Raw genomic sequence first — 57,543 nt, 5'->3', positions numbered from 1 at the left:
CGCCGCGGCGCGGAGGCGCCCGCCTCGGTGGCCGCCCGGGCCCCGGAGCCCGTGGCCGCGGAGGCGCCCGAGCCGGTCGCCGAGCCGGCACCCGCCCAGGCGCCCGAGCCCGTCGTGCCCGAGCCCGCTGTGCCCGCTGCGCCCGCCGCCGAGCGTCCGGCCCGCCGTCGTTCGCGGCGTGCCGTCTCCTCGGACGGCGTCCAGGTGGAGGTGCAGGACGCCTCGGCCGCCGCCACCGGGAGCCGCTTCACCGCCTCGGCCGCCGCTGCGCCGACCGAGCGCACCGCCGCGGAGGCCCCGGCCCCGGTCATGCTGGGCGTGGGCGTGAAGGCCGCGGACCTGGCCCGACGCTGACGGGCCGCTGCTCGGCGCGTCGCCCCTCTCGGGGGCGCGACGCGCCGAGCGTGTCGCGATTGGTGCGGGTGCGGGGGACGCAGTATGATGAACAATCGGTGTTCACCGCCCGCACGCTCCTGCATGTCCCGGTGAGGGACCGTCGTACCCGGGCGCACGCTGCGGTCGAGGTACGGGTGTGAGAACACAGCCGAATCCATTGAAACGTCGAGAGAAGTGAGTCCCAAGTGGTGTACGCGATTGTCCGCGCTGGCGGCCGCCAGGAGAAGGTTTCCGTCGGAGACCTCGTTACCCTTGACCGCGTCCCCGCTGAGACCGGTGGCTCCGTCGAGCTGCCCGCTCTGATGCTGGTGGACGGGGAGAAGGTCACGGCAGGCGCCGACGCCGCCGGTGTGAAGGTGACCGCCGAGGTGGTCTCCCACTCCCGCGGCAAGAAGATCGTCATCCAGAAGTACAAGAACAAGACCGGCTACAAGAAGCGCCAGGGCCACCGCTCTGAGCTGTCCACGGTCAAGATCACCGGGATCGCCTGAGCCGTCACCGGCTTCGCGCACCCCGAGCATCCGAGAGGTTAGGCAACAGCAATGGCACATAAGAAGGCCGGCAGTTCCTCCAAGAACGGCCGCGACTCGAATCCCCAGTACCTCGGCGTCAAGCGCTACGGCGGCGAGGACGTCAACGCCGGCGAGATCATCGTCCGCCAGCGCGGCACCAAGTTCCACCCGGGCCAGAACGTGGGCCGCGGCAAGGACGACACGCTCTTCGCGCTGTCGGCCGGCTCCGTGTCCTTCGGTCAGCGCCGCGGCCGCAAGGTCGTGGACGTGGTCGCCGCCGCCGAGTGATCCCACTCGCGGCCTGAGCGCGGGCCACGCCTCCCACCCGGAGGCGGTCCGCGCGGCTTGACGCCCCGGCGGGGGCGGGTCACTGTTCTCAGGACCCGCTCCCGCCGTCGTCGTCTCACCCCTTCTCTCCCACCGTCAGGATCCTCCCCATGGCAGCCTTCGTGGACCGCGTCGTCCTCCACCTCACCGCCGGCAACGGCGGGCACGGGTGCGTGTCCGTGCACCGTGAGAAGTTCAAGCCCCTCGGCGGTCCCGACGGCGGCAAGGGCGGCGACGGCGGCGACATCACCCTCGTGGTGGACTCGCAGACCACCACCCTGCTCAACTACCACCACGCCCCGCACCGCTCCGCGGAGAACGGCCAGCCCGGCATGGGCGACCACCGGGCGGGCAAGGACGGCACGTCCCTCGTGCTGCCCGTGCCGGACGGCACCGTGGTGAAGGACGAGAACGGGAACATCGTGGCGGACCTCGTGGGGGAGGGTGCCACCTACGTGGCCGCGGCGGGCGGTCAGGGCGGGCTCGGCAATGCGGCGCTGGCCTCCGTCAAGCGCAAGGCCCCGGGCTTCGCGCTCCTCGGCCTGCCGGGGGAGAGCCGCGAGCTCTCGCTCGAGATCAAGACGGTCGCGGACATCGCCCTGGTCGGGTTCCCCTCCGCGGGCAAGTCCTCGCTCATCGCGGCGATCTCGGCGGCGCGCCCCAAGATCGCGGACTACCCCTTCACCACGCTCGTGCCGAACCTCGGCGTCGTGCAGGCCGGGGAGGTCCGCTACACCGTGGCGGACGTGCCGGGCCTCATCCCCGGAGCCTCCGAGGGCCGCGGCCTCGGCCTCGAGTTCCTGCGCCACGTGGAGCGCTGCGCCGCGCTCGTGCACGTGCTGGACTGCGGCACGATCGAGCCGGACCGCGACCCGATCGCCGACTTCGAGGCCATCGAGGCCGAGCTCGAGGCGTACGCCGTGGAGCCCGTCTTCTCCCAGGGCGGCGACGGCGTGGTGCCGCTCAACGAGCGCCCCCGCCTCGTGGCGCTGAACAAGACCGACCTGCCGGACGGCGCCGAGATGGCGGACATGGTCCGCGCCGAGCTCGAGGGCCGCGGCCTGCGGGTCTTCGACATCTCCGCGCTGGCCCGCGAGGGCCTGGAGGCCCTCAAGTACGCCATGGCCGACCTGGTCACGCAGGCCCGCGAGCGGGTCCCCGAGCCGGAGGCGCCCGCGCCCGTCGAGGTGCCCCGCCGCTTCCACCGCAAGGGCGAGCGCGGGGAGTTCACCGTGGTCCGCGAGGAGCGCAACCTCAAGCCCCTGTTCCGCGTGCGCGGCGAGAAGCCCGAGAAGTGGGTCGCCCAGACCGACTTCGTCAACGACGAGGCCGTGGGCTACCTCGCGGACCGGCTGCAGCGCCTCGGCGTCGAGGACGGCCTGTTCAAGGCCGGCGCGACGCCGGGCGACGCCGTGGTGATCGGCGACGACGAGTCCGGTGTGCTCTTCGACTGGGAGCCCACCCTGTCCGCCGGCGCCGAGCTCCTCGCCGGCCCGCGCGGCACCGACCTCCGCCTCGACGAGCGCAGCCGCGCCACCCGCGCGGAGAAGCGTGCCGAGCAGGACCAGCGCCGGGCCGCCCGTGCCGCCACGCGGGCTGAGATGGAGGCGGAGCGGCGCACCGGCCTCTGGACCGTGGACGAGACCGAGGACCCCGACCGAGAGGACTGACCCATGTCTGCACGCCGCACCGTCGTCACCCGCTACGCCACGCCCGCCACGGGCGGGCCGGAGGACCCCAAGGCCAACCCCGTGACCACGCGGGAGACCCTGCCGGCCGCGCGGCGCGTGGTCATCAAGATCGGCTCGTCCTCCCTCACCACGCCGACCGGCCTGAACACCGAGGCGATCGATGCGCTCGTGGACGTGATCGCGGACCTGCGCTCCCGCGGCACGCAGGTGGTGCTGGTCTCCTCGGGCGCGATCGCGGCGGGCTTCCCGCAGCTGGGCCTCACCCGCCGCCCCAAGGACACGGCCACGCAGCAGGCGGCCGCCTCGGTGGGCCAGGGGAGCCTCATGGCCCACTACTCCCAGAGCTTCGCCCGGCACGCCACCACCGTGGGCCAGGTGCTGCTCACGGCGGAGGAGCTCATGCGCCGCGGCCAGTACATCAACGCGCACCGCTCGCTGGCCCGCCTGCTCACGATGGACGTCATGCCGATCGTCAACGAGAACGACGCGGTGGCCACCCGCGAGATCCGCTTCGGCGACAACGACCGCCTCGCCGCCCTCACCGCCAACCTCGTGAAGGCGGACCTGCTCGTCCTCCTCTCGGACGTGGACGCGCTGTACACGGGGCACCCGTCGCTGCCGGACTCGCGGCGGATCGCCACCGTCTCCTCGGACGAGGACCTCGCGGGCGTGGACGTGCGCACCCCGGGCTCCGCCGGCGTCGGCACGGGCGGCATGGTCACCAAGGTGGACGCCGCCGGTATCGCGGCCACCACGGGCATCCCCACGCTGCTGACCTCGGCGCCCAACGCCGCCGCCGCCTTCGCGGGGGAGGACGTGGGCACGTGGTTCGAGGTGGCCGGCCGGCGGCGCTCGGCCCGCGCCGCGTGGCTCGGCCTCACGGCCGAGGTCCGGGGCCGCCTCACCATCGACGACGGCGCGGTCGCCGGCGCGATCGACCGCGGGCGCTCGCTCCTGGCCGCCGGCATCACGGACGTCTCCGGGCAGTTCACGGCCGGCGACGTCGTCGAGATCGCGGATCAGGACGGCCGGGTGCGGGCCCGCGGCCTCGTCCAGTACTCCGCGTCCCAGCTGCCGCGCATGCTCGGCCGCTCCACGGCCGTCCTGAAGGAGGAGCTCGGCGCAGGCTACGACGGCGTCGTGGTCCACGCGGACGACTGGGTCCGGCTCGCCCCCTCGCACGCGGCCTACAGCTGAGCGCGAGCCGCGCCCTGCGTGCCCGCCGCCCCGTTCGCTAGGGTGGCGGGCATGGACACGGAGCAGAACGCCCAGCAGCAGCCCGCCCCCGACGTCGTGGAGGCGATCCGCAGCCGGTCCGCGTGGGCGCGGGCCGCGTGCGGCGAGCTCGCCCGCGCCGGCCGTGCCCGCAAGGACGAGACGCTCCTGGCCCTCGCCTCCGCCCTGCGCGCGAACGGCCCAGCCATCCTGGCGGCCAACGCGGAGGACGTGGAGCGCGGGAAGGCCACCGGCACGACGGCGGCCCTCCTGGACCGCCTCACCCTCGACGACGACCGCCTGGAGGGCCTCGCCGTCGCTCTGGAGGACCTCGCCGCGCTGCCCGATCCCGTGGGCGTGGTCGTGCGCGGCCGCAGCCTGCCCAACAGCGTCCGCATGCAGCAGGTGCGCGTGCCCCTCGGCGTCGTGGGCGCCGTCTACGAGGCGCGTCCCAACGTCACCGTGGACATCGCCGGCATCGCGCTGAAGTCCGGCAACGCCGTGATCCTGCGGGGCGGCTCCGCCGCGGAGCGCACGAACACCGTCCTGGTCCAGGTCCTGCGGGAGGCGGTCGGCGCCCAGGGGTTCGACCCCAACCTCATCCAGGGGATCGACGACCTGGGCCGGCCCGGCGTCGCCGCCCTCATGGAGGCACACGGCTCCGTGGACGTGCTCATCCCGCGCGGCGGCCGGGAGCTGATCCAGCGCGTGGTCCGCGAGTCGCGCGTCCCCGTCATCGAGACCGGCGAGGGCAACGTGCACCTCTACATCGACGCCTCCGCGCCCGTCGAGATGGCGGCGGACATCGCCCTGAACGCCAAGACGCACCGCACCTCCGTGTGCAACGCCGCCGAGACCCTGCTGCTGCACCAGGACGCCGAGGCGGCGGGCCGCGAGGTGCTGCGCGCCCTCACGCGTGCCGGGGTCCTGCTCCACGTGGACGCCGGGGCCCGCGCCTGGCTGCCGGACGCCGCGGACAGCGGGCCGGCGGCGCGCACGGCCCTGGACGCCACCGAGGAGGACTGGGGCCGCGAGTACCTGGACATGGAGATGGCCGTGAAGACGGTGGGCTCCCTGGACGAGGCCATGGAGCACATCCGCCGCTGGTCCACGGGGCACACCGAGGCCATCGTCACCAACGACCTCGCGAACGCGGACCGCTTCGTGACGGAGATCGACGCGGCCGCCGTGATCGTCAACGCCTCCACCCGGTTCACCGACGGCGGCGAGCTCGGCCTCGGCGCGGAGGTCGGCATCTCCACGCAGAAGATGCACGCCCGCGGACCCATGGGCCTCGAGGAGCTGACCACCACCAAGTGGATCCTGCGCGGCGACGGCCAGATCCGGCGCTGACCGCCGCTAGGATGGACTGAGGCACACCCTGGCCGGGGCATGGACCCGGCCGTCGCACCCACGCACCGAGGAGCACCCATGCTGAACAGCGCACTGATCCTGGCCGCCGCGGAGGGCCACCACGTGGTCCACGAGCTGCCCATTCCCGCCATCTGGTACGGGATCATCATGTTCCTGCTGCTGATGGCCTCCCTGCTGGCCATCATGTCCATGCGGTCCGTGTCCCTGCGCCACCCGGAGCCCACCACCACGGTGCAGCGCCACGGCGGGCACGGCTCCACCGGCTCGCACGGCGCCGGCCACTGATCGTGTCCGCCGACGCCGGACGGCGTCCCCGCCTCGGCATCATGGGCGGCACCTTCGACCCGATCCACCACGGCCACCTCGTGGCGGCCAGCGAGGTGGCCGCGGAGTTCGACCTCGACGAGGTCGTCTTCGTGCCCACCGGCCAGCCGTGGCAGAAGTCGGACAAGAAGGTCTCCCCGGCCGAGGACCGCTACCTCATGACCGTGGTCGCCACGGCCTCCAACCCGCGGTTCACGGTGTCCCGCGTGGACATCGACCGCCCGGGCGACACCTACACCGCGGACACCCTGCGCGACCTGCGTCGTCTGAACCCGGACGCCGAGCTCTTCTTCATCACGGGCGCCGACGTGCTCGCCCAGATCCTCACGTGGAAGAACGTGGACGAGCTGTGGGACCTCGCGCACTTCGTGGGCGTCACCCGGCCCGGCCACGACCTCACGGACCTCGGCCTCAAGGACGACATCTCCCTCATGGAGATCCCGGCCATGGCCATCTCCTCCACGGACTGCCGCGCGCGCGTGGCCCGTGGCCGTCCCGTCTGGTACCTCGTGCCCGACGGCGTGGTGCAGTACATCAACAAGTACGGGCTCTACCAGCCCGAGGACGACGCGCACCCCGCGTTCGACATCGACCCCCAGGCTCAAGGAGCACCGTGACCGTTCCCCAGACCACCCTCGACGCCCTCACCGTGGCCGCCGCGGCCGCCGCGGAGAAGCTGGCCACGCACGTCGTGGCCGTGGACGTGGCCGAGCGCCTCGGCCTCACGGACGCGTTCCTCATCGCCTCGGGCGCCTCGGAGCGTCAGGTCAACGCCATCGTGGACGGCGTCGAGGAGGCCCTGCTGAAGGACGAGCAGCTCAAGCCGCTGCGCCGCGAGGGCCGTTCCGACGGGCACTGGGTGCTCCTCGACTACGGGCACTTCGTGGTGCACGTGCAGCACCGGGAGGACCGCGAGTTCTACGCGCTCGACCGCCTGTGGAAGGACAGCCCGGCCATCGACCTGGGCCTGCCCGAGGAGGCCACCCGGCCCGACGCCGCCGGTGAGGCCTCGGACGCCGCCCACCAGTACTGAGCCGCCCGTGCGCCTGATCCTCCTGCGTCACGGCGAGACCGACTGGAACGCCCTCGATCGGTACCAGGGCCGCACCGACGTCGACCTCAACGCCGTGGGCGAGCGGCAGGCCCGCTCGGCCGCCGCCGGAGCGGTGGGGGACCTCCTCCAGGACGCCGACGAACTCGTCGCCGTCTCCTCCCCGCTGTCCAGGGCGCAGCGGACCGCCCGCATCGTGCTCGAGGCCGCCGTCGGCGCGGTGGACCTGGCGCTGGATCCCGAGCTCATGGAGCTGCACGGCGGCGAGTGGGAGGGCCTCGAGCTCTCCGCGATCGCCGAGCGCTGGCCGGCGGAGCACGAAGCGTGGCGGCGCGTGCCGTCCCTCGACGCCGGGCCCGTGGGCGGCGAGGTGCTGCGCGACGGCGGCGCCCGGGTGCTCCGGGCCGTCGCCGCCCACGTGCCCGCCTCATGGACCACCGGCACCGCGGGCGGTCGCGGGGCCGGTCCTGCGGCCGGGCCGGCGGACGACCCGACGCGGACCGTCCTGGTGGTCGCCCACGGTGCAGTGCTCCGCTCCGCGGTGGGGCAGCTGCTCGGCCTGGAGGGGGATCGCTTCGCCGCGCTCGCCCGCCTCGAGAACGCGCGGGCGGCCGTCCTCGAGGGATCCTTCGACGGGGGAGGCGTGCACGATCCTGCGGGCACTGCCCGCACGACAGGCGACGGTGCGTGGGAGCTGCTCGGCTACAACGTGTGATCCAGGCCGGGGCCGGGGCCGATTTGTCCCGCCGTCCCGGCCGGTGTACAGTGGTCGAGTTGCCAGCGAGGCGAACGGAACGGAAACGATTCGTAAACGTCGCGGGGAACACCGGCTCTCGGGGGTATGGCGCAGTTGGTAGCGCGTCTGCATGGCATGCAGAAGGTCAGGGGTTCGAATCCCCTTACCTCCACCGAAGAGCGATGGCCCGGTCCCTCAGGACCGGGCCTTCGTCGTCGTTGGGGCCCGGGGCAGACCGCCCGTTCGGCTCTTGCGGCCTGGAATGCCCGGACCGGCACGACTGCCCGCTCGCCGGCGCTGCCCCGTGGGCGTCGATTTGCAGCCGAGGTTCCAGGGCCGCTATGCTGTCCTGGTGCTTCCGGCGGTTCACCGCTGTGGGAAAGCACCTGACTTGGGGGTATGGCGCAGTTGGTAGCGCGTCTGCATGGCATGCAGAAGGTCAGGGGTTCGAATCCCCTTACCTCCACCAGGGAAGGCCCCGGTCCACGTGGACCGGGGCCTTCGTCGTCTCAGAGCCCCGCCAGCAGCAGCTCGAGACCGGTCTCGAACGGATCGTCCGCGTAGGGGTTCACCCCGAGCGTCCCGACGGCGGGACCCTCGTCGGTCGCGTGGCTCCCGTCGATGCCGATGCCGATGTCGCGCCGGCAGGCGGCGGCCGCCGCCTGGAATGCCGGCAGCTCTCCCGGCGCGGCGGCGACCTCGAAGAGGTGGGCCGGCGCGTGGACGTCGAAGGCGGAGCCGTAGATGAACGACTCCAGGGCGATGATGCGGGGGAGCACCTCGGTCTCGGCCACGCCTGCGGTGCCCAGGGCCGCCGCCACCGCGTCGTACATGCGCTGCGTCTGCTCGGCACCCGCGATGGGGAGGGTCGCGATCATCGGGATGAGCGGGGTGTGGCCGGCGAACACCCGCCGGTACGAGTGCGCCCAGTCGCGCACGGCCTCCCGCACGGGGACCTCGCCGGCCACGGCGGCGCGCAGCCCGTCCACCTCGACCTCGCCCATGACCTCGTCCTGCAGGAGCGCGAGCAGGTCCGCCTTGCCCGTCACGTGGTTGTACAGGGCGCTCGGCGCCACGCCGAGGCGACGGGCCACCGCGGCCATCGTGAGCCTCTCGTAGCCGTGTGACCGTGCAACCTCGAGGGCAGCCGTCGCGATGCCCTCGCGCGTGGCGGCCTGGTGCCGGGGGCGGCCTCGACGGCGGCCGGTGCCGGAGGCCGCGGCGGGGGAGTCGGGTTCCTCTCTCACTCGTCCACGCCGGACGTGCGACGTCGTCGTCATCGGCGCCGGTCCCGCCGGCCTCATGGCCGCCCGCACGGCGACGGCGGCCGGCCTGTCCGTCACCGTCCTCGAAGCGCGCGAGCGCGTCGGCGGACGGACGTGGAACGGCCTCGTCGAGGACGAGCAGGGCCGCGACCACTTCATCGAGATCGGCGGTCAGTGGATCTCTCCTGACCAGACCCGACTGATCTCCCTCGTGGAGGAGCTAGGCCTGCCCACGTTCCAGCGGTACCGCGAGGGCAAGTCCGTGTACCTCTCCCCGGACGGCGAGCGTCACGTGCATGACGGCGACATGCCCGTCTCCGCGCGGACCCAGGCCGAGATGGACCGACTCATCGCCGAGCTGGACACGCTCGCGGCGGAGATCGGCGCCACGGAGCCGTGGGCCCATCCGCGGGCCGCTGAGCTGGACGCCATCCCGTTCCGCATGTGGCTGGCCTCGCTGAGCGATGACCAGGAGGCGATCGACAACGTCTCGATCTACGTCGCCTCGGGCATGCTCACCAAGCCCTCCAGCACGTTTTCGCTGCTGCAGGCCGTGCTCATGGCCGCCTCCGCCGGCTCCTTCTCGAACCTCGTGGACGAGGACTTCATCCTGGACCGGCGTGTCGAAGGCGGAATGCAGTCCGTGTCCCGCGCGATGGCCGCGACACTCGGGGACGACGTCGTCCTCGGCCAACCCGTACGCACCCTCCACTGGGCCGAGCCCGACGAGGCCACCGCGGACGCCAAGAACGCGGTGGCCGCGGACGTGCGCAACGGCGTCGAGCACGACGGCGGCCCCGGCCGCGTCCTGGCCGTCACCGACGGGCTCGAGGTCGAGGCCCGCTACGCCGTCCTGGCCGTGCCGCCGAACCTGTACTCGCGCATCTCCTATGTCCCGCCGCTGCCGCGTCGGCAGATGGTGGCCCACCAGCACCTCTCCATGGGCCTCGTGATCAAGGTGCACGCCGTGTACGAGACGCCGTTCTGGCGCGAGGAGGGGCTCTCCGGCACGTGCTTCGGCGGTGGCCGCCTCGTCCAGGAGCTCTACGACAACACCAACCGCGGCGTCAACGACGCCGGTGGCGAGGCGGGCATCGAGGACTCCTTCGGCACGATGGTGGGCTTCGTCTCCGACGTGCACGCCGAGCGCATGTGGGAGCTGCCCGAGGCCGAGCGCCGCGAGGAGATCCTGGCCGCGATGGCCGAGTACCTCGGCCCGAAGGCCAAGGAGCCGGTGGCGTTCTTCCTCTCCGACATGGCGGCGGAGGAGTGGACCCGCGGCGCGTACGCCACGAGCTATGACCTCGGCGGCCTCTCCCGCTGGGGCCACCTGCAGAACCAGCCGGTCGGGCCGATCCACTTCGCGTGCTCGGACATCGCGGCCGAGGGCTACCAGCACGTCGACGGGGCCGTCCGCATGGGCGAGGCTGCCGCGCAGGCCATCGTGCACCGGGAGGGTCAGGCATGAGCTCCTCCGCCCGCGGCCCCCGCGACGACGCCGACGGCAGCCACGCGGCGGACGGACCGGGCCACCACCACGAGCTCGCCTACCCCAGCACGAAGGAGGTGCAGCAGGTCTCCCTGCTGAACCCCGGCGCACCCGCCCAGACGGGCGTGGCCGAGAAGGGCCCGACCATCGGCACCGTCGGCACGTTCGTGCCGGCGATCCTGCTGCTCGGCTTCCTGCCGATGCTTCTGGTGGCCATCGGCTATCGGGAGCTCAACAACAAGGTCCCCGACTCCGGCACGTCCTTCACATGGGCCACCCAGGCCTTCGGCCCCTACGTCGGCTGGATGGGCGGCTGGGGGCTCGTGGCCGCGTCCGTGATCGTGCTGTCCAACCTCGCCGCCGTGGGCGTGGACTTCACGTTCCTGCTCCTGGCCGAGGTCACGGGCCGGCCCGAGATCGCGGACCTCACCACGAACCTGTGGATCAACATCCCGCTCACCCTGGTCTACCTGGCGGCCGCTGCATGGATCTCCTACCGCGGCATGGACGCCACCAAGAACCTGCAGTATGTGCTCGTGGTGTTCCAGCTCGTGGCCCTCGGCGGCTTCGCGATCGCCGCCATCGTGCAGGCCTCGAGCGGCACCGGCTTCGACGTGACCCCGTTCCAGTGGGAGTGGTTCAACCCCTTCGCCGTGGGCGACTTCTCCGTGGTGGCGGCCGGTGTCTCCCTCTCGATCTTCCTGTTCTGGGGCTGGGACGTCACCCTCACCATGAACGAGGAGACCAAGGACCCGGAGAAGACCCCGGGGCGCGCCGGGTCCCTCACGGTGGTCACCATCATCGCGATCTACGTGCTCGTGGCGCTCGGCGTGATCATGTGGGCCGGCGTCGGCACGGGAGAGCTGGGCGCGGGAAACCCGGACAACCAGGAGTCGCTCTTCGCGGTCCTGGGCGGACCGATCATGGGGCCGTTCGCGATCCTCATGTTCATGGCCGTCCTGGTGTCATCCCTGGCCTCCCTGCAGTCCACGATGGTGGCCCCGGCCCGCACCTTGCTGGCCATGGGCTTCTACCACGCGGTCGCGCCGGCCCTGGCCCGCGTGAGCGCCAGGCACCGCAGCCCCTCCGTGGCCACTTGGGTCTGCGCCGCGTGCGCCGCCGTGTTCTACGCCGTCACGCGCCTCATCTCGGAGAACGCCCTGTGGGACACCATCACGGCGCTGGGCCTGATGATCTGCTTCTACTACGGGATCACCGCCCTGGCCTGCGTCTGGTACTTCCGCCGCGAGTGGTTCGCCTCCCCGCGCGCCGTGTTCTACCGGCTCGTCGCGCCCCTGATCGGCGGCGTCACCCTCCTGGTGATGTTCCTGCGCACCGCGATGGACTCGATGGACCCGGACTACGGATCGGGCTCATCGGTGTTCGGAGTGGGTACGGTGTTCGTGCTGGGCACGGGCGTCCTGCTGATCGGCGTGGCGCTCATGCTCTGGACGCGCGTGCGCCACCCCGCCTACTTCCGGGGGGAGACGCTGCCGCGGACGGACTCGACCCGACCCATCCCGATCATCCGTCCGGACGACGACGGCACTGCCGTGGTCCGGGACCCGAACGAGAGGACCCACTCATGAGCACCCCCACCGGCTATCGCGTGCAGGACCCCAGCACCGACCAGGTCGTGCAGACCTTCCCCGCCCTCGCCGACGGTGAGGTCGACCAGCTGCTGGCCGCCGCCGAGACCGCCCAGCGTGCGTGGGCCGCCCGCCCCATCCAGGAGCGCGCCACCATCGTGCAGAAGGTCGCGGACCTCTTCGAGGAGCGCAAGGACGAGCTCGCGCAGATCATCGCCACCGAGATGGGCAAGCGCGTGACCGAGGGCGTCGAGGAGGCGGAGTTCAGCTCGGCCATCTTCGGCTACTTCGCGGACAAGGGCCCCACCCTCGCCGCGGACCGCCCCATCGAGACCTTCGAGGGCGGCCGCGCCATGATCCGCCACCTGCCCCTGGGTGTGCTGCTGGGCGTCATGCCGTGGAACTTCCCGTACTACCAGATCGCCCGTTTCGCCGCGCCGAACCTCATGCTCGGCAACGCGATCGTGCTCAAGCACGCCGAGATCTGCCCGCGCTCGGCCCTGGCCGTGCAGCAGATCATGGACGACGCCGGCGTGCCGGCCGGCGTGTACACCAACGTCTTCGCCACGCACGACCAGATCGCCGAGTTCATCGCCGACCCGCGCGTGGCCGGCGTCTCCCTGACCGGCTCCGAGCGGGCCGGCTCCGTGATCGGCGCGCTCGCGGGCCAGCACCTCAAGAAGGCTGTCCTCGAGCTCGGCGGTTCGGACCCGTACATCGTGCTCGACGCCGAGGACCCGGCCGAGGCCGCCCGCACCGCGTGGGCGACCCGCATGTACAACATGGGCCAGGCCTGCAACTCCAACAAGCGCATGATCGTCTCGGCGGACATCCATGACGCCTTCGTGGCCGAGCTGGTGTCCCTGGCCGAGGCCATGAAGCCCGGGGAGGCCGCCGACGAGGACCCGACGGTCTTCACCCCGCTGTCCTCGCGCGGTGCCGCCGAGGGCCTGGCCGAGCAGGTGGAGCGGGCCCGTCAGCAGGGCGCGACCGTCCACGTCGGCGGGACCGTCACGGACGAGGCGGGCGCCCGCTTCGCCCCGGCCGTGATCACGGGCGTCACCTCCGAGATGGACGCGTACCGCGAGGAGCTCTTCGGCCCCGTCGCCGTCGTCTACAAGGTGGAGTCCGCGGACGAGGCGCTCGCCCTCGCCAACGACTCCCAGTACGGCCTGGGCGGCGCCGTGTTCTCCCAGGACGAGGCCCAGGCCGAGAGGATCGCCCGGCAGCTCGAGGTCGGCATGGCCAACGTCAACACGCCGGCGGGCGAGGGGGCGGAGATCCCGTTCGGCGGCGTCAAGCGCTCCGGCTTCGGCCGCGAGCTCGGCCCGCTCGGCATGGACGAGTTCGTCAACAAGCAGATGTACTTCGTCCAGGACTGACACCCCACGACGACGACGGGCCCGCCTCCGGTGACCGGAGGCGGGCCCGTCCGCGTCCCGCCGGCGTGGCGGGAGCGATGGGTCAGCGACGCGCCTGGCGCACAGCGGGTTCTAGGCTGGCGCGCCCTTGTCCCTTCCACCGGGAAGTGGCCATCATGGACCGGTTCCCCCCCCTGAATCCCAGCAGAATCGAGATGTCTGATGTACCCCACCCCGATGACCTTCGACGTGGCGCGTGCCGGCCGCGCTCTCGCCCAGGTAAGTGTCCGCACCCTGGCCACCGCGGCCGGCCTCGAGAAGGTGCAGCTGCGCCGCTTCGAGAAGGGGCTGGCCGACCTGCGGGTGGACGAGCGTCTGCGTCTGGAGAAGGCCCTGCGGAAGTACGGCGTCGGGCTGGTCCCGGAGGACGAGTTCGGTGGCACGGGGGTCCGCCGGATCTTCACCGCCGAGAAGTCCCGGCGCATCGAGGCCCTGGAGAACGAAGGCGGCCCCGCGTACGAGGACGACATCTGAGTCCTCCGCCGATAGGCGGACGGCCCCGCATCCCGAACGGGATGCGGGGCCGTCGTCGTCGGTCCGCCGGAGGCGGGGCCTGCGGCGTCAGGCGCTCTTCAGCGCCGCGCTCACCTCGGCCAGCCCCTCGCGCAGCAGCGCCTCGCCGATGGTCAGCGGGGGCAGGAAGCGGACCACGTTGCCGTAGGTGCCGCACGTGAGCAGGATGACGCCGGCCTGGCGCACGGCGGCCGCCACGGCGTTGGTGAGCTTCGCGTCGGGCTCGCCGGTGGCGGGGTCCACGAACTCGACGGCCATCATGGCGCCGCGGCCGCGGATCTCCCCGATGCGGGGGTCCGGGTTCTGCTCGAAGTGCTCGCGGATGATCGTCTCGATCTTCTGCGCCTCCGTGAGCAGTCCGTCCTCCTCGATGGCCTCGATGACGGCGAGTGCGGCGGCCGTGGCCACCGGGTTGCCGCCGTAGGTGCCGCCCAGGCCGCCCGGGTGCACGGTGTCCATGATCTCGGCGCGCCCGGTCACGGCGGAGAGCGGCATGCCGCCGGCGATGCCCTTGGCGGTGGTCATCAGGTCCGGCTCGATGCCCTCGAACTCGGAGGCGAACCACTGGCCGGTGCGCGCGTAGCCGGACTGCACCTCATCGGCAATGAACAGCACGCCGTTGTCCTTGCACCACTGCACCACGGCCTTCAGGAAGCCCTCGGCCGGGACGATGAAGCCGCCCTCGCCCTGGATGGGCTCCATGATGACGGCGGCCAGGTTGTCCGCGCCGATCTGCTTCTCGAGGGCGCTGATGGCGTGCTTCGCCGCCGTGGCGCCGTCCAGCCCGTCCCGGAACGGGTACGACCCCGGCACGCGGTAGACCTCGGGGGCGAACGGGCCGAAGTGCTGCTTGTACGGCATGTTCTTGGCGGTCAGCGCCATCGTGAGGGTGGTGCGGCCGTGGTAGGCGTGGTCGAACGCGGCCACCGCCTGCTTGCCGGTGAAGGAGCGGGCCACCTTGACGGCGTTCTCCACGGCCTCGGCGCCGGAGTTGAACAGGGCCGTGCGGGTCTCCCCGGAGATCGGCGCGATGCGCCCGAGGGCCTCAGCCACGGCGATGTAGCCCTCGTAGGGCGTGATCATGAACGAGGTGTGCGTGAACTGAGCCACCTGCTCCTGCACGGCCTTCACGACGCGCGGGTGGGCAGCGCCCACGGAGGTCACGGCGATGCCCGAGGCGAGGTCGATGAAGCGGTTGCCGTCCACGTCCTCGACGATGCCGCCGGCGGCACGGGCGGCGTACACGGGCATGGTGGTCGCGACGCCGGCGGGCACGGAGGCCGCCTGGCGCTCCGCGAGCGCCTGGGACCTGGGGCCGGGCACGGGGGTGGCCAGGAGACGGGACTGCTCGACGCCCTCGGCTGAGAGGGGGGACTGGGTCATGGGTGGCACCTCGCCTGTGAGGCTCCGCGCGAGGGGAGCTGGGGATGGGGGCGCGCCCCGTGCGGGGGCGCGTGGCTCCATGATCCGGCGCACCCAGGCATGTCGTCCAATGAGCAGCGGGGATGAACTCTATGCTCATCTGTCATGGACGCCCGCCTCCTCGCCACCTTCGTCGCCGTCGCTGAGTCCGGCACGGTGACCGCCGCCGCCGAGCGGAGGGGCCTGGTGCAGTCCGCCGTGAGCCGTCAGCTGCAGCGTCTCCAGCGCGAGGTGCGCCTGGACGTCGTGGCCCGTGCCGGCACGGGGATCGTCCTCACCCCCGCGGGAGAGGCGTTCCTCCCCGTCGCCCGGCGGGTCCTCGCCGAGCACGCGGCTGCCGAGCAGGCCGCGCGGACCATCGCCGCCGGGCGCCTCATGGACGTGCGCATCGCCGCGCCCGGCACCACGCTGATCGACGTCGTCATCCCGTTCGTGGCCACCCTCGGGGCGGGCCAGCCGCGGGCGAAGGTGGCCGAGACGCCTCTCGACGTGTCCCTGGAGGAGGCGGTGATGAACCACGACCTCGTCGTGATGCCCTCGAGCCCGCGGCCCACGATCGCCTCGACGGCCCTGGTCGACCTGCCCCTGTGGGCGTACGTGGCGCCCGGCCACCCGTGGGCCGCGCGGCGGTCCGTCGCCCTCGAGGAGCTGGCCGCGGAGCCGCTCGTGGCGCCCTCGCGCAGCTTCATGTCCCGGCGGGTGCTCGACGGCGCCCTCGACGTCGCAGGCCTCACGGCACCGGACCTGACCGAGGCGAACTCGGGCCGCGTCGCGCAGGCACTCGTGGCCACGGGCAGCGGGGTGGCGGTGGTGACCGACGACCCGGCGTTCGACCTCGTGCCCCTGCGGGTGGTGGCCCAGGGACGCGACCTCCTCGTTCGACTGCACGCCGCGTGGCAGCGGGACCACTACTCGGCCGAGACCCTCGAAGACCTGGCCGGCCGACTGCGCTCGTTCGCGCGCTCGCGGTATCCGGACCGGCCCGCCCCTGGCCCGCATCTCGCACCGTCGAGCATCAGGTGAGCGTGTGGCCCACCGCGCGGAACGGGGCCCAGACGCGTCCGATGCACCGCAGTCTCCATGTCGTGCACATCACCAGCCTCCGGAGGGGACCCATGAAGGCCACCGCCACCGCGCGTCTGACCGCTTCCGGCTGGTGGACAACGTCGACCCCGCCGACGTCACGATCATCGTCACCACGGCCGCCGGCGAGGAGGTGTCCGTGCCGTTCGAGTTCGACACGGTGACCGACACCGGCGTCCTCACGGCGGAGACCCTCGCGGAGGCCCTGGGCGACGAGCTGACCGCCGGGTTCGAGCTCTCCGTCGACGGCGACGGCCAGCTGGCCTTCGGGGGTGCGTTCGACGACGAGGGCAACTTCACCGACATCGAGGCGGATGAGCTCATCCCCTTCGAGGCGGGGCGACCGTGGGCACCTGGTCCGTGACCACCGACCAGAACGCCACGGTGGAGGAGCCGCTGACCGTCGATGACGCGGGTGTGCCGGTCGCGATCGACGCGACGCTCATCAAGAGGCCGGAGCACGGCACCGTCGTGATCGGCGCGTCCAGCGACGGCTACACCCCGGACGAGGACTTCCTGGGACGCGACACCTTCACCGTGCAGATGACCTCCGGCGACGTCACCCGCACGGTCGAGTTCACGGTGGACGTGCTGGACCTCCCCGGTGAGTCCACGCCGACCCCGATCGAGCCTGCCGATCCGGCCGATCCGGCCGAGCCTGCCGAGCCGGCCGTCGAGGGCGACGGTCACACCGTCCCCGAGAGGGTGGAGACGGGCGACGCCGCGCGTTCCCTGCTCGGCGGGTCGCGTCACGGTGTCGTGACGCTGCCGGCGGGACGCGGCGTCGGTGGCCCGGGCCTGACATGATCGACGCCGACACCACCACGCATGAGGGAGCGGTCGATGAGCACGAACGTCAAGCGGGGCCTCTGGGCCGTCCTGCTGCTGGCCTGCATCGCGGCCGTCTGGTTCGCGGTGCGCGGGGGCCTGGCCCTCGGCGACACCCCGATCAGCGCTCCGCCGAGTGCCGCATCCACCTCGGCCTCGTCGAGCGACACCGCCTCGGCCGGCCCGACGCCGACCGAACGATCGTCGTCCGCCTCTGCCACGGCATCGTCGGCGTCCGTCACGACGTCGTCGAGCGCCCCGGCCTCCACCGCGTCCACGGGCAACGCGGTGGCCTCGGCCCCCACGACCGCCCCGGCGTCCAGCGCCCCGGCCGCCACGAGCGCCCCGGCCCCCACGACCGCCCCGGCCACACCGACCCCGAATGAGGCCCCGTCCTCCTCCACGGCCTCCGCGTCGGGGCTGCTGACCGGTCCCGCCGCCCCCTGGGAGGACATCGCCGCCGCCCCCGTGCACGTGGCGGTGTACCGCGGGCCGGATCGCAGCGCCGAGCAGATCGTGGGCGCCTCGATCGAGCTCACCCAGATGCGGGACGACGGCGAGATCAACCCCACTCCGCAGACCGTCGGCTGGTACGGGCCCCCGCAGTGGTCCACGACGCCGGGCGAGCGGTCGGGCTACCCCGGCGTGCTCGCCGGCCACATCATCCACTCCGGCTCCAAGGACGTCTTCTACCGGCTCCAGGAGGCGCGCGCGGGAGACGCCGTCGTGATCTCCTACGACGACGGCACCCAGGCGGCCTTCCGCATCCAGGACGACGCGGTCTCCGCGGACAAGACGGCCTTCACCCAGGACGAGGAATGGGCGTGGGCGTGGAAGCTGGACGTGCCCGGGAACGTGGTCACGCTGATCACATGCGAGCTGGTGGAGGGGTCCGGGATGACCGGATACTCGCTGAACAACTGGGTGGTGCAGGCGGACCGGGTCGCGTGAGCGCCGGGATCTGCGGGGGTACCCTGTGAGGGCCGGAGCGGGCTCCACCGCGCCGGAACGCCCGTGACTCCTGCGGGCGCCGCCCGCCGAGAGGACCGCCAGCCATGCACCGTGCCCCCCACGCCTCCGCCCCCGCACGACGGCGGCGCTGGACCGCGGCGGTCGCCGGCGCCGGCCTGGCCGTGGCGCTGGCCGGCTGCACGGCGAGCGAGGAGGTGCCCGCCGCGTCCGGCTCGGCCAACACCTACCTCGACGGCGTGCTCTCCACGCCCACCCACACGAGCCTGAACCCCCTGCAGGGGGACATCGACTTCGCCACCATGACGGTGCGCAACCACCGCCAGGCGGTCCGGCTGTCCGAGGCCTTCCTCGCCAAGGAGGACGTGGACCAGGAGGTGCGTGACATTGCCGAGGGAGTGCGGGACCAGCACGCCGCGCGCATCGATGAGCTGAGCCGCCTGCTCGAGGGCTGGGGCGCGGCCGTGCCCGAGGAGGAGCCGGAGCCGTCCGCCGAGGAGTCCTCGACCCTGTCCCCGGGGGAGGAGGAGGCCCAGCTGTCCGCTCAGGACACCGCGGACATGCGGGCCGGCCTGCTGACCGCCTCGGACAGGGCTGCACTGGAGAGCGTCGGGGGAGAGGACGCGGACCGCACCTACCTCCTTCAGCTGCACCGCCTGCTCCAGGGGGCCGTGACGGTCGCGGGCAACGAGCTGCAGTCCGGCACGGATGACGCGGGCAAGAAGGCGGCCCAGGGCATCCTGGACCAGAACCGGACGGCCATGCAGCGCCTGGTGGAGCTCCTCGCCCAGAAGGGCGCCATCGGCGCGGACGGCACGCCCACCGCGCGCCCGTCCGGATTCACCGGTCCCATCAAGATCGAGGGGGGCGGCGCCGACGGAGGGAACGTGGACCGCACGCCCTCGCTGCTGCAGTCCGTCCAGGCGGAGCAGTCCGCCTACGCCCGGACCAAGCCGTCGCCGTCCCCCACGCCCAGCCCCGCGGACACCGCCCGGCCCACGCCCGGCCCGTCGCCGTCCCCGTCGGCCACGGACGGCTGACCGCGCGCCCCGCCCCAGTGGCGGGGCACCCTTCCTTCCCGGTCGACGACCACATCGCCGCCGCCGGGCGTGCGCGGTTCGCGCAGCGCGGTGAAGGGTGCGGGTCAGCGCGGCGCGAGCAGGTGGGACTGCTCGGGGTGCTCATCGAACCACTGCGCCACGTACCAGCACAGCGGCACGACGCGTCGGCCGCCCGCGGCGCCCCCGCGCTCGGCGATGTCGGCCACAGCGCCTGCGGTGAGCGTGGCCGCGTGGCCCTGGCCGCGGAAGGTGGGGACCGTGAACGCACGGGTGAGGGCGACGTCCGTCCCGTTGTCGCGGTAGTCGAGGACCGCCAGGAGCGTGGCGCCGTCGTGCAGCTCGTAGCGGGAGGCGTCGTCGTCGCGGGTGATGGTGGGGGAGATGGTCATGGTCCGTGCAACACGCCGCTCCACGAGGCGTATTCCATGCCGGGATTCATGGGTGAGTGGCAGGGCATGCAGCCCCAGGCCTGGCGATCTGTACGCCTGCGGGGTCGATGATGCCCGCCAGGCCGAGACCGTCGACCGCGTGCCCACGCCACGCCGGTGACGGTGCAGACCGGCGACGCCGCCGTGGGGTGGCTGGCCGGTGCCGGCGCACCCTCACAGCACGACGGCGGCCGGGGTGAGCCGGGCGGGCCGTCAGCGGGTCAGATCCGCGAGGATCCGCTCGGCGAGGGGCTCCGAGGACTGGGGGTTCTGCCCCGTGTAGAGGTTGCGGTCCACCACCACGTGGGGGCGGTAGGGGATGGTCGTCGTGGAGACGTCGGCGCCGCGGCGCTCCAGCTCGTCCTGGAGCAGCCACGGGGCCTTGTCCGCGAGGCCGGCGATCTTCTCCTCGGCGTTGGAGAAGCCGGTCATGGCGTAGCCGTGGAACGGCCAGTCCGCCCCCTCACCGGGGGCGGCGAGCATGGCGGCGGGGGAGTGGCACAGCAACGCGGTCGTGCGGCCGGCGGCCATGCGGGCCCGGAGCAGCTCCCCGGACACCGGGTCCTTCGCGAGGTCTTCGAGGGGGCCGTGGCCGCCCGGGTAGAAGACGACGTCATACGCCGCCTCGTCCACGTCCGCGAGCGCCCGCGGGTGCTCCAGGACGGGCGCGAGGCGCTCGAGGTCCTTCTTCAGCTGCGCGGTCTTCCAGGGCAGTCCGCCCATCACGCCGAGGCTGGTCCTGTCCACGGTGGGGGTGACGCCTCCGGGGGTGGCCAGGGTGATGTCCCACCCGGCCTCCGCGAAGACGTCGTGGGGAGCCACGAACTCCTCGGCCCAGAAGCCGGTGTCGTGGCGGGTGCCGTCCTTCAGGGTCCAGTGGTCGGAGGCGGAGAGGACGAAGAGCACGGAGGGCATGGCTGTTCCTTTCGGGTCGTGAGGTCAGTGCGTCCACCGTAGGTGCTCCGCGGGGCGGGGAGGCAGGTCCTGACCGCGCTGCCGGGATCTGAAGTTCCGGCAGGCCGCGTCCCCATCGAGCCCGATCCGAGGCCGCACCGGCCCGCTCAGGCACCAGCCCCCTTCGCGCGAGGGGACACGGAGATGTCCGTCCGCACCGCCTCTCTCCGACCTCGCCCACATCTTGTGCCCTCCGGACCCCCGACACGCCGGGCCCGGACGTGGTGGACCAGACCTTCGGGCTGTGCGTTTCCCGGGCCGCTGAACCCACCGCCTGTGGACATCTCGCCCAGCCTCTCGGCGTGTCCCGCTTGCCCGCGCGGATCGCCGCCGGGCGCCCGCTGTGGACAGCTCTGGGGACAGTCCCACCCGTGGAATTACATCCGTGTCACTACTACATCTAGGGATGCGCAGGCTCCGGCATCACTAGATGTAGTATCGATCGGGACCGGACAGAACACCTCCCGTTCACCCGGGAGACGTCATTTCGGGCCCCTCACGGGCCCACGAGGATCGAAGGAACAGGGAAGCCGCATGACCGTCACCGTGTACACCAAGCCCGCCTGCGTGCAGTGCAACGCCACCTACCGCGCGCTGGACAAGAAGGGCATCGCCTACGAGGTCGTGGACATGTCCCAGGACCCGGCCGCCCTCGAGCGCGTGCGCGCCGCCGGCTTCATGCAGGCCCCCGTCGTGATGACGGAGACCGACTCCTGGTCCGGCTTCCGCCCGGACAAGATCGACGAGCTGGCCGCCTCCGTGGCCGCCTCGGTGGCCTGATCCCCACAGACCGCGCCATGAGCCCCACCCCTGCGGACCAGACCCACATCCGGTCCGCACAGGCGCAGGGCCTCACCCCCACGGACGCGCAGCTGATCTACTTCTCGTCGACGTCCGAGTACACGCACCGCTTCGTGCGCAAGCTGGACCTTCCCACCGGCCGCGCGGCACGACTTCCCCTCCGCACCCCGGAGCCCACACCGGGGGCCACCGCGCCGTTCGTCCTGCTCACCCCCACCTACGGCGGGGGAGACGGCGACGGGGCGGTGCCCAAGCAGGTGATCAAATTCCTGAACGTCCCGGGCAACCGCGCGCTGATCCGCGGGGTCATCGCCTCCGGGAACACCAACTTCCATGAGGGCTACTGCCTCGCGGGCTACATCATCGCCCGCAAGTGCCAGGTCCCCCTGATGTACAAGTTCGAACTCATGGGCACCCCCGACGACGTCACCGCCGTCCGGGAGGGCCTGAAAGGACTCCAGCCATGACCATCACCGAACAGGACCTGATCCGCGGGGCCAAGAGCATGCCCGCCGAGTGGCAGGGGCTCGGCTACCACGAGCTGAACGCCATGCTGAACCTCTACGGGGCGGACGGGCGGATCCAGTTCGAGGCCGACCACGCCGCGGCCCGCCAGTACTTCCTGCAACACGTGAACACCAACACCGTGTTCTTCCACGACCTCGAGGAGAAGCTCGAGTACCTGCAGAAGAACGACTACTACGAGACCGAGACGTTCGACCAGTACCCGTTCGAGTTCGTCCGCGAGCTCTTCGCCCGCGCGTACAAGGCGAAGTTCCGCTTCCCCACGTTCCTCGGCGCCTTCAAGTTCTACACGTCCTACGCGCTCAAGACCTTCGACGGCAAGCGCTACCTGGAGCGCTACGAGGACCGCGTGGCCGTCGTCGCGCTCCACCTGGCGCGCGGCGACCAGGAGCTGGCCACCCACCTGGTGGACGAGATGATCTCCGGCCGCTTCCAGCCGGCCACCCCCACGTTCCTCAACGCGGGCAAGAAGCAGCGCGGCGAGCTCGTCTCCTGCTTCCTGCTGCGCATCGAGGACAACATGGAGTCCATCGCGCGCGGCATCAACTCCGCCCTGCAGCTGTCCAAGCGCGGCGGCGGCGTGGCCCTCTCGCTCACCAACATCCGCGAGCACGGCGCGCCCATCAAGCAGATCGAGAACCAGTCCTCCGGCGTCATCCCCGTGATGAAGCTCCTCGAGGACTCCTTCTCCTACGCGAACCAGCTCGGCGCGCGCCAGGGCGCCGGCGCCGTGTACCTGCACGCGCACCACCCGGACATCCACCGCTTCCTCGACACCAAGCGCGAGAACGCGGACGAGAAGATCCGCATCAAGACCCTCTCGCTCGGCGTCGTCATCCCGGACATCACGTTCGAGCTGGCCAAGCGCAACGAGGACATGTACCTCTTCTCGCCGTACGACGTCGAGCGCGTCTACGGTGTTCCCTTCTCCGAGATCTCCGTGACGGAGAAGTACGACGAGATGGTGGACGACGCCCGCATCAAGAAGACCAAGATCAACGCGCGCGAGTTCTTCCAGACGATCGCGGAGATCCAGTTCGAGTCGGGCTACCCGTACGTGGTGTTCGAGGACACCGTGAACCGCGCGAACCCCATCAAGGGCCGCATCACGATGTCCAACCTGTGCTCCGAGATCCTCCAGGTCTCCGAGGCCTCCGAGTACAACGAGGACCTCACCTACGAGCACGTGGGCCAGGACATCTCCTGCAACCTGGGCTCCATGAACATCGCCAAGACCATGGACTCCCCGGACTTCGGGCTCTCCGTGGAGACGGCGATCCGCGCGCTGACCGCCGTGTCTGTGATGAGCGACATCCAGTCGGTGCCGTCCATCGCCAAGGGCAACGCCGCCTCCCACGCGATCGGCCTGGGGCAGATGAACCTCCACGGCTACCTGGCCCGCGAGCGCGTGCACTACGGCTCGGAGGAGGGCGTGGACTTCACGAACATCTACTTCTACTCCGTGCTGTTCCACGCGCTGCGCGCCTCGAACCGGATCGCCATGGAGACCGGCCAGCGCTTCGGCGGCTTCGAGGACTCGACGTACGCCTCGGGGGAGTTCTTCGACACGTACACGGACGCCGAGTGGAAGCCGGCCACCGCCCGGGTGGCGCAGCTCTTCGCCGACGCCGGGATCGCCGTCCCCACCCAGGAGGACTGGCGCGCGCTGAAGGCCTCCGTCATGGAGCACGGCATCTTCAACCGCAACCTGCAGGCGGTGCCGCCCACGGGCTCCATCTCCTACATCAACAACTCGACGTCGTCGATCCACCCGGTGGCCTCGAAGATCGAGATCCGCAAGGAGGGCAAGCTCGGACGCGTGTACTACCCGGCGCCGTTCCTCTCCAACGACAACCTCGAGTACTACGAGGACGCGTACGAGATCGGCTACGAGAAGATCATCGACACGTATGCCGCCGCCACGCAGCACGTGGACCAGGGCCTCTCGTTGACGCTGTTCTTCAAGGACACCGCCTCCACGCGTGACCTGAACCGCGCGCAGATCTACGCGTGGAAGAAGGGCATCAAGACGATCTACTACATCCGTCTGCGCCAGCTCGCGCTGGAGGGCACCGAGGTCGAGGGCTGCGTGTCCTGCATGCTGTGACGCCTTGAGGGTGTGCCGAGGGGTCTGACCCCGCATCGACAGTGGTGCGAACATACGCTCATTTCGGCCTTCAGAGGCCGGGAGGCCGTATCTTCGCACCACTGTCGCGTTGGCGGAGAACGCTCGTCCATCGAGTGGCCCATTTCACAACGACGCCGTGAGGAGGCACTCATGGCCAAGTCCGGTTCTTCTTCCAAGTCCTCGTCAAGCAAGGGCGATCACTGCCGTTCGGGAGAAGTGACGGGTCCGTCCGCTCACTGAGCGCACATCAGGGCCGCCATCCCCGCTCTGCGGGGACGTCGGCCCTCGGCATTTCCACGGTGAGGCGGCCGCCGACGTCCTGGGGCGTCTCCCGTCCAGAACACCCCTCGCGCAGGCGTACGAGGACCGACAGGGACAAACGCGCAGCGTCTGGGATGCAACGTCAAAGCAGCACATGGTCAGCTGGTTCAGTGCCCAGTGAACTCTCGGCGCAGGGGCCTCCCCGCGGTCCACCCCCGGCACATCTGCCCAGCGCGCTTATAACCGGCTCCTCTGCAGTGAGGCCATCCCCTGGATCGCCGAGACATTCGGCGCTGACGGCCACAGCGCCGACCGCGCTACGTCCCCTCAGATGGAGTTTCCGGTCCAGCGTCCTCCCAGGTCACAATGGACCGCATGACCACCATCACGCCGGACTCGGCCACGCCTGATGACACTGCGCACCCCGTCGCCTTCGCCGAGCTCCTGGACGACCTCGCCTACTCCGGGCTGACTCCGCAGGAGCAGGGGCGCCGGTTCGAGCGTCTGGCCAAGCGGTTCCTCCAGGTCGAGCCGAAGTTCGCCGACCAGTTCTCGGACGTGTGGCTGTGGAACGAATGGCCGGGGCGAGGCAACCGGCCGGACAACGGCATCGACCTGGTGGCCAAAGACCGCTACACGGGCGAGCTCACGGGCGTGCAGGCGAAGTTCTTCGACCCGTCGGTGAGGCTGCAGAAGGGGAAGATCGACTCGTTCTTCACGGAGCTGGGCAAGGCTGACTTCGCCCAGGGGCTGGTCGTCAACACCTCGGTGGAGTGGTCCTCGTCCGCGGAGGCGGCGCTGCAGGACCAGTCGAAACCGATCACCCGCCTGGGCGTGGACGAGCTGGTGGACTCCACGGTCGACTGGTCGCAGTTCTCCTTCGACCGGCCCGAGGATCTGGTCCAGCGGCCCAAGAAGGAGCCGCGCCGCTACCAGCGGGAGGCGATCGACGACGTCGTCCGTGGCTTCGAGACGAACGACCGCGGCCGGCTGATCATGGCCTGCGGCACCGGCAAGACGTTCACCTCGCTGAAGCTGGTGGAGCGCATGGTGGCTCCAGGCGGCTCGGTGCTGTTCCTGGTACCGTCCATCGCGCTGCTGCAGCAGACGCTGAACGAGTGGACCGCCAACGCGGACGCGCGGCTGCGCTCCTTCGCGGTGTGCTCGGACGCCTCGGTGGGTCGGAACACGAAGCGGCTGGAGGAGGACATCGCCGCGGTGGACGTAGGCTTCCCCGCGACGACGGACGCCGCCGTCCTGGCCCAGCGCGCCGCCCTGCCGGGCGGGGAGGACGCGATCACGGTGGTGTTCTGCACCTACCAGTCGATCGACGTGGTGACCCGCGCCCAGGGGATGGGCCTGGGAGAGTTCGACCTGGTGATCAGCGACGAGGCCCACCGCACCACGGGTGTGACCGAGGCCGGCAAGGACGGCTCCGCGTTCACGGCCGTCCATGATCCCGCGAGACTCCAGGCGGCGAAGCGCCTCTACATGACGGCCACGCCCCGCCTGTACCTGGAGGACACTCGGGCCAAGGCGGAGCAGGACGGCGTCACCGTCTATTCGATGGACAAGGAGGACACCTACGGCCCTGAATTCCATCGACTCGGCTTCGGCAAGGCCGTGGAAATGGGTCACCTGACGGACTACAAGGTACTGGTGCTGGCCGTGGACGAGCAGGCCGTGCTGGACCGCTTCGGCGCGGTGATCAGCGGGTCCGGCGAGGTGAACCTGGAGGACGCCGCGCGGATTGTGGGCTGCTGGAACGGCCTGGCCAAGCGGACGGTCAACGGCGAGAAGCTGGACATCCAGGATCGCAGCCCCATGCGCCGCGCGGTGGCGTTCAGCCGGTCCATCGCGGACTCGAAGAAGCTCGCCGCCCAGATCGAGACGGTGGGCCGGGAGCTCGTGGCCTCCAACGACGACGACGACGCGCCCGCCTTGCGCATGGAGGCCGACCACGTGGATGGCACCCACTCCATGCTGGAGCGCTCGAAGCGTTTGGACTGGCTCAAGCAGCCGGCGGGCGAGGACGTGGTGCGGATCCTCTCCAACGCGCGCTGCCTCTCCGAGGGCGTGGACGTGCCCACCCTGGACGCGGTGCTGTTCCTGAACCCGCGCAACTCGCCGGTGGACGTGGTGCAGTCCGTGGGGCGCGTGATGCGCACCGCACCGGGCAAGGAGTACGGCTACATCATCCTGCCGATCGCGGTGAAGGCGGACGAGGACCCGGAGACGGCTCTCAATGACAACAAGCGGTACCGCGTGGTGTGGGACGTGCTGCAGGCGCTGCGCGCCCACGACGACCGCTTCGAGGCCATGGTCAACAAGATTGACCTGGGCGGCACCCAGGACAAGGTGGACGTCGCCCTCATCACGAAGGAGGACCTCCCGCCGGTGCTCGCGGATCCGGAGGCGGAGACCGACGGACCCGGGGCCGACCTGGTGCCGGCCGATCCTTCTGCGGCGGACGACGACACGGCGCCCGGCGGAGACGAGGACGTCGAAACCGATCCCGATGCCCCGGGCTCCTCCCACCGGGGCGTGGCGGATGCCCTGTTCCACATGACGCCGGCGCAGGCGTGGCGGGACGCGATCTACGCGCGCATGGTCCGCAAGGTGGGGGACCGGCGCTACTGGGAGGACTGGGCCAAGGACGTCAAGGACATCGCGGACCGCCACATGACGCGCATCCGCGGCATCCTGGACGGCGAGGACCCCCGCCCCCGTGAGGAGTTCGGAGTGTTCCTCGACGGCCTGCGGGGCAACCTCAACGAGTTCATCACCGAGGACGACGCGATCGGCATGCTTTCCCAGCACCTGATCACCAAGCCGGTGTTCGAGGCGCTGTTCGAGGACTATTCCTTCGCCGCCCACAACCCGGTCTCCCAGGTGATGGACTCCATGGTGCGGGTGCTGGACTCCTACAACCTCAAGACCGAGGTGGACTCCCTGGAGGACTTCTACCGCGGCGTGCGCGTCCGGGCCGAGGGCGTGGACACCGCCGAGGGCAAGCAGAAGATCATCACGGAGCTCTACGAGCGGTTCTTCAAGCTGGCGTTCCCGCGGACCGCGGAGTCCCTGGGCATCGTGTACACGCCCGTGCAGGTGGTGGACTTCATCCTCCGCGCCGTGGACGAGGCCCTGCGGGAGCACTTCGGCGCGTCGATCTCCGACGAGGGCGTGCACATCCTGGACCCGTTCACGGGTACCGGCACGTTCATCGTGCGCCTGCTGCAGTCTGGGCTCATCCGCCCCGAGGACCTGCTGCGCAAGTACACGCAGGAGCTGCACGCCAACGAGCTCCTGCTCATGGCGTACTACATCGCCGCCATCAACATCGAGGCTACCTTCCACGGCATGCTCGTCGAGCGCGCGCTCGCGGCCGGGGAGCCTGCCGAATCCGTGGGGTACGAGCCCTTCGGGGGCATCGTGCTCACAGATACGTTCCAGATGACCGAGGACGGGGACACTCTGGACGAGGCTGTGTTCACCTCGAACAACGCCCGCGTGGTGGAGCAGAATGCTCTGGACATCCGGGTGATCATCGGCAACCCGCCGTACTCGGTGGGGCAGACCAGCAGCAACGACGACAACGCGAACCTGCGGTACCCGACGCTGGATGAGTCGATTCGGTCAACGTACGCGAAGCAGTCGACGGCGCAGAACAAGAACTCCCTCTACGACTCCTACATCCGTGCGATCCGTTGGGGCTCCAACCGTCTGCTCAACTCGGAGCAGGGCGGCGTGCTCTGCTACGTGTCCAACGGTGGGTATATCGATGGCAACACGGCGGACGGCCTGCGGAAGTCGCTGTACTCCGAGTTCCACGAGATCTACGTGTACAACTTGCGGGGCAACGCGCGCTCGGCGGGGGAACTGCGTCGCAAGGAGAGTGGTAACGTTTTCGGAGAGGGCAGCAAGACCACGGTGGCGGTGCTACTTCTCGTGAAGCGCCCCGGTGAGGTGGAACAGTGCCGGCTCCACTACAAGGACATCGGGGACTACCTGAACCGCAACGAGAAACTCAATCTCGTCGATCAAGCGACGTTGGGCAAACTTGAATGGACCATAGTCACCCCGAACGCCGAGGGTGATTGGATCAACCAGCGCGACGACCGATTCCATACTTTCCAGCCGTTGTCCGCAAGGGACGGCACAGTCGGGATCTTCGCCTCCAGCGGTCGTGGACTCGAGACGGGGCGCGACGCTTGGGCATACAACTCGAGTGCCGACTCGGTTGCGATGAACATCGAACGGATGGTCGCCAACTACAACAAGGACGTGGAGCGCTGGATCGGAGCCGGTAAGCCGAAGCCCGTCGAATCGTTCATTGACAACAGTGGTCACAAGATCAGTTGGTCTCGATCACTCAAGCGGGCGCTAGAAAACGAAATTCGCCTCGAGCATAATTCCGGCGCGTTGAGGTTCGCTCTATACCGGCCATTCAGCAAACAGTGCGTATATTTCGCCCGTTACATTAATCATGAGCGCGGCAAGCAGCCTGTAAACTTTCCGACGCAGGCTAGTAATAACTACGGTTTTATGCTAACGGCGCCGGCGTCGCATTACCCGACATTCTCGGCGCTCATGACGAATGCGCTCCCGGACCTCCACTTGCACGACTCGGGTCAGTTCTTCCCCCGCTACACCTATGTCGAGACGAATGGGGACCTGTTCTCCCAGGGTGACGGGCAGTCCCCGTCTGGCGGTCGGTACACCCGCGTGGACAACATCACTGACGCCACGCTGACGTCGTACCGGGCAAGGTACGGCGCGGCCGTCACAAAGGACGACGTGTTCTTCTACGTCTATGGGCTTCTGTACTCGCCGGACTACCGGGAGCGATTCGCAGCGGACTTGAAGAAGATGCTGCCGCGCATCCCACAGGTGCCGTCGGTGGAGGACTTCCGGGCGTTCTCGGATGCCGGCCGGGCGTTGTCCGAGCTGCACATCGGGTACGAGGACGTCGAGCCCTACCCGCTGGAGGAGCACTGGACGGCGGCGGCCGAGGGGCCGGATGAGTACGAGCGGTTCCTCGTTACCAAGATGAAGTACGGCGGCAAGGCCGGCGCATGGGACAAGACCACCGTGAAGTACAACAGCGGGCTTACCCTCACCGGCATCCCGGAGGAGGCCCAGCGCTACATGCTCGGCTCCCGCTCCGCGCTGGACTGGATCCTCGAGCGGTACCAGGTGAAGACGGACAAGGCGTCGGGCATCGTGAATGACCCCAACGACTGGTCTCGTGAGCACGACCAGCCCCGCTACATCCGCGACCTGATCGGCCGGATCGTGACGGTGAGCCTGGAGACTATAAGGATCGTCGACGCCCTGCCGGGGCTGGAGGTGGAGTAGTGGGCCACTGGGAAACAATCGTGCCCGCGGGGACACATCTGGGGGATTCCAGGGATGGCGATGGCAAGAAAGCTAGTCTCCTGTTCGAAGATGGGACCAACCGGCTACTAGGGCCAGCCAGAGTGATTTGGGTAGACGACGATGACGTGCACTCCTCGATGTCTGATTGGCCGGAGGAAATGGGATCTCCGCATCCACAGGGAGACGCGGCCGCCGAATCGCCCATGGCTGGGCTGGTCCTCCTTGTTGCTATTCTGCTGGCGCCGAAAATTCTCGATGGGGCGAGAGGATTCTGGTGCTCGGTCAAACTTCGGAAGTTTCTCCAGCGGTGGGGGTGGAATCGCTGGAGGAGTACGGCCCCCGCGGAGCCTGCGGACCTTGTTCGCCCTTTATTGGCGAGTCCGGCTGCTTTCGAATCGGAAATCACCAATATCTACAATGGTAGTCACAATATCGACGAACGGGTCATGCGGGCCTACCTTATTGGTATGGCCGTCCAGGAAAACTTGCGGACTGCTGGTACGGCTGACTCGATCCTGGCAGCACTGCCTGAATCGACCCGTCGAGAGTGGGAAAGAGCCGTCTCGCACCTTTCGGACAAACAATTCCTAGCTCTAGTGGACGATGCCCACATGCGGTACGGGGACCTTCCACTCGAGTCCATAGCCGAACATGCTTTTGCGCTCATGCCCCCTGAACAGGCAAGTGCTGCTGGCTCGTCCCAGGAGAAGGGTGGCGTTGATGTCTGAAGGACTTACATACGGTCGGACCGGGGCTGACCCCACGGTCCAGGATTACCTCAGCCCCACGCTTCGCGTCCTCGCCGACAGCCAGTCCCGCACCAGCAAGCAGCTGCGGGAGGAGGTCTACGACCTCATGGGGCTCACCGAGGAACAGCGTGCCTACACCCACGAGAAGTCCGGCCAGCGGCGGGTGGACGTCCGCGCCAACTTCGCGGTGTCCCACCTGCGGCGCGCCGAGGCGCTGGAGGGCGGCTACGGCGTTGCCCGGATCACCGACGTCGGGCGCCGGCTGCTCGCCGGGCACCCGGAGGGGCTCACTCTCGACGATCTCCAGGCGATCCCGGCCTACCGCGACTACGTCCCCCAGAAGGAGGGGCAACTTGAAGCCGCCCAGGAGGAGATGGGTGACCAGGACGAGGGCGAAGACACGGTGTCCGCGCCCGTGGACGGCACGGCGTGGTTCGTGGGCGCCTACATGACGGACGAGGAGACCGGCCAGCGGGTGGACCGCTCGGTGGAGTTCCTCCGGGAGGGCCGGTGGGGCATCGACCGGGACTCGACGCAGAAGCTCGTCAACTACGTGAAACAGATGCGGGTGGGGGACCGGATCGCCATCAAGTCCGTCTACGTCCGCAAGCAGGGCGTGCCGTTCAGGACGAACGGCAACCCGGTGTCCGTCATGGCCATCAAGGCCGCCGGACGGATCACGGAGAACCCAGGCGACGGCTTCGCGGTGCGGGTCGCCTGGGAGCAGGACTTCACCGATGCCCCGCGGGAGTGGTACTTCTACACGTTCCAGAAGACCATCTGGCGGCTCAGCGCGGACCAGCCCAGCGCGGCGGCGCTGATCCGCTTCGCGTTCCAGGGCGTGCCGCAGAATATCGACGCCTTCCGCAACGCCCCGTATTGGGCCGACCGCTTCGGCGATGATGCCCACCCCGCCGCCCCCGGCGGCGACCCGGATGTGGAGGACCCGGCCGTCGTCGTCGACGTAGACGACGACGAGGCCCCGGCTTACACCACTGAGGGGATCATCGCGGACGGCGGCTTCCTGGAGAAGGACGAGCTCGAGGCCATCCTGCGCACCTGGCGGCAGAAGAAGAACCTGATCCTCCAAGGGCCGCCCGGCACCGGCAAGACGTGGCTCGCGAAGCGACTGGCCCGCGTGCTGGTGGGGACGGCGGACGAGGACCTGATCACCTCCGTGCAGTTCCACCCCACCGTGTCCTACGAGGACTTCGTGCGCGGCTGGCGGCCGGCGGGCGACGGCACCCTCACTCTCGTGGACGGGGTGCTCCTGCAGATCGCCCAGCGTGCGGCCGCCGAGCCGGACCGCGTGCACGTCCTGGTGGTGGAGGAGATCAACCGCGGCAACCTCGCCCAGATCTTCGGCGAGATGCTCACGCTCCTCGAGGCGGACAAGCGCACCGCGGAGCAGGCCATGCGTCTGGCTTACATGCAGAAGGACGAAAAGCCCTTCCACCTCCCGGAGAACCTCTACGTGGTGGGCACCATGAACCTCGCCGACCGCTCGCTGGCCATGGTGGACTTCGCGCTACGGCGCCGGTTCGGCTTCGCGGACCTCACCCCGCAGTTCGAGCTGCCGTGGGTCACGTGGGTGGGTGAGCGCGTGGACGGCGCGGACGAGGCGGACGTCCAGCGGCTGGGCGGGGCGCTGAAGGCCCTCAACACGCAGATCGTCGCAGCTCCTGGTCTCGGGGAGCAGTACCAGATCGGCCACAGCTTCCTGACGCCGGGCAAGAACGAGCGCGGCCTGGAGTTCCGCCCGTGGGCGGAGTCCGTGATCCGCCAGGAGATCCGCCCCCTGCTCACCGAGTACTGGTTCGACCAGCCCGCCCAGGTGGACGCCGCCGTCTCGGATCTGCTGGCCGCCTTGCCCGTCACGCCGTGACCGAGACCCTGGACGACCTCGGGGTCCTGATCTCCGGGGCCACCCGCATCCCGGTGCGGAACCTCTGGCTCCTGATGCTCTACGCCTCGGAGCTGTTCGCCCAGGACCGGGCGCTGCAGTCCGCCGGGACGGAGGACGCGGCGGAGGACCTGCCCGACCTCGTGGCTGAGGTGCTGGTGACCGCCGCGGAGCATCGGCTGCACCGGCCGCTCAGCCGCCGACACGTGCCCCAGGCCCAGGACCTCTCCCGGGTCCGCGGCAGGATCGACCACCTCCGCACCCGCACTCGTTCTCTCCTGATGCAGGGCCAGGTGGCCTGCCGGTTCGACGACCTCTCCGTGGACCACCCGGTGAACCGGGTGGTCCACACCGGGCTGGTGACCGCCTCCCGGGTGGCCCGTCGGCCGGAGCTGCGGGAACGGGCCGCCGCGGCGGCCCGGCTGATGGTGTGGTCCGGCGTCGCCACCACCCCGGTGAGTGCGGTGGAGGCCTCCTCCGTGGTCCTGAGCCGCAATGACGACGCCGAACGCCGCGTGGTCTCCGCCGCCCAGCTGCTGCTGCAGATGGCGGTGTTCACCGAGGACGCGGGACTGCTGCGCGGGACCGCTCCGGAGCGGGACATCGGGCGGTGGCGCCGGCTCTACGAGGCGGCGGTGCGGGGCTTCTACGGCGCCGTGCTGCGCGGCGACCCATGGACGGCGGAGACGGTCCAGCGCTCCCACCGCTGGCCGCTGGCGGACCCCACCCCGGGCATGGCGGCCCTGATGCCCTCCATGGAGACGGACGTGCTGCTCCGGGCGCCCGGCCAGCTGCGGATCGTGGAGACCAAGTTCACCTCACCCACCGCGGTGCACGGCCAGTACGGGGGAGTGACGTTCAAGCGGGACCACCTGTTCCAGCTGCACGCCTACCTGAGCACCGTCCCGGACGCCGTCCGCGGGGACGGCACCGAGGTGGACGGGGTGCTCCTTTACCCCCAGGTGGGTGCGCCGATCGACGAGAGCGCCCGCGTGGCGGATCACCGGTTGCGGGTGATGACGGTGAACCTCGGCGGAACGCATGCCCAGATCCGCGAGGGGCTCCTGCGGGTCTTGAGGTGAGCCCGGCGGGCATCGCACGGACGAAAGTCACTCCGCGAGCCCGTCGCCATGGGTCTCGTCGGGGTCTAGACTGGACCCTCGAAACTCTCTTCCCTGCACCCTCAGCGTGACACGCACTGAACCCCGTGATCACGCCGATTCTCGCACTAAGGATGACTCCGGACATGACCGCCACCCAGGAACCCGCGACCCAGGACCAGCACGCCCACGGACCCTCCGTGAAGCACCACCTCGTCGAGGCCGTGAACTGGAACCGCATCCAGGACGAGAAGGACGTGGAGGTCTGGAACCGCCTCGTCAACAACTTCTGGCTGCCGGAGAAGGTGCCGCTGTCCAACGACGTCCAGTCCTGGGCCCACCTGACCGACGACGAGCGCCTGCTCTCCATGCGCGTGTTCACCGGCCTGACCCTCCTGGACACCATCCAGGGCACCGTCGGTGCCGTGTCCCTCATCCCGGACGCGCTGACGCAGCACGAGGAGGCCGTCCTGACGAACATCGCGTTCATGGAGTCCGTGCACGCGAAGTCCTACTCCTCGATCTTCTCCACGCTCTCCTCCACGAAGGAGATCGACGAGGCCTTCCGCTGGTCCCGCGAGAACGAGAACCTGCAGCGCAAGGCGCAGATCGTCGTCGACCGCTACGACGGCGAGGACCCGTTCAAGAAGAAGGTCGCCTCGACCCTGCTGGAGTCCTTCCTCTTCTACTCGGGCTTCTACTGGCCGATGTACCTCTCCTCCCGGGCGCGCCTGACCAACACGGCGGACCTGATCCGCCTGATCATCCGGGACGAGGCCGTGCACGGCTACTACATCGGCTACAAGTACCAGCGCGGCATCGAGGCGCTGCCCGCCGAGCGCCGCGAGGAGCTGAAGAACTTCACCTTCGAGCTGCTCTTCGAGCTGTACGAGAACGAGGTCGAGTACACCCACGACCTCTACGACGCCGTGGGCCTGGCCGAGGACGTGAAGAAGTTCCTCAACTACAACGCCAACAAGGCCCTGATGAACCTGGGCTACGAGCCGATGTTCCCGGCCGAGGTCACCAACGTGAACCCGGCCATCCTCTCGGCGCTCTCCCCGAACTCGGACGAGAACCACGACTTCTTCTCCGGCTCCGGCTCCTCCTACGTGATCGGCAAGGCCGAGAACACCGAGGACGAGGACTGGGACTTCTGATCCCGCGCTGACCCGCGGCGTCTCTCCGCACGGACCCACGACGCCGGCCGTCCGCCTCCTTCACGGAGGCGGGTGGCCGGCGTCGTCTGTGTCTCCGGTGGGCCGTCCGTGACGTTCTGCGACATCAGGTGAGCACCTGCCGGAAAGGCCGGGCCATCCTGCGATAGGATCGGCGTCAGCTTCAGGAGAAGCGGCTTTCGGCCCCGCCCCACCGGCGGGACCACGTGGTCCCACGACGAGCCGCTCGCCAACCCCATGTTCACGGGTGGCATCGGACCGAGAAGCGGCCCCCCTCCGCCGCACGGAGGCCCCTGACGGGGCACAGTGCGGTGGCTGGAGGACGGGCAAGAGCATCGTCGAAAGGAACCCCGGCCATCGGCCCGGGGCGAGCCACGCCCCTCCTGCGCCACGCGCGCCGGCCCCTCTGGCCCGCCGTGCCGCGCCCACAGCCGTCCCACCGCCCCCAGCGGGCGCCACCTCATCGAGGAGAACCCCATGACGCAGAACATCACCCGCCGCTCCTTCGCCGGCCTCTCCCTGGCCGCCGTCGGCGCCCTCGCTCTCACCGCGTGCAACTCCCAGTCCGAGAACAAGGGCTCCTCCGCCTCGGGCTCGGGCGACGCGAAGAAGGTGCGCATCGGCGTCGTCTCGGAGAACGAGACCCACCGCCTCCTGGCCAAGATCGCCAAGGAGGAGCACGGCATCGACGTCGAGATCCGCAACTTCACCGAGTACACGCAGCCCAACCCCGCGCTGGACAACGGCGACGTGGACATGAACTGGTTCCAGCACATCGCCTACCTGGCCGACTACAACCAGGCCTCCGGCAAGGACCTCACCCTCATCGGCACCACGGAGATCATCCCGCTGCCGCTCTACTCCAAGAAGTACAAGGACCTCAAGGAGTTCCAGAAGGGCGACGCCGTCGCGATCCCGAACGACACCGTCAACCAGGCGCGCGCGATCAACGTCCTGGTGGCAGCGGGCCTGCTGAAGCTCAAGAACGACACGATCCGCCCCGAGGTCCGTGACATCGACGAGGCCGCCTCCCTCGTGAAGGTCCAGCCCGTGGCGGCGCAGCAGACCGTCAACGCGCTCGAGTCGGTGGCCGGCTCGATCATCAACAACACCTTCTCCGCGGACGCGGGCATCGACACGACCACCGCCCTGTTCAAGGACGACCCGCAGGCCGACTCCGCCAAGCCCTTCGTCAACGGCTTCGCGGTGCGCCGCGCGGACCGCGAGAACGAGACCTACAAGACCGTCGCGGACCTGTACCACGACGAGCGCGTGCTCGCCGAGTCCGCCAAGCTCTCCTCGGACACCTCGGTGCCGGTGAAGCTGGACGAGGGGCAGATCGACGAGACCCTGAAGCAGTACCAGGATGCCATCGCGAAGCAGGGTGCCTGAGCCGGTGACCGGTTCGCACACCCCTGAGCACCCGGCGGCCGTCACGGCCGCCGGTACCCCGAGGCGCGCCACGCAGGGCGCCCCGGGGGAGGACATCATCGTCTTCGACCACGTCAGTCGCGTGTTCACCACCGGCGGCCGCGAGGTCACGGCGGTGGACGACGTCTCCCTGTCCGTCCGCCGCGGTGAGGTCTTCGGCGTCATCGGGTTCTCCGGAGCCGGCAAGTCCACCCTGATCCGCATGATCAACGGGCTGGAGAAGCCGACGTCGGGCACGGTCACCGTGCTCGGCGAGCAGGTCTCGCACCTCTCCGAGGCGCGCCTGCGACCCCTGCGCACACGGATCGGCATGGTGTTCCAGCAGTTCAACCTGCTCACCTCCCGCACCGTGGCGGGGAACGTGGAGTACGCCCTCGCCACGGCCGGGTGGCCGCGGGGCGACCGCAAGGCCCGCGTCGCGGAGCTCCTCGAGTTCGTGGGGCTGGCCGACAAGGCGCGGCACTACCCCGAGCAGCTCTCGGGCGGGCAGAAGCAGCGCGTGGGCATCGCCCGCGCGCTCGCCGCCGAGCCGGAGATCCTCCTGGCCGACGAGGCCACGAGCGCCCTCGACCCCTCCACCACCCAGGAGGTCCTCACCGTGCTGCGGCGCGTCAACGAGGAGCTCGGCGTGACGATCGTGGCCATCACCCACGAGATGGAGGTCATCCGCTCGATCGCCGACCGCGTGGCCGTGATGGACACCGGCCGTGTGGTGGAGTCGGGGAAGGTCTACGACCTCTTCTCCCGTCCGGCCCACTCGGCCGACGCCGCGTCCTTCGTGGCCACCGCCCTGAAGGACCGCCCCACGGCGGAGGAGGTCGCCCGCATCCGCGAGCGCACCGCCGGCCGCCTGGTGATGGTGTCCCTCAAGGACGCCGCCGCCGTGTCCGGGGTGCTCGGCACCGCCGCACAGCGCGGGGTGGGATTCGAGATCGTCCACGGCGGCATGTCCGCCACCAAGGACTCGGCCTACGGCCTGCTCACCGTGGCGCTCACGGGTGAGCCGGCCGCCGTCGAGGCGTTCGTCGCGGACCTGGCGGGCGCCGGGGACGTGCAGGAGGTGCAGCACCCGTGATCCAGGACATCCAGAACCTCGACTGGGACTACTACGGCCCCGAGCTGCTCTCCGCGATCGGCGACACCCTCTACATGGTGGGGTGGGCCTTCCTGCTCGGCGGCATCCTCGGCATGCTCGTCGGCATGGTGCTGTACACCACGCGGCCGGGCGGCATCTACGCCAACCGGGTGGCCTACGCCGCGATGAACTTCGTGGTCAACCTCATCCGGCCGATCCCGTTCGTCATCCTCATCGCCGCCCTGCAGCCGCTCACCATCCAGGTGGTCGGCACCGGCATCGGCAACACGGCGGTCGTGTTCTGCATGATCTGGGCCTCCACGTTCGGCATCGCCCGCATCGTGGAGCAGAACCTCGTCTCGCTGGACCCCGGCGTGATCGAGGCGGCCCGGGCCATGGGCGCCTCCCGGATGCGGATCATCCGCACCGTGGTGCTCCCCGAGGCCCTCGGCCCGCTGATCCTCGGCTTCACGTTCGTGATCATCTCCCTCGTGGACATGTCCGCCATGGCCGGCATCATCGGTGGCGGCGGCATCGGCAACTTCGCCATCGTCGAGGGGTACAACCGGTTCCGCCCCGAGATCACGTGGCTCGCCGTCGCGGTCGTCATCGTGCTCGTCCAGGCGCTGCAGCTGGCAGGCAACGGGATCGCCCGCCGGGTCATGCGCCGCTGAGCGGAGGCTCGTCGCGCTGTCCTGCCGCGCCCCACTCGACGCCGGCCGGTCGTCTCCCCACGGAGGCGACCGGCCGGCGTCGTTCTGGCAGACTGCCGGGCATGACCACTGATGCCCACGACGGCGGCGCCGAGACCGGCGCTGAGCCCCGCGCGTACTACGTCCGCACCGCCGATCCCCGCACCACCGAGGAGGGTGTGCGCATCGCCGACGTCCGCTCCACCGTGCACGCTCAGGGCGCGTGGCGGCCCGAGGAGATGCACATGGCGGCCGTGTCCGCGCTGCTCGTCCATGAGATCCAGGCGGAGTTCGGCAAGGACGGCCTGCGGATCGCTCGCCTGAGCTTCGAGATCCTCGGCACCCTCTGGTCCGGCGACCTGCACGTGGAGACCCGTGTGATCCGCCCGGGAAAGACGATCGAGCTCGTGGAGTCCGTGCTCACCGCCCGCGAGCGGGCCGTCCTGACCTGCCGCGCGTGGCTGCTCACGACGACGGACACGTCCGCCGCCCTGAACATCCCCGACGAGCTGCTCACCCCGCGCGAGGAGTGCGCCGGCGAGGGAGCCCTGTCCGGGTGGGGCGGCGGCTTCATCGCGAGCCTCGACGGACTCGAGGCCCCCGGCCACGAGCCCGGCCACGGCCGCGTCTGGCTGACCTCGGACGTCGCGATGGTGGACGGGGAGACCACCTCGGACCTCGTGCGCCTGATCGGACTGGCGGACGCGGCGAACGGCATCGCGCCGGTGCTGCCGCCCAAGCCGGGCGGCTGGTTCTTCCCGAACGTGGATCTGCAGATCCACCTGTACCGCCAGCCGACGGGCTCCTGGCTGGGCATCGCCAACCAGGTCACCGTGGGCCCGGACGGCGTGGGCCTCACCTCCTCCGTGCTCCACGACGACGGCGGCCCCTTCGCCCACGCCGAGCAGACCCTGACCGTGCGCCCGTGGCCAGAGGCGTGAGCGGGTCCGGACCGACGGACGGATCGAGGGACGAGGCGTCGGACGCCGCGGACGGTGGTCGCCTGAAGCAGCCCGGGGAGGGCGCGGCGCCCCAGGGGGTCCGCTGGTTCGTGCAGGGTGAGTCGTTGGGCGCGACCGAGGACCTCGACTGGGCCATGGACGCGCTCGGCCAGTTCCGGGCGGCCGCGGCGGCGGGCACGCCGATGGCCGACCTGATCCGGGTCTACGTGCCGGAGCCCACCGTGGCCTTCGGCCAGCGCGACACCCGGCTGACCGGGCACGCGTCCGCCGTCGACGCGTGCCGTGCCCATGGCTTCGCGCCAGTGACGCGCCGGGCCGGGGGACGGGCGGCGGCCTACCACCACGGCTGCGTGGTGGTGGACCACCTCGCCCTCGAGGAGGACGCCGGGGTGCGCCAGCAGGCACGGTTCTCCGAGTTCGCGGACCTGTTCGTGCGGGCGTTCGCGCGGATGGGGGTCGAGTCATCCGTGGGGGAGATCCCGGGGGAGTACTGCCCGGGCGAATTCTCCGTGCAGGGGCCGGCACCCGGGAATCCGGTGAAGCTGGCCGGCTCGGCGCAGCGCGTGGTCAAGGGGGCGTGGCTGTTCTCCACCCACGTGGTGGTCGCCGACGCCTCCCCGCTGCGCGCCGTGCTCACTGACGTCTACCGCTCGCTCGGGCTCGAGATGGACCCGCGGACCGTCGGCGGGGCGGACGACGTGCGACCCGGGGCCGCGGTGCCGGCGTTCACGGTCGCCCTGCGTGACGAGTACGCGGCGTGGGCGCAGGGGCAGGGGCGCGGCGTCGTGGACGTCTGAGCGCCGTCGACGCCCGTGAGGCGCGCCACGAGGGCGGTGTCGGCGGCGATCACGGTGGAGACGTGGCGGCTGCTCACGCGGAGCCCCCCACCCCGCCCGTCATGGCCAGCGCCGCGAGTTCGCGCTTCAGCCGTGCCTTTGACCGCGGCGCGAAACCGGCAGCGAGCGCATGCGCCCGGCGCTCGGCGTCCGTGCGGTACAGCGCCCAGCCCCGCTGCACCAGGAACGGGACCGGCTTGCGCCGTTCGGCGACGTCGCGGCCGAACCGGCGCACCGCCGTCGTCCCCCGCCACTGGTCGATGTACCAGGCCTCGAACGGGACGCCTGCGCGGGTGAGCGCCGCCGGCATCTCCTCCGCGAAGATGCCCTCGGCCACGATCACGCCGTCCGGTTCCAGCGAGACGGCGGTGTGCCCGAGCACGGAGGACGTGGAGATGTCGTAGTCGGGGACGCGGGTGACGCCCTCCTCGAGGAGCTCGACGACGGCGTCCACCGCGGCCTGCTCGTTCCACGTCCCGGGGTGGTCCCAGTCGATCTCCCCGTAGGGGGTGCGCGGGAAGACGGGGCCGGAGCCGCCGCCGTCGTCGGACTGCTGGAAGTAGAACGCGTCCAGCGGGAGGTGGGGGCGCCCGTAGCGCCGGGCGAGGTAGGACTTGCCCGAGCCGGAGGCACCTCCGAGGAGGACGACGCGCGCGGCGTCCGTCAGGGTGTCCACGGGGCTCAGTGACCCCGCTCGATCCACTCCTGCAGGTGCGGCTTCTCGTCCCCGATGCGGGTCGAGCCGCCGTGGCCCGTGTGGACCACCGTGGACTCCGGCAGCGTGAGCAGGCGCTCGCGGATCGATTCGATGATCGTGTCGAAGTCCGAGTACGAGCGGCCCGTGGCGCCGGGCCCGCCCTGGAAGAGCGTGTCGCCGGAGAACAGCACGCCGGTGGGGGTGCCGTCGTCGTCCTGCTCGCCGAGGTCCGGGGCGTGGAGGCACACGGAGCCGGGGGAGTGCCCGGGCGTGTGGAGCACGCGCAGCTCGACGCCGGCCACACGCATCACGTCGCCGTCGGTCAGTTCGCCGTCGGGGGCGTCGTCGGGGAAGACGGCGTCCCACAGCATGCGGTCGGCCGGGTGCATCAGCACGGGGGCGTCCACCATCTGGCGGAACTCCTGGACCTGGCGGATGTGGTCGTCGTGGCCGTGGGTGAGGAGGATGGCCAGCACCTGGCGGCCGGCCACCTTCCTCCACACGGCGGAGGCATCATGCGCCGGGTCGATGACGACGCACTCCTCCGCGCCGCCGACGACCCACACGTTGTTGTCCACCTGGTGCGTCTCGCCGTCGAGGGAGAACGTGCCGGAGGTGACGGCGTGGTCGATGCGCGCGGCCATCAGAGCACCACCACCGAGCGCAGGACGTCGCCGGACTTCATGGTCTCGAAGGCCTCGTCGACCTGGTCGAGGGCGACGGTCTCGGTGACGAACTCGTCCAGGGGCAGGCGGCCCAGGCGGTACTGCTCCACCAGCATGGGGAAGTCGCGCTCGGGCAGGCAGTCGCCGTACCACGAGGACTTCAGGGCGCCGCCGCGGCCGAACATCTCGAGCAGCGGCAGGGTGAGCTGCATGTCCGGGGTGGGCACGCCCACCAGCACCACGCGGCCGGCGAGGTCGCGCGCGTAGAACGCCTGCTCGTAGGTCTCGGGGCGGCCCACGGCCTCGATGACGACGTCGGCGCCGAAGCCGCCCGTCGCGGCGCGGATGGCTTCCACCGGGTCCTGCTCCTTGGAGTTCACCGTGTGGGTGGCGCCCAGCTCGGTGGCCTTGGCGAGCTTCTTGTCGTCGATGTCCACCGCGATGATCGTGGTGGCCCCGGCGAGCTTCGCGCCCGCGATCGAGGCGACGCCCACGCCGCCGCAGCCGATGACGGCCACGGACTCGCCGCGCTTGACCGCGCCGGTGTTCATGGCGGCGCCGATGCCGGCCATGATCCCGCAGCCGAGCAGGCCGACCGCGGCCTGTTCCTCGGGCGTGTCGACGCCGTCGACCTGGGTGCACTGCTTGGCGTGGACGAGGGTCTTGTCGGCGAAGGCGCCGATGCCGAGGGCGGGGGAGAGCTCCGTGCCGTCCTCGAGGGTCATCTTCTGGGCGGCGTTGTGCGTGGCGAAGCAGTACTCGAGCTGGCCCTTCTTGCACGCGCGGCACTCGCCGCACACGGCGCGCCAGTTGAGGATCACGGTGTCGCCGACGGCCACGTGGGTGACGCCCTCGCCGATCGCCGAGACCACGCCGGTCGCCTCGTGGCCGAGCAGATACGGGTACTCGTCGCCGATGCCGCCCTGCACGTAGTGCAGGTCCGTGTGGCACACGCCGCACGTCTTGACGTCGACGACGGCCTCTCCCGGTCCCGGGTCGGGGATGATGATGGTCTCGATGCTGACGGAGGCGTCCTTCGCCATGGCGACGACGCCGCGGACCTTCTGTGGCACGCTGACTCCTTGTGCAGTGGGGGTGGCTCGGTGTCCATCCCACCACACTCGAGGCCGGGGCGGCATCCGGTGGGGACCGGCGGCGACCCCGTTGTGGTGGGGCACACTGGGGGCATGTGCGGACGGTATGTGATGGCCCGGGCGGCCGGTGACCTCGTCAGGCTAGGCGGCGGCATGCTGCCCGATGAGACGCTCGAACTGCGGCCCAACTGGAACGTGGCCCCGACGGCGGACGTGCCGATCCTGCTGGAGCGGGCGGTGGACGGGGACGGCGCGGGGGCGTCTGGCGGGGGCGAGGCGCCCGACGGGGAGGTGCGGCGCGAGCTGCACGTGGCGCGGTGGGGACTCGTTCCGCCATGGGCGAAGGAGCTGTCCGTGGGGTCGCGGGCGTTCAACGCCCGGTCCGAGACGGTGGCACAGAAGCCGACGTTCCGGGCGGCCGTGCGTTCGCGCCGTTGCGCGGTGCCGGTGGAGGGGTACTACGAGTGGAAGAAGCCGGAGCCCGGGGCGAAGGGAGCCGACGGGAAGGCCGCCGAGAAGCAGCCCTTCTACGTGCACCCGGCCGGCGCCGGTGACGGCGAGGGGCCCGTGATCTGGTTCGCCGGGCTCTACGAGTGGTGGCAGGACCCGGAAGCGAAAGCCGCGGGAGAGGACGCGTGGGTGCTCTCGACGTCGATCCTGACGATGGCGGCGCCGAACATGGAGGCGGAGGATCCGCTGCTGGCGGAGCTGGGGGAGCTGCACGACCGGCTGCCCGTGCCCTTGGGAGCCGAGGCGATGGCCCGCTGGCTGGAGCCCGGGAAGCTCGGGTCGGCAGAGGAGGCCGAACTGCTCGTGGACGAGGTGTGCGCGCAGGCGTACGGCGTGGCGTCGGGGTGGCGCCTGCGCCCGGTGGGCTCGGCCGTGGGGAACGTGCGGAACAACGGCCCGGAGCTGATCGAGGAGCCCGGCGAGGTGCAGGAGCGACTCCTCTGAGGTGGGCCGGGTGGGGCGCCCGGAGGTGAGCCGAGGAGCGGCCTTCAGCCGCCGTCCGGGGCGTCGATGGGCCCGGTGCAGCCCCACGCGGAGGCGTCGGCGCCGCAGTCGTCGGCGACGTTGCGCGTGACTGTGCGCCAGATGTCCGCGGTGACCGGGGCGGCGTCCAGGGTGATGGTGCCGGGGATCAGCTGCCACTCGCCGCCGGCCACCCGGTACTCGCCGACGTACACCGTGGTCAGGCCGACCGTGTAGGACCCCGTGTCCTCGTAGACGTGGCTCGTGGGGGTGGGCACGTTGAACTCGGGCTGCGCGTGGCCTCCGTCGTGGGTGGTCACGGTGCCGGTGCCGTCACCGTAGGTCCAGTGGAAGGTGACGGGCGTGGCGCGGAGTTCGATGTCCTGGCCGGCGATGGTCGTGGTCAGGGAGACCGGCTGCGCGAGGGTGTAGAAGTTGGTCTCCGCGTTGCGGACGCCGCGGCCGGCGTTGTCCGACTCGATCGTCGGCTCCAGGACCAGGAGGGTGCGGACTTCGTCGATGGTGACCGGGGGAGCGGCGTCGCCTGCGGCGCCGATGGGAGCCGGGCCGGTGCCGGTGCCCGTGCAGATGGGGGTGGAGTAGGTGACCTGTGGTGTACCCGTACTGATGTCAGTTGTCTCCGTCATAACCCACTCGCCACCGTCAGGACAGAACTTTTCCTTCTGCTCTTGACAGGTTTTGAAGTCTGGGTTGCCCACCTGGTTCGGGTCGCAGGCGTTCATTGTGACGTTTGTCTTCAGTGAGGGCTCTGGTGCGGACGCCTCTTCTATGTCCCGCGGAGGCGCTTCTGGGTCAACGTCATTGACGATCCCCGTTCTTTTAGAAACTCCGCCCTGGTGGCACTTCTTTGAGACAGCGATGGACGAAGCGGAGAGTGCGTAGATTGCTTTATTGGTGGTGCATTCCTCGGAGATTTGCTGGCCGCGAGCCGGGGTGACGCCAATGATTGCCAGCGTGAGGATCAACAGGGCCATATTCTTGATTGATCTGGTGGTTTTGAATTTCATTGTCATCTATCCCCGCGTCCCTGGAAGGTCATTGATTCTACAAACCAACTCTTCAAGTCATCATCATAGATGAGATCAGCTACCCAAGGGGCGCCCTTTGATTCCGGTACGTTTCCCCCCTCGGGCGTAGAGCCATCGCGCATGTATCCCGTGCCGCTGGAGAAATTCATGATAAGCGTCGCGTTATATCCACTAGAAGATGGCCTGAGGCGAGCGGAACTCACATTGGACTGGGTGCCTGTGAACCATCCTTCATTCGAGTAGATGGCCTCCATCGAGCTAATTATGTGACTGCAGAAGGCGCAAGCCTCCCAAGATGCGGTGCGTGTGGGACCCGCATCCCCCGTCTGCTGCATGTAGTAGACCGTCTCCCAGAAGTACTTCACCGCCGCCTCGGCGCCCTCCTGGGTCTCTTCCTTCATGACCTCGGGCATCACCGGCTTCGGCACGTTCTGGGCGGGGCCTTCGGCGGAGGCGGGGACGTACGGACCGCTCGCCGTTGCGCTCGCGGGTCCGCTCCCGCTAGATGGCGCCGTGCCGCCGTCGGGGGTGGAGGGAGATGCGCCGGCCGTAGCCGTAGCCGTAGCCGTGGGGGTGTCAGCGGCCTGCGTGGACGAGGCGGGCGCCGTCGTCGTGGTCTCGGTCGGTGCCGGGTCTCCGCCGCCGCAGGCCGTGAGGGCCAGTGCGAGGGCGGCTGCCAGCGATGCGGCCTGGGCGGGGCGTCGGCGGGGCAGGGCGCGTGGGGGTGCGGTGATGGACAAGGTCCCCTCCTCAGAAGACATCCGTTCCGTCCGCCGCCACGGCTCTGATCCCGTGAAGACCACCGCGTGAGCGGCGTGTGAGTGGCGACACTGGCGAGTGTACGCATGCCTCCGCGACACGCGAGGGGTTCTCCACAGGGCGGACCGTGAACATCGTCAGACGCGCAGGTGTCGTGTTCCCGACCGTTCATCTGCTCGTTCCGTGGGCGTTCCGCGCCGGGCATCCCCGGGGTCATCTCAGCCTCCTAACGTCCAGGTCAGCGACGCTTCCGCGACGTCATCGACCGCCGCTTCAGCAGGAGAGAGCCATGACCGATCGCATCCCCGAGTCCCCGTCCGTCGATCGCCGCGGCATCCTCGCCGGAGGCGGAGCCTTCGCCGCGGCCGGCGTGCTGGCCGCAGCCCCCGTCGCCCAGGCCGCGCCTCCGGCCCACGCCCCTGCCCATGGACGTCGCCGTGACGCCGGCGCCCAGTCCATGCCGCTGGCGTTCGGCAAGAGCCGCCGCTTCAAGATCGTGCAGTTCAACGACACCCAGGGCGGCCACGCCGCGGACCGTCGCACCCTCGAGTTCATGGGCAAGGTCCTGGACCGGGAGAAGCCGGACTTCGCGCTCATCAACGGCGACGTCATCGACGGCTCGCCCACCACGGACCTGCAGGTGATGCAGGGGATCAACAACTTCGTCATGCCGATGGAGTCCCGCGGCGTGAAGTGGGCCATCACCTTCGGCAACCATGACGAGGACTCGGTCACGGAGCACGGCACCTCGATGACGGAATCCCGGATCGTGGACTTCGTGCGCCAGTACAAGCACAACCTCAACCCGGCCGTGGACCCGTCCAAGCCGGGCCACTCCGACGCCCAGCTGCTCGTGCGGGGGTCCCGCGGCGCCGCCCCCTCCTTCGCCATCTGGCTGCTCGACTCGGGCCGCTACGCCACCGCCCAGGACGCCGCCGGGCAGTCCACCGAGGGCGTCATGGACTACGACTGGATCCGTCCGCAGCAGATCCGCTGGTACGAGGAGGCCTCGGAGGCCACCGCGGAGCGCTTCGGCAAGGGCGTCCCCGGCCTCATGTTCTTCCACATCCCCACGTTCGAGCACTCCTACATGTGGTACGCCTCCCAGGGCGAGAAGGACGAGGCCCGCCACGCGGAGGCCGTGCGCCGTCACGCCATCGAGGGTGTGAAGCACGAGGACGTCTACCACGGTCTGATCAACTCGGGCATCTACGCCTCCGTGAAGGAGCGCGGCGAGGTCAAGGGCATCTACTGCGGCCACGACCACATCAACACCTACAAGGGGAACTACTACGGCGTCGAGCTCGGCTACGCGCCCGGCACCGGCTTCGACACCTACGGCCTCAACGACGGCACGTGGGATCAGCACACCCTCCGCGGCGCCCGCGTGTTCGAGCTCGACGAGCGCACCGAGGCCGTCTACACCGGCGACACCCGCATCGTCTGGGCCCGTGACCTCGGGATCGACATGAACCCGGAGGGCAAGCCGGTGGCCGCGCCTGCCGCCTTCCCGCGGTACGTGAAGGCCTGAGCGCGGCCCCGCCCCGCCCGGGGGCGTGAGCACGGCGACGTCGGCACCCGCGCGGGTGCCGACGTCGCCTTTTCCCCGGGCCCCCTTAACGTGTCCGCTGCCACCCGTAGTGTCCCTCCCATCGGGTTCGAACACATGTTCGGGTACGATCGAGAGTGCGACCTCCGGCCCTCGGTCCCATCGCGGGCCGAGGCTTCCCGACTCTTCCCCTGCCCGCCGTCGCGGGTGGGTCGCGCTCCCGCCGTCCGTCGGCGCCCGCCGGCGGATCCGTCCGCAGCGCACACAGGGAGAGAGCAGCATGGGAGTCTTCACGCAGTCCGTGGCGGTGGAGCGCGCCCCGGACGGCGCGCCGCAGGGCCTGCATTGGAACGGGCGGGACTACGTCATCGCCGAGCGGCCGATGCGCTGGTTCGAGCGTCGCCGCTGGTGGGCCGAGGAGGTGCGGGCCGAGAAGGGCCGCGGGCCGGGCCTGGTGGACCATGAGATCTGGCGCCTGCAGGTGCGCCTCGCCCGGGCCGGCTCCGCCCCCGTGCAGACCCTGGACGTCGCCCACCACCTCGACTCCGGGCGTTGGCGCCTCATTCGCGTCCACGAGGTCGCTCATGACCTGCGGAGGACGGCGTGAGGTCCCGTCCGCCCCTCCGGGGCCTGCCCCCCGCTTCCGTCATTCGAACATGTGTTCTATTGTGGGTGAGTGGCCGCCTCGGCGGCCACAGGCCGCCCCGACCGCCTCCTTCCCCTGGCTCGGACCCCCGCACGCTTCCCGGCTCGTGCACCCGCCGCGCTTCCCGCGCCGCCCCCGTCGGAGACCCCGGCGGGGTGGTCCAGCACGTCCAGGAGAGCTCCCCATGGGTGACCGCACGCCCCCGCCCGTCCCGTTCCCCCATCTGCACATGGCCTCGGCCTTCAGCGCCCACTACGGGGTGAGCTGGCCCGAGGACCTCGCCGCGGCCGCCGCCGCGGCGGGCATGGACCTGCTCGCGTGCACCGATCGCGACGGCCTCTACGGCATGGCCAAGCACGTGGGCGCGTGCCTGCAGCACGGCATCGCGCCCGTGGTCGGGGTGGACCTCGCCCTGCGCTGGTCGGAGGAGGACGGCGACGCCGGCCGGGCCGTCATCCTCGCCCGGGGTGGCTCCCACGGGTCCGGCTACCGCGCCCTGTGCCAGGTGATCTCCGCGGCCCATGCCCGTACCACCGGGGGAGCGGGCGGAGGCAGCCCCTGGGCCGCCGTCGCCGAGCTGGCGGAGGCCGCCGGGGGGCGCGTGCCCACCGCCGCCAACCCCGCGAACCCGCCGAGCCCGGAACTGTTCGTGCTCCTCGGGCCGGACTCGGACCTCGGACGCCACCTCGCCCGCCGCCGCTACACCGCGGGAGTGGGCGCCCTGCGCCGGTGGCGCTCGGCCCTGCCCGCCGGATCTGTGCACGTCGACGTCGTCACGCACCTCTCCGCGCCCGGCCGACGGCTGGACACGGGCCACGCCGTGAAGATGCTGCGCGCCGCCCGGGACACCCGCACGCCCGCCGTGCTGACCAACGCCGTGCGGTACGCCGCCCCGGACGGCGCGGCCACCGCGGACGTCCTCGACGCCGCCCGGGCGCTGAGCTCCCTCGACGCCCTGCACGACCTGCAGCCCAACGGACAGGGCTGGCTCAAGCCCACCGAGCACATGCACCGGATCGCCCGTGAGGTGTGCGAGGCCGCGGACGAGCCTGCCGCGCCCCTCCTGGAGTCCACCCGCCGCCTGGCCGAGGCCTGCGCCCTCGACCCCGAGAGCGATCTCGGCTGGGGCCGGCCCCGGGTGCCCGAGGCCTCCGTCATCGGGGTGGACGGGCCGCCCGACCGCGTGCTGCACGAGCGGACCCTCGCCGGCCTGGCCGCCCGCTACCCGCGTCTGCACACCGGCTCCGGGTTCGGCACCAGTCAGGAGGCCCGCGACCTGCAGGACCGGGTCGAGCACGAGCTCGGGATCATCTCGCGCCTCGGGTTCGCGAGCTACTTCCTCACGGTGTCCTCCGTGGTGGACCTGATCGAGGGGATGGGCGTGCGGGTCTCCGCGCGCGGCTCCGGGGCGTCGTCGCTGGTGAACCACGCGCTGCGGATCTCCAACGTGGACCCCATGGCCAACGGCCTGATCATGGAGCGCTTCCTCTCGGACGCGCGCTCCACCCTGCCGGACATCGACATCGACGTGGAGTCCGCGCGCCGCCACGAGATCTACCGTGCCGTGTTCGAGCGCTTCGGGGCCGAGCGGACCACGCTCATGAGCATGCAGAACGCCTACCGGGCCCGCGGCGCCGTCCGGGACGCGGGGATGGCCCTGGGCCTGCCGGACGAGGACGTGGACGTCATCGCCAAGCAGCTGTGGCGCTTCTCCGCCTCCAGCTTCCGCGAGGCGCTGCAGCGCATGCCCGAGTTGGGGGAGCTCTCCCGCCGCGTGGAGTCCGGCCGCCGGGCGGGGCGGCATCAGCTGGACCTGCTGGTGGACATCACGGAGCGTCTCGATCGCCTGCCCCGGCACATCTCCATGCACCCGTGCGGCGTCATCCTCGGCGACGCCACCCTCCTGCACCGCACGCCCGTGCAGCCCTCGGGCATGGGCCTGCCGATGAGCCAGTTCGACAAGCACGACATGGACCCCATGGGCTTCCTCAAGCTGGACATCCTCGGCGTGCGCATGCAGTCGGCGATCGCCTACACGCTGGCGGAGGTGGAGCGCATCACGGGGGAGAGGCCGGACCTCGAGCGGGTCCCCCTCGACGACGAGGCGACCTTCGAGATGATCCGCACCACCCACACTCTCGGCTGCTTCCAGATCGAGTCGCCGGGCCAGCGGGAGCTGATCGGCAAGCTCGCCCCCCGCGAGTTCAACGACCTCACGGTGGACATCTCCCTCTTCCGTCCCGGCCCCATGCAGTCGGACATGGTACGGCCCTTCCTGGAGCAGCGGCACGGCTGGGCGGCGGCCCGCTGCCCGCACCCGCACCTCGAGCCCGTGCTCGCCGAGACGCACGGCGTCACCGTGTTCCACGAGCAGGTGCTGCGCACCATGGACGTCATGACCGGCTGTGGCCTGGCCCGCGCGGACGAGTTCCGCCGGCTCCTCGGCGGGCCCGCCGAGCGCACGGTGGAGGAGTACTTCCGCTCCCACGCGCTGGAGAAGGGGTACGACCTCGACGTGATCGACGAGGTCTGGGGCACCCTCCACGCCTTCGGCTCGTTCGGCTTCTGCAAGGCCCACGGCGCCGCGTTCGCCGTGCCCACCTACCAGTCCGCCTGGCTCAAGACGCACCACCCCGAGGCCTTCATGGCCGCCATCCTCGAGCATGACCCCGGCATGTACCCGGCCCGCCTCATGGTGGCCGAGGCCCGCCGCATGGGCATCCCCGTGCTCCCGGTGGACGTCAACGCCTCCACTCGGCACGTGCGCGTCGAGTGGGTGCCCTCGCACCCGGAGGTGGACGGCCACGGCCTCCACGGGGAGGGCGCCCACGACGACGGCGCGCGTCACCCCGCGGACGGCGGATGCGTGGACGACGACGGCGCGCCCGGTCCTTCCAGGCCCAGCACACCCGGCCCTCCGACGCCCGGCCCACCCGCACCCGGCAGCTCCGCGACCGCCAGCTCCGCGACCGGTCCCGACGGCCGCGCTCGCGGTCGCTGGGGGATCCGCCTGCCCTTGACGAGCCTGTCCGGGTTGAGCGAGGCGGAGGTCGAGCGCCTCGACGCGGGCCGCCCCTACCACTCCCTCGCCGACGTCCGGGACCGTGCCCGGCCCACCAGCCGCAACCTGGAGCGGCTCGCCCAGCTCGGCGCCCTCGACTGCCTGCTGCCGCCCGGCGGGGCGTCTCGCACCGACCTCGTGCACCACCTCGAGCTGCAGCACTCCAGTACGCGGGGCACCGGCCCGGGCCGCGGGGCCACCCGTTCGCGGCCCCCGCGGACCCGCCAGGTGGACGGTCAGCTGGCCCTGGACCTGCCGGACACCGAGCTCAGCGCCCTCACCCCGATGTTCCCGTCCCCGCCCACGGCCGCGCAGGTGCGCACCGAGCTGGACCTCACCGCTCTGGACGTGACCGCCCATCTCATGGACTCCCACGCGCCGTACCTCGACGCCCTCGGGATCACCCGCGCGAAGGACCTGCTGCGACTGCGCTCGCAGTCGCGCGTGCTCGTGGCGGGGGTGCGCGTGGCCACGCAGACCCCGCCCATGCGCAGCGGCAAGCGGGTGGTGTTCCTCTCCGTGGACGACGGGACGGGCTGCGTCGACGCGTCCTTCTTCACCGAGGCCCAGCACGCCTCGGGGGAGATGCTCTTCTCGGCGCGCCTCCTGCTGATCGAGGGGACCACGCGACGCACCGGCCCGCAGGCCGTCTCGGTGCAGGCCGTCCGCGCATGGGACCTGCACCGCTCCGAGACCCTGCCCGACCCCGACTACCTCGACGCCACCCGGGAGCAGTGGCGGCGCTGGCTGGCCGCCGACCGGAAGGCGGCCGCGGTCCGGCGTCGCGGCGGCACGCCGGGCGGGCCCGGCGGCGGGGCGTCCCTGCCGGACATCCCGCACCACGGCACCGGCGGCTGGCCGGTCAAGGTGCGCCCCGAGGCGCTCGTCGCCCAGGACGCCGAGCGCGTGGAGGCCGGGGCGAGCGCCGGGACGCCGCAGGCCACGGCCGAGGCCCCGGGGTGCAGCACGCCCATCCCGGTGCCCCACCCGGACACGTGGGAGCTACTGCCCACGCCGGAGCGGTGAGCCGTCCGGCACGGATGAGGGGCTGCTTAACGTGTCCGGGCCCCGTGATGGACTGCATGAGGAAAGGGGGGAAGAGACATGGACGTGATCGGTGAGACCAGGCGCGTGATGAACCCGTCTGCGCGCCTCGGCAACGCCGCTGACGGCGCCGGCAGCGGCAGTGCAGACCGGAGTTCCGGCGAAGGCCTCGGCGAGGGTCCACGCTCGCCTCTCGGCGCGCCGGTCGCGGACCTGCTCGGGGCCGCGCAGTCGGACGTCCTGGCTCTGCTCGAACGGCTCGGGGACCCGGAGTGGCACCCGGAGGTCGAGGACCTGCGGCTCCCGGCCCTGCTCCAGGAGGTGGAGCGGCTCGCGCGCACCGTCGCCGCGGTGCAGACCTCCCTCGCCGGGCACCTCGCCCAGGTCTACGGGCACGAGGCGGATCGTCATGAGCTCCTGGGCATCCCTCCGGGCAAGAGCCCCCACCGGGACGAGGCCGACTGCCTGCGCTCCCTCCTCCACATCGACCGCCGGGACGCCCAGCGCCGACTCCGCCGAGCCGAGGCCACCCGACCCCAGCGCGCCTTCGCCACGGCGCCGGTCGCGGAGCCGCAGCTGCCCGCCATCGCCCGTGTGGTGGCGGCCGGGGCCGCCGAGCCGGGGGCCTGCGACGTCGTGATCGAGACGCTGACGCGTGCACGCACCGACGCCCTGATCGCCGGCGTGCCTCGGGACGAGGTCGAGGACCTGGTCGACGCGGGAGAGGGCATCCTGGCGGACCAGCTCCAGCGCATCGAGCCGGACGGCATCCGTCGGCTCTGCGCCCGGTGGCGTCAGAACCTCGACGCCCTCGTCATGCCGGACACCGCCGCGCCCACGGAAGCGGAGCTGAACGCCGCCCAGGGACTGTTCCACCGGGGCCAGCGCCGTGGGCTGCACCGGTGGGACCTCCACCTCACCGACGCCCAGCATGAGGTCCTGCAGACCGTGGCATCCGCCGCGACGAACCCCCGCGCCGTTGCCGGCGTGCAGGACGCCGGCTCGGCCCCGGACCCCCGGACGCGCGGGCAGCGGCAGGCGGACACGCTGGTGAGCGCCCTCCAGGCGGCCCTCGCGCATGCCGGTGCGGAGGCATTGCCCTCCACCGGCGGGAACCGTCCGCAGGTGCTCGTCACGATCGACCATCGGACGCTCCTCGGGGAGCTGCGCGCCGCCGCCGACGGACGCATGGGGTCCGCCGTGTCCACGGCCGACCTCACTGGACCGATCGACCCCCGCGAGATCCGGCGCATCGCCTGCGACGCGGACATCATCCCCGCCGTCCTGGGCGGCGAGGGGGAGATCCTCGACCTCGGCCGGGCGCGTCGTCTCTTCACCCGTGCCCAGCGGCGGGCCGTGACGGCGCGGGACGGCGGATGCGCCGCACCCGGCTGCGCGCTGCCCGCCAGCTGGTGCGAGGTCCATCACATCGGCCACTGGGAGCACGGCGGGCCCACGGACGTGGCCAACGGCGTGCTGCTCTGCTCGCACCATCACCAGGCCGTGCACGCCGGGTGGTGGGAGGTGTCGGTCATCGAGGGCGTCCCGTGGTTCGTCCCGGCCCGCCACCTCGACCCGGACCGCACGCCGCGCCGGAACCAGCATCACCGGACACGCCCGGGCCCACCCGGGGCGGCTCCTGCTCCGGCGAGGCGGGAACCACTCCCTCCGCCGGAGCGACCAGCCTTCCCCGAGCCCTGGACCCGGCTTCAACCGCCCCTGCGGATCGGTCGCGCCCAACGGAGCCCCGGCGGGTGGGAGGAGTCCGCCGCGTCGACGCGGGTCGGCGCCCTCCTGCGTCGTCGCCGCCCTGTTCCCGCCCGCCCCTAGAATGGGGGCGGCTGGCGGTGGCCTCCGTATGCCACACGCCCAGAAGCCTGACCCGAGAAGGAGCACCGTGTCCGAGCCGAAGAACATCCTGCTGACCGTGGACGGCCAGATGCGGGAGGTGACGCACGGCATCACCGGCCTGGAGCTCTTCCGGGAGCAGCCCACCACGGTGGTCATGCGCGTGGACGGCCACCTGTGGGACCTCGCCCGCGCAATCCCGGCCGGCGCCAGCGTCGAGGCCGTGGACATCACCGAGCCCGAGGGCCTGAACGTGCTGCGCCACTCGACCGCCCACGTGATGGCCCAGGCGGTGGAGCAGCTGCGCCCCGACGCCAAGCTCGGCATCGGCCCGTACATCACGGACGGCTTCTACTTCGACTTCGACGTCGCCGAGCCCTTCACCCCGGAGGACCTCAAGCAGCTCGAGAAGATGATGCTGAAGATCGTCAACGCGAACCAGCAGTTCCGCCGCCGCGTGGTCACCGAGGACGAGGCCCGCGCCGAGATGGCGGAGGAGCCGTACAAGCTCGAGCTCCTGGGCAAGAAGAACGAGGCCGACACCGCGGGCGAGGGCGCTTCCGTGGAGGTCGGCGCCGGCGAGATCACGGTCTACGACAACGTGGACCGCAAGTCCGGCGACGCCGTGTGGTGCGACCTGTGCCGCGGCCCGCACCTGCCGAACACGAAGCTCATCTCCAACGCCTTCGCGCTGACCCGCTCCGCGGCCGCCTACTGGCTGGGCAACGAGAAGAACAAGCAGCTGCAGCGCATCTACGGCACCGCCTGGCCCACCAAGGCCGACCTGAAGGCCTATCAGGAGCGGCTTGCCGAGGCCGAGCGACGCGACCACCGCAAGCTGGGCGCGGAGATGGACCTCTTCTCCTTCCCGGACGAGCTCGGCTCGGGCCTGCCCGTGTTCCACCCGCGCGGCGGCATCATCCGCAAGACGATGGAGGACTACTCGCGCCGCCGCCATGAGGAGGCCGGCTACGAGTTCGTCTACACGCCGCACATCACGAAGCAGCACCTCTACGAGGTCTCCGGGCACCTGGACTGGTACGCGGACGGCATGTTCCCGCCCATGCAGATCGACGAGCAGCGCGACCCGGAGACCGGCGAGGTCACCCGGCAGGGGCAGAACTACTACCTCAAGCCGATGAACTGCCCCATGCACAACCTCGTGTTCCGCTCCCGCGGCCGCTCGTACCGCGAGCTGCCGCTGCGCCTCTTCGAGTTCGGCTCCGTGTACCGCTACGAGAAGTCCGGCGTGGTCCACGGCCTGACCCGCGTGCGCGGCATGACCCAGGACGACGCCCACATCTACTGCACGCGCGACCAGATGAAGGACGAGCTCACCACGACGCTCACCTTCGTCCTCGACCTGCTCAAGGACTACGGCCTGGACGACTTCTACCTCGAGCTGTCCACGCGTGACCCGGAGAAGTCGGTCGGCTCGGACGACATCTGGGAGGAGGCCACCCGCACCCTCGCCGAGGTCGCCGAGGGCTCCGGCCTCCAGCTCGTCCCGGATCCGGGCGGCGCCGCGTTCTACGGGCCGAAGATCTCCGTGCAGGCCAAGGACGCGATCGGCCGCACCTGGCAGATGTCCACCATCCAGCTGGACTTCAACCTGCCCGAGCGGTTCGACCTCGAGTACCAGGCCGCCGACGGCACGCGTCAGCGCCCCGTGATGATCCACCGCGCCCTCTTCGGCTCGATCGAGCGCTTCCTCGGCGTGCTCACCGAGCACTACGCGGGCGCCTTCCCGGCGTGGCTCGCCCCCGAGCAGGTCGTGGCCATCCCCGTGGCCGAGGCGTTCAACGACTACCTGGCCGACGTCGTCGCGAAGCTGCGCGCCGAGGGGATCCGGGCCCGCCTGGACGACTCCTCGGACCGCTTCCCGAAGAAGATCCGCACGGCCTCCAAGGAGAAGGTGCCGTTCGTGCTCATCGCGGGCGGCGAGGACGCCGAGGCCGGCGCGGTCAGCTTCCGCTTCCGCGACGGGTCGCAGGACAACGGCGTTCCCGTGGACGAGGCCATCGCCCGCATCGTGAAGGCAGTCCGGGAGCGCGAGGTCACGGCGTGAGCACCCCCGACGGCGACGCCGCGGCGACGGACGGCTTCGGGCTGCCCGGCGTCCCGGACGCCTTCGATCGGCTCTGGAACCCGCACCGCATGGCGTACATCAACGCCGGACCGGACCAGGTGAAGGACGAGCACACGTGCCCGTTCTGCGCGGCGCCGCATCGCACGGACGAGGAGTCGCTGATCGTGCACCGCGGGCGCACGGCCTTCGTGATCCTCAACCTGTTCCCGTACAACCCGGGGCACCTGCTGATCTGCCCGTACCGCCACGTGCCCATGTACACGGACATCACGGCGGAGGAGACGGCGGAGATGGCGGAGCTGGCCCAGACGGCCATGCTCGCCCTCGAGGGGGCCAGCCGCCCCAAGGGCTTCAACCTGGGCATGAACCAGGGCGTGGCCGGGGGAGCGGGCATCGCGGCACACCTGCACCAGCACGTGGTGCCGCGGTGGACCGGCGACGGCAACTTCCTGCCGATCATCGCGCACACCAAGAACATGTCCCAGACCCTGGGCCAGACCCGCGACCTCCTCGTGGCAGCCTGGCCCGCAGCGGCCGCCGAGCTCACCGCCCGCAGGAGGCGCGACGCCGGGGCAGAGCCCGACGACGCTCCGGACGCTCCCGGCGACGCGACGCCCGCCGCGGCACCGCAGGGGGACGTGCGCTGATGCTGGACCGGCATGCCCGCGGGGTGACCACGCGCGTCTTCCTGCCCGTGGCCCGCGGGCTGCTGCGCGCCGGCGTCAGCCCGGACGCCGTGACGGTGACGGGCACCGTGGGCGTGAGCCTCGGCGCGCTCGTGTTCTACCCGCTCGGCGAGCTGTTCTGGGGGACGATCGTCATCACCCTGTTCGTGTTCTCGGACCTCGTGGACGGCATCATGGCCCGCGAGGCCGGGACCACGGGCCGCTGGGGATCCTTCCTGGACTCGACCCTGGACCGCGTGCAGGACGCCGCGGTGTTCCTCGGCGTGCTGTGGTGGGGCTTCGGCGTCGGGGACAACCCGACCGTGGGCGTCCTCGCCGCCTCCTGCCTGGCGCTCGGCATGCTCGTGTCCTACGCCCGGGCCAAGGCCGAGTCGCTCGGGTTCACCGCCAACGTGGGCATCGCCGAGCGCGCCGAGCGGCTCGTGGCCACGCTGGTGGCGGTGGGCCTCACGGGCCTGGGGCTGCCGCCCGTCCTGCTCACCGTGGTCCTCGCGCTGCTCGCGCTCGCCTCCGTGGTGACCGTGCTGCAGCGGGTCGCCGCGGTGCGTCGCCAGGCCCGCGCGTCCGCGGCCTGAAGCACCCTGCCGCCTCAGCCAGCAGTCACCTCAGTCGGCAGCGATCGCCGCCACGACGGCGCCGCTCACCGCGACGAGGTCGGCGGGGGCCAGCTCGACGTCGAGCCCACGCTGCCCGCCCGAGAGGTACATCACCTCTCCTGTGAGGGCGGACGCGTCCACCACCACGGGGTGCCGGTTCCGCTGTCCCAGCGGGGAGATGCCGCCCCGCACGTAGCCGGTGCGCCGCTCGGCCACCGCGAGGTCGGCCATCACCGCCTTCTTCACCCCCAGCGCTGCCGCGGCGGCGCGCAGGTCCAGCTTCCCGGACACGGGCACGACGCACGCGGCCAGCGAGCCGTCCGGCAGGGCCACCATCAGGGTCTTGAACAGACGCTCCGGGGGGACCTCCAGCGCGTGGGCCACCTGCGCGCCGAAGCTCTCGCCGCCGCCGTCGAGGGCCACCTCGAACGTGTGGAGCACGTGCGGCACCCCGGCCGCCACGAGCGCCGCGACGGCGGGGGTCGCCGTGTGCTTCAGCGCGCCCCGATCCGTGCCGCCCCGCCTCCGTGCCATGCCGGCCGTCCTCGCCGGCTCAGAGGCCGGCCTGCTCGCGCACGTTGCGCTTGATCCGCCCGAGCATGGCGGACATGCCGCGCAGCCGCAGCGGGGTCAGCGCCTTCTGCAGGCCCAGCTTCGCCGGGATGTCCTCGGGGACGTCCAGGACCTCGCGCGCCGTGGACCCGTCGAGCCCCTGGGAGAGGACGGAGGCGAATCCGCGCGTCGTGGGTGCCTCCCGCGGCGCCGTGATGTACAGGCGCACCACCGCGTCCGGGCCCGGCTCGCCCTCCAGCTCGACCGCGAGGAACAGGGGCGACTGGCACTCGACCACCTGCTCCATCTCGGCCTCGTGGCCGTGGAAGCGGGCGGGCAGCTCCGCCAGCTCGTCGGAGAACTCCAGCAGCAGCTCGAGCTTCTGCGGATCGGGCACCCCCGCGAAGTCGTCGATGATCTCGGACAGGGCGGCGGGGGTCGCGGTCGACTCGGTCATGGTCACCCAGTCTAGTTGTAGGAGGGCATGACGTTGTTGACTCGGGCCGGGGCCAGTGAGGCCGGAGGAGCCTCTGCGCAGGAGGTATGAGGCCGATGGTAGTTGTAGTGG

At 70.8% G+C, this 57,543-nt stretch carries 50 protein-coding genes and 2 tRNA genes (1 of these 52 only partly in view); 41 read left to right on the top strand and 11 right to left on the bottom strand.

Going from position 1 to position 57,543, the window contains the following annotated elements:
- The 12 genes from AB0302_RS10250 to AB0302_RS10195 all read left to right on the top strand — a co-directional run.
- Nucleotides 1-354 carry the final stretch of an Rne/Rng family ribonuclease gene (locus AB0302_RS10250; protein ID WP_366371860.1) on the top strand. 2,739 nt of this gene lie to the left of the window's left edge, so the window shows 354 of its 3,093 coding nt (coding positions 2,740-3,093); the start codon falls outside the window, past its left edge; its stop codon occupies nucleotides 352-354.
- Nucleotides 355-581: 227 nt separating this feature from the next.
- On the top strand, nucleotides 582-887 hold the full coding sequence (gene rplU / locus AB0302_RS10245; RefSeq protein ID WP_248114951.1) for a 50S ribosomal protein L21: 306 nt from the start codon (nucleotides 582-584) through the stop codon (nucleotides 885-887).
- A gap of 51 nt (nucleotides 888-938) precedes the next feature.
- Nucleotides 939-1,196, top strand: a complete 258-nt coding sequence (rpmA, locus tag AB0302_RS10240; protein ID WP_319074922.1) for a 50S ribosomal protein L27 — start codon at nucleotides 939-941, stop codon at nucleotides 1,194-1,196.
- A gap of 149 nt (nucleotides 1,197-1,345) precedes the next feature.
- The gene (gene obgE / locus AB0302_RS10235; protein WP_298713436.1) at nucleotides 1,346-2,905 is read left to right on the top strand and encodes a GTPase ObgE; all 1,560 of its coding nucleotides are present in this window, start codon (nucleotides 1,346-1,348) and stop codon (nucleotides 2,903-2,905) included.
- A 3-nt stretch (nucleotides 2,906-2,908) separates the two neighbouring features.
- Entirely contained in the window at nucleotides 2,909-4,123 is a 1,215-nt protein-coding gene (gene proB, locus AB0302_RS10230) for a glutamate 5-kinase (RefSeq protein ID WP_298713439.1), read from the top strand.
- A 51-nt stretch (nucleotides 4,124-4,174) separates the two neighbouring features.
- Complete coding sequence (locus AB0302_RS10225) at nucleotides 4,175-5,494, top strand: glutamate-5-semialdehyde dehydrogenase (RefSeq protein WP_366371856.1); 1,320 nt, start codon at nucleotides 4,175-4,177, stop codon at nucleotides 5,492-5,494.
- A 78-nt stretch (nucleotides 5,495-5,572) separates the two neighbouring features.
- Nucleotides 5,573-5,800: a hypothetical protein gene (locus AB0302_RS10220; RefSeq protein ID WP_248114942.1), complete on the top strand. Its 228-nt coding sequence runs from the start codon at nucleotides 5,573-5,575 to the stop codon at nucleotides 5,798-5,800.
- 2 nt (nucleotides 5,801-5,802) lie between these two features.
- A complete protein-coding gene (nadD, locus tag AB0302_RS10215; protein ID WP_366371854.1) occupies nucleotides 5,803-6,456 on the top strand; it encodes a nicotinate-nucleotide adenylyltransferase in 654 nt (217 codons plus the stop codon).
- Complete coding sequence (rsfS, locus tag AB0302_RS10210) at nucleotides 6,453-6,872, top strand: ribosome silencing factor (protein WP_248114941.1); 420 nt, start codon at nucleotides 6,453-6,455, stop codon at nucleotides 6,870-6,872. Before nadD ends, rsfS begins: the two co-directional genes overlap by 4 nt.
- A gap of 7 nt (nucleotides 6,873-6,879) precedes the next feature.
- Nucleotides 6,880-7,605: a histidine phosphatase family protein gene (locus AB0302_RS10205; RefSeq protein WP_366371851.1), complete on the top strand. Its 726-nt coding sequence runs from the start codon at nucleotides 6,880-6,882 to the stop codon at nucleotides 7,603-7,605.
- A gap of 120 nt (nucleotides 7,606-7,725) precedes the next feature.
- A tRNA-Ala gene (locus AB0302_RS10200) sits at nucleotides 7,726-7,798 on the top strand.
- Nucleotides 7,799-8,019: 221 nt separating this feature from the next.
- Nucleotides 8,020-8,095 (top strand) — tRNA-Ala (locus AB0302_RS10195).
- Nucleotides 8,096-8,135: 40 nt separating this feature from the next.
- On the opposite strand, the gene AB0302_RS10190 is transcribed toward AB0302_RS10195, so the two are convergent.
- Nucleotides 8,136-8,873 carry a TetR/AcrR family transcriptional regulator gene (locus AB0302_RS10190; protein ID WP_366371849.1) on the bottom strand — a complete coding sequence of 246 codons (738 nt, stop codon included), beginning with the start codon at nucleotides 8,871-8,873 and terminating at the stop codon, nucleotides 8,136-8,138.
- On the opposite strand from AB0302_RS10190, the gene AB0302_RS10185 reads away from it, so the two are divergent.
- From AB0302_RS10185 to AB0302_RS10170, 4 genes are all read left to right on the top strand, one after another.
- Complete coding sequence (locus AB0302_RS10185) at nucleotides 8,833-10,359, top strand: NAD(P)/FAD-dependent oxidoreductase (protein WP_366371847.1); 1,527 nt, start codon at nucleotides 8,833-8,835, stop codon at nucleotides 10,357-10,359. The genes AB0302_RS10190 and AB0302_RS10185 overlap by 41 nt on opposite strands.
- Complete coding sequence (locus AB0302_RS10180) at nucleotides 10,356-11,969, top strand: APC family permease (protein ID WP_366371845.1); 1,614 nt, start codon at nucleotides 10,356-10,358, stop codon at nucleotides 11,967-11,969. The genes AB0302_RS10185 and AB0302_RS10180 overlap by 4 nt, the downstream gene beginning before the upstream one ends.
- The gene (locus AB0302_RS10175; RefSeq protein WP_366371843.1) at nucleotides 11,966-13,351 is read left to right on the top strand and encodes an NAD-dependent succinate-semialdehyde dehydrogenase; all 1,386 of its coding nucleotides are present in this window, start codon (nucleotides 11,966-11,968) and stop codon (nucleotides 13,349-13,351) included. Before AB0302_RS10180 ends, AB0302_RS10175 begins: the two co-directional genes overlap by 4 nt.
- Nucleotides 13,352-13,552: 201 nt before the next feature.
- On the top strand, nucleotides 13,553-13,864 hold the full coding sequence (locus AB0302_RS10170) for a hypothetical protein (protein WP_366371841.1): 312 nt from the start codon (nucleotides 13,553-13,555) through the stop codon (nucleotides 13,862-13,864).
- An 87-nt stretch (nucleotides 13,865-13,951) separates the two neighbouring features.
- Here AB0302_RS10170 and gabT read toward each other — a convergent pair whose 3' ends face one another.
- The gene (gabT, locus tag AB0302_RS10165) at nucleotides 13,952-15,286 is read right to left on the bottom strand and encodes a 4-aminobutyrate--2-oxoglutarate transaminase (RefSeq protein ID WP_366371839.1); all 1,335 of its coding nucleotides are present in this window, start codon (nucleotides 15,284-15,286) and stop codon (nucleotides 13,952-13,954) included.
- A 144-nt stretch (nucleotides 15,287-15,430) separates the two neighbouring features.
- On the opposite strand from gabT, the gene AB0302_RS10160 reads away from it, so the two are divergent.
- From AB0302_RS10160 to AB0302_RS10140, 5 genes are all read left to right on the top strand, one after another.
- Entirely contained in the window at nucleotides 15,431-16,348 is a 918-nt protein-coding gene (locus tag AB0302_RS10160) for a LysR family transcriptional regulator (protein WP_248118486.1), read from the top strand.
- A gap of 133 nt (nucleotides 16,349-16,481) precedes the next feature.
- Nucleotides 16,482-16,772, top strand: a complete 291-nt coding sequence (locus tag AB0302_RS10155; protein ID WP_366371837.1) for a hypothetical protein — start codon at nucleotides 16,482-16,484, stop codon at nucleotides 16,770-16,772.
- The gene (locus AB0302_RS10150; protein WP_366371835.1) at nucleotides 16,754-17,215 is read left to right on the top strand and encodes an Ig-like domain-containing protein; all 462 of its coding nucleotides are present in this window, start codon (nucleotides 16,754-16,756) and stop codon (nucleotides 17,213-17,215) included. The genes AB0302_RS10155 and AB0302_RS10150 overlap by 19 nt, the downstream gene beginning before the upstream one ends.
- 36 nt (nucleotides 17,216-17,251) lie before the next feature.
- Nucleotides 17,252-18,187 (top strand): class F sortase, encoded by a 936-nt coding sequence (locus AB0302_RS10145; protein ID WP_366371833.1) that lies wholly within the window; start codon nucleotides 17,252-17,254, stop codon nucleotides 18,185-18,187.
- A gap of 104 nt (nucleotides 18,188-18,291) precedes the next feature.
- Complete coding sequence (locus AB0302_RS10140) at nucleotides 18,292-19,245, top strand: DUF305 domain-containing protein (protein WP_366371831.1); 954 nt, start codon at nucleotides 18,292-18,294, stop codon at nucleotides 19,243-19,245.
- Nucleotides 19,246-19,349: 104 nt separating this feature from the next.
- Here the strand turns inward: AB0302_RS10140 and AB0302_RS10135 are convergent, their stop codons facing one another.
- Together AB0302_RS10135 and AB0302_RS10130 are read right to left on the bottom strand one after the other, a co-directional pair.
- Nucleotides 19,350-19,655 carry a GNAT family N-acetyltransferase gene (locus AB0302_RS10135; RefSeq protein WP_366371829.1) on the bottom strand — a complete coding sequence of 102 codons (306 nt, stop codon included), beginning with the start codon at nucleotides 19,653-19,655 and terminating at the stop codon, nucleotides 19,350-19,352.
- A 252-nt stretch (nucleotides 19,656-19,907) separates the two neighbouring features.
- Entirely contained in the window at nucleotides 19,908-20,609 is a 702-nt protein-coding gene (locus tag AB0302_RS10130; protein ID WP_298986352.1) for a type 1 glutamine amidotransferase domain-containing protein, read from the bottom strand.
- 573 nt (nucleotides 20,610-21,182) lie between these two features.
- Here AB0302_RS10130 and nrdH point away from each other — a divergent pair.
- The 12 genes from nrdH (at nucleotide 21,183) to AB0302_RS10070 (ending at nucleotide 39,629) form a co-directional block, all read left to right on the top strand.
- Complete coding sequence (gene nrdH, locus AB0302_RS10125) at nucleotides 21,183-21,428, top strand: glutaredoxin-like protein NrdH (protein WP_319074893.1); 246 nt, start codon at nucleotides 21,183-21,185, stop codon at nucleotides 21,426-21,428.
- Between the two features lie 17 nt (nucleotides 21,429-21,445).
- A complete protein-coding gene (gene nrdI, locus AB0302_RS10120) occupies nucleotides 21,446-21,916 on the top strand; it encodes a class Ib ribonucleoside-diphosphate reductase assembly flavoprotein NrdI (RefSeq protein ID WP_366371826.1) in 471 nt (156 codons plus the stop codon).
- Nucleotides 21,913-24,081 carry a class 1b ribonucleoside-diphosphate reductase subunit alpha gene (nrdE, locus tag AB0302_RS10115; RefSeq protein ID WP_366371824.1) on the top strand — a complete coding sequence of 723 codons (2,169 nt, stop codon included), beginning with the start codon at nucleotides 21,913-21,915 and terminating at the stop codon, nucleotides 24,079-24,081. Before nrdI ends, nrdE begins: the two co-directional genes overlap by 4 nt.
- 657 nt (nucleotides 24,082-24,738) lie before the next feature.
- Nucleotides 24,739-29,721 carry a type ISP restriction/modification enzyme gene (locus AB0302_RS10110; protein ID WP_366371822.1) on the top strand — a complete coding sequence of 1,661 codons (4,983 nt, stop codon included), beginning with the start codon at nucleotides 24,739-24,741 and terminating at the stop codon, nucleotides 29,719-29,721.
- Nucleotides 29,722-30,462: 741 nt separating this feature from the next.
- Nucleotides 30,463-32,376, top strand: a complete 1,914-nt coding sequence (locus AB0302_RS10105; protein WP_366371820.1) for an AAA family ATPase — start codon at nucleotides 30,463-30,465, stop codon at nucleotides 32,374-32,376.
- Nucleotides 32,373-33,476 carry a hypothetical protein gene (locus tag AB0302_RS10100; RefSeq protein WP_366371818.1) on the top strand — a complete coding sequence of 368 codons (1,104 nt, stop codon included), beginning with the start codon at nucleotides 32,373-32,375 and terminating at the stop codon, nucleotides 33,474-33,476. Before AB0302_RS10105 ends, AB0302_RS10100 begins: the two co-directional genes overlap by 4 nt.
- 164 nt (nucleotides 33,477-33,640) lie before the next feature.
- Complete coding sequence (nrdF, locus tag AB0302_RS10095; protein WP_366371816.1) at nucleotides 33,641-34,654, top strand: class 1b ribonucleoside-diphosphate reductase subunit beta; 1,014 nt, start codon at nucleotides 33,641-33,643, stop codon at nucleotides 34,652-34,654.
- Between the two features lie 495 nt (nucleotides 34,655-35,149).
- Complete coding sequence (locus AB0302_RS10090) at nucleotides 35,150-36,064, top strand: MetQ/NlpA family ABC transporter substrate-binding protein (protein ID WP_298710389.1); 915 nt, start codon at nucleotides 35,150-35,152, stop codon at nucleotides 36,062-36,064.
- 4 nt (nucleotides 36,065-36,068) lie between these two features.
- Nucleotides 36,069-37,178, top strand: a complete 1,110-nt coding sequence (locus AB0302_RS10085) for a methionine ABC transporter ATP-binding protein (RefSeq protein WP_366371814.1) — start codon at nucleotides 36,069-36,071, stop codon at nucleotides 37,176-37,178.
- The gene (locus tag AB0302_RS10080) at nucleotides 37,175-37,852 is read left to right on the top strand and encodes a methionine ABC transporter permease (RefSeq protein ID WP_298710385.1); all 678 of its coding nucleotides are present in this window, start codon (nucleotides 37,175-37,177) and stop codon (nucleotides 37,850-37,852) included. Before AB0302_RS10085 ends, AB0302_RS10080 begins: the two co-directional genes overlap by 4 nt.
- Before the next feature lie 101 nt (nucleotides 37,853-37,953).
- Nucleotides 37,954-38,811: a thioesterase family protein gene (locus tag AB0302_RS10075; RefSeq protein ID WP_366371811.1), complete on the top strand. Its 858-nt coding sequence runs from the start codon at nucleotides 37,954-37,956 to the stop codon at nucleotides 38,809-38,811.
- A complete protein-coding gene (locus AB0302_RS10070; protein ID WP_366371809.1) occupies nucleotides 38,808-39,629 on the top strand; it encodes a lipoate--protein ligase family protein in 822 nt (273 codons plus the stop codon). Before AB0302_RS10075 ends, AB0302_RS10070 begins: the two co-directional genes overlap by 4 nt.
- 73 nt (nucleotides 39,630-39,702) lie before the next feature.
- Here the strand turns inward: AB0302_RS10070 and AB0302_RS10065 are convergent, their stop codons facing one another.
- The 3 genes from AB0302_RS10065 to AB0302_RS10055 are packed head-to-tail and all read right to left on the bottom strand — an operon-like array spanning nucleotide 39,703 to nucleotide 42,103.
- Nucleotides 39,703-40,344: a uridine kinase gene (locus AB0302_RS10065; protein WP_366371807.1), complete on the bottom strand. Its 642-nt coding sequence runs from the start codon at nucleotides 40,342-40,344 to the stop codon at nucleotides 39,703-39,705.
- 5 nt (nucleotides 40,345-40,349) lie between these two features.
- On the bottom strand, nucleotides 40,350-41,009 hold the full coding sequence (locus AB0302_RS10060) for an MBL fold metallo-hydrolase (RefSeq protein WP_366371805.1): 660 nt from the start codon (nucleotides 41,007-41,009) through the stop codon (nucleotides 40,350-40,352).
- Nucleotides 41,009-42,103, bottom strand: a complete 1,095-nt coding sequence (locus AB0302_RS10055; RefSeq protein ID WP_366371803.1) for an S-(hydroxymethyl)mycothiol dehydrogenase — start codon at nucleotides 42,101-42,103, stop codon at nucleotides 41,009-41,011. The genes AB0302_RS10060 and AB0302_RS10055 overlap by 1 nt, the downstream gene beginning before the upstream one ends.
- A 114-nt stretch (nucleotides 42,104-42,217) precedes the next feature.
- Here AB0302_RS10055 and AB0302_RS10050 point away from each other — a divergent pair, with 114 nt between their 5' ends.
- Complete coding sequence (locus AB0302_RS10050) at nucleotides 42,218-43,078, top strand: SOS response-associated peptidase (protein ID WP_298710377.1); 861 nt, start codon at nucleotides 42,218-42,220, stop codon at nucleotides 43,076-43,078.
- Nucleotides 43,079-43,122: 44 nt separating this feature from the next.
- Here the strand turns inward: AB0302_RS10050 and AB0302_RS10045 are convergent, their stop codons facing one another.
- Nucleotides 43,123-43,743 carry a hypothetical protein gene (locus AB0302_RS10045; RefSeq protein ID WP_248116869.1) on the bottom strand — a complete coding sequence of 207 codons (621 nt, stop codon included), beginning with the start codon at nucleotides 43,741-43,743 and terminating at the stop codon, nucleotides 43,123-43,125.
- A gap of 383 nt (nucleotides 43,744-44,126) precedes the next feature.
- Nucleotides 44,127-44,906, bottom strand: a complete 780-nt coding sequence (locus AB0302_RS10040; RefSeq protein ID WP_366371800.1) for a DUF6318 family protein — start codon at nucleotides 44,904-44,906, stop codon at nucleotides 44,127-44,129.
- A 287-nt stretch (nucleotides 44,907-45,193) separates the two neighbouring features.
- Between AB0302_RS10040 and AB0302_RS10035 the strand changes: the two genes are divergently transcribed.
- The 7 genes from AB0302_RS10035 to pgsA all read left to right on the top strand — a co-directional run bounded on the left by AB0302_RS10035 (nucleotide 45,194) and on the right by pgsA (nucleotide 56,402).
- The gene (locus AB0302_RS10035) at nucleotides 45,194-46,435 is read left to right on the top strand and encodes a metallophosphoesterase family protein (protein ID WP_298710371.1); all 1,242 of its coding nucleotides are present in this window, start codon (nucleotides 45,194-45,196) and stop codon (nucleotides 46,433-46,435) included.
- A gap of 298 nt (nucleotides 46,436-46,733) precedes the next feature.
- Complete coding sequence (locus AB0302_RS10030; protein ID WP_248116876.1) at nucleotides 46,734-47,060, top strand: DUF6504 family protein; 327 nt, start codon at nucleotides 46,734-46,736, stop codon at nucleotides 47,058-47,060.
- A 223-nt stretch (nucleotides 47,061-47,283) separates the two neighbouring features.
- Nucleotides 47,284-51,186, top strand: a complete 3,903-nt coding sequence (dnaE, locus tag AB0302_RS10025; protein ID WP_366371798.1) for a DNA polymerase III subunit alpha — start codon at nucleotides 47,284-47,286, stop codon at nucleotides 51,184-51,186.
- A 78-nt stretch (nucleotides 51,187-51,264) separates the two neighbouring features.
- The gene (locus AB0302_RS10020; protein ID WP_366371796.1) at nucleotides 51,265-53,034 is read left to right on the top strand and encodes a DUF222 domain-containing protein; all 1,770 of its coding nucleotides are present in this window, start codon (nucleotides 51,265-51,267) and stop codon (nucleotides 53,032-53,034) included.
- A 67-nt stretch (nucleotides 53,035-53,101) separates the two neighbouring features.
- Nucleotides 53,102-55,120, top strand: coding sequence for a threonine--tRNA ligase (thrS, locus tag AB0302_RS10015; RefSeq protein ID WP_366371794.1), 2,019 nt, complete (start codon nucleotides 53,102-53,104; stop codon nucleotides 55,118-55,120).
- Nucleotides 55,117-55,788, top strand: coding sequence for an HIT domain-containing protein (locus AB0302_RS10010; RefSeq protein ID WP_366371792.1), 672 nt, complete (start codon nucleotides 55,117-55,119; stop codon nucleotides 55,786-55,788). Before thrS ends, AB0302_RS10010 begins: the two co-directional genes overlap by 4 nt.
- Nucleotides 55,788-56,402 (top strand): phosphatidylinositol phosphate synthase, encoded by a 615-nt coding sequence (pgsA, locus tag AB0302_RS10005; RefSeq protein WP_298710362.1) that lies wholly within the window; start codon nucleotides 55,788-55,790, stop codon nucleotides 56,400-56,402. Before AB0302_RS10010 ends, pgsA begins: the two co-directional genes overlap by 1 nt.
- Before the next feature lie 30 nt (nucleotides 56,403-56,432).
- On the opposite strand, the gene AB0302_RS10000 is transcribed toward pgsA, so the two are convergent.
- Together AB0302_RS10000 and AB0302_RS09995 are read right to left on the bottom strand one after the other, a co-directional pair.
- The gene (locus AB0302_RS10000) at nucleotides 56,433-56,957 is read right to left on the bottom strand and encodes an aminoacyl-tRNA deacylase (RefSeq protein WP_248116889.1); all 525 of its coding nucleotides are present in this window, start codon (nucleotides 56,955-56,957) and stop codon (nucleotides 56,433-56,435) included.
- Between the two features lie 19 nt (nucleotides 56,958-56,976).
- On the bottom strand, nucleotides 56,977-57,432 hold the full coding sequence (locus AB0302_RS09995; protein WP_319074860.1) for a SufE family protein: 456 nt from the start codon (nucleotides 57,430-57,432) through the stop codon (nucleotides 56,977-56,979).
- Nucleotides 57,433-57,543 lie beyond the last annotated feature (111 nt).

Source organism: Micrococcus sp. NPDC078436 (genome assembly GCF_040702705.1).
Taxonomy (GTDB): Bacteria; Actinomycetota; Actinomycetes; order Actinomycetales; family Micrococcaceae; genus Micrococcus.
This window is presented reverse-complemented; position numbering and strand designations above follow the sequence as displayed.

Coding starts and splice junctions, on each gene's coding strand:
- rpmA (WP_319074922.1), top strand. CDS start 939: ATGGCACATAAGAAGGCCGGCAGTTCCTCCAAGAACGGCCGCGACTCG.
- obgE (WP_298713436.1), top strand. CDS start 1,346: ATGGCAGCCTTCGTGGACCGCGTCGTCCTCCACCTCACCGCCGGCAAC.
- proB (WP_298713439.1), top strand. CDS start 2,909: ATGTCTGCACGCCGCACCGTCGTCACCCGCTACGCCACGCCCGCCACG.
- AB0302_RS10225 (WP_366371856.1), top strand. CDS start 4,175: ATGGACACGGAGCAGAACGCCCAGCAGCAGCCCGCCCCCGACGTCGTG.
- AB0302_RS10220 (WP_248114942.1), top strand. CDS start 5,573: ATGCTGAACAGCGCACTGATCCTGGCCGCCGCGGAGGGCCACCACGTG.
- AB0302_RS10180 (WP_366371845.1), top strand. CDS start 10,356: ATGAGCTCCTCCGCCCGCGGCCCCCGCGACGACGCCGACGGCAGCCAC.
- AB0302_RS10175 (WP_366371843.1), top strand. CDS start 11,966: ATGAGCACCCCCACCGGCTATCGCGTGCAGGACCCCAGCACCGACCAG.
- AB0302_RS10170 (WP_366371841.1), top strand. CDS start 13,553: ATGTACCCCACCCCGATGACCTTCGACGTGGCGCGTGCCGGCCGCGCT.
- gabT (WP_366371839.1), bottom strand. CDS start 15,286: ATGACCCAGTCCCCCCTCTCAGCCGAGGGCGTCGAGCAGTCCCGTCTC.
- AB0302_RS10160 (WP_248118486.1), top strand. CDS start 15,431: ATGGACGCCCGCCTCCTCGCCACCTTCGTCGCCGTCGCTGAGTCCGGC.
- AB0302_RS10145 (WP_366371833.1), top strand. CDS start 17,252: ATGAGCACGAACGTCAAGCGGGGCCTCTGGGCCGTCCTGCTGCTGGCC.
- AB0302_RS10140 (WP_366371831.1), top strand. CDS start 18,292: ATGCACCGTGCCCCCCACGCCTCCGCCCCCGCACGACGGCGGCGCTGG.
- AB0302_RS10135 (WP_366371829.1), bottom strand. CDS start 19,655: ATGACCATCTCCCCCACCATCACCCGCGACGACGACGCCTCCCGCTAC.
- AB0302_RS10130 (WP_298986352.1), bottom strand. CDS start 20,609: ATGCCCTCCGTGCTCTTCGTCCTCTCCGCCTCCGACCACTGGACCCTG.
- nrdH (WP_319074893.1), top strand. CDS start 21,183: ATGACCGTCACCGTGTACACCAAGCCCGCCTGCGTGCAGTGCAACGCC.
- nrdI (WP_366371826.1), top strand. CDS start 21,446: ATGAGCCCCACCCCTGCGGACCAGACCCACATCCGGTCCGCACAGGCG.
- nrdE (WP_366371824.1), top strand. CDS start 21,913: ATGACCATCACCGAACAGGACCTGATCCGCGGGGCCAAGAGCATGCCC.
- AB0302_RS10110 (WP_366371822.1), top strand. CDS start 24,739: ATGACCACCATCACGCCGGACTCGGCCACGCCTGATGACACTGCGCAC.
- AB0302_RS10105 (WP_366371820.1), top strand. CDS start 30,463: ATGTCTGAAGGACTTACATACGGTCGGACCGGGGCTGACCCCACGGTC.
- nrdF (WP_366371816.1), top strand. CDS start 33,641: ATGACCGCCACCCAGGAACCCGCGACCCAGGACCAGCACGCCCACGGA.
- AB0302_RS10090 (WP_298710389.1), top strand. CDS start 35,150: ATGACGCAGAACATCACCCGCCGCTCCTTCGCCGGCCTCTCCCTGGCC.
- AB0302_RS10075 (WP_366371811.1), top strand. CDS start 37,954: ATGACCACTGATGCCCACGACGGCGGCGCCGAGACCGGCGCTGAGCCC.
- AB0302_RS10060 (WP_366371805.1), bottom strand. CDS start 41,009: ATGGCCGCGCGCATCGACCACGCCGTCACCTCCGGCACGTTCTCCCTC.
- AB0302_RS10050 (WP_298710377.1), top strand. CDS start 42,218: ATGTGCGGACGGTATGTGATGGCCCGGGCGGCCGGTGACCTCGTCAGG.
- AB0302_RS10045 (WP_248116869.1), bottom strand. CDS start 43,743: ATGACGGAGACAACTGACATCAGTACGGGTACACCACAGGTCACCTAC.
- AB0302_RS10040 (WP_366371800.1), bottom strand. CDS start 44,906: ATGTCTTCTGAGGAGGGGACCTTGTCCATCACCGCACCCCCACGCGCC.
- AB0302_RS10035 (WP_298710371.1), top strand. CDS start 45,194: ATGACCGATCGCATCCCCGAGTCCCCGTCCGTCGATCGCCGCGGCATC.
- AB0302_RS10030 (WP_248116876.1), top strand. CDS start 46,734: ATGGGAGTCTTCACGCAGTCCGTGGCGGTGGAGCGCGCCCCGGACGGC.
- dnaE (WP_366371798.1), top strand. CDS start 47,284: ATGGGTGACCGCACGCCCCCGCCCGTCCCGTTCCCCCATCTGCACATG.
- AB0302_RS10020 (WP_366371796.1), top strand. CDS start 51,265: ATGGACGTGATCGGTGAGACCAGGCGCGTGATGAACCCGTCTGCGCGC.
- pgsA (WP_298710362.1), top strand. CDS start 55,788: ATGCTGGACCGGCATGCCCGCGGGGTGACCACGCGCGTCTTCCTGCCC.
- AB0302_RS10000 (WP_248116889.1), bottom strand. CDS start 56,957: ATGGCACGGAGGCGGGGCGGCACGGATCGGGGCGCGCTGAAGCACACG.
- AB0302_RS09995 (WP_319074860.1), bottom strand. CDS start 57,432: ATGACCGAGTCGACCGCGACCCCCGCCGCCCTGTCCGAGATCATCGAC.